Annotated in this window: 51 protein-coding genes (1 of these 51 running past the window's edge); 30 read left to right on the plus strand and 21 right to left on the minus strand. The window is 36.6% G+C overall.

Annotated features, from left to right (window positions below):
• The first annotated feature begins 300 nt into the window (after positions 1-300).
• From AC4IF5_RS14290 to AC4IF5_RS14310, 5 genes are all read left to right on the plus strand, one after another.
• Positions 301-1,467, plus strand: coding sequence for a T9SS type A sorting domain-containing protein (locus AC4IF5_RS14290; RefSeq protein WP_490735616.1), 1,167 nt, complete (start codon positions 301-303; stop codon positions 1,465-1,467).
• A gap of 152 nt (positions 1,468-1,619) precedes the next feature.
• Positions 1,620-4,271 (plus strand): 4-alpha-glucanotransferase, encoded by a 2,652-nt coding sequence (locus tag AC4IF5_RS14295; RefSeq protein ID WP_490735618.1) that lies wholly within the window; start codon positions 1,620-1,622, stop codon positions 4,269-4,271.
• Between the two features lie 139 nt (positions 4,272-4,410).
• Positions 4,411-5,340: a hypothetical protein gene (locus AC4IF5_RS14300; protein WP_490735620.1), complete on the plus strand. Its 930-nt coding sequence runs from the start codon at positions 4,411-4,413 to the stop codon at positions 5,338-5,340.
• 179 nt (positions 5,341-5,519) lie between these two features.
• Positions 5,520-5,966: a DUF4890 domain-containing protein gene (locus tag AC4IF5_RS14305; RefSeq protein WP_490735622.1), complete on the plus strand. Its 447-nt coding sequence runs from the start codon at positions 5,520-5,522 to the stop codon at positions 5,964-5,966.
• Between the two features lie 127 nt (positions 5,967-6,093).
• Positions 6,094-6,603 (plus strand): ferritin, encoded by a 510-nt coding sequence (locus tag AC4IF5_RS14310; RefSeq protein WP_241317872.1) that lies wholly within the window; start codon positions 6,094-6,096, stop codon positions 6,601-6,603.
• Between the two features lie 249 nt (positions 6,604-6,852).
• On the opposite strand, the gene AC4IF5_RS14315 is transcribed toward AC4IF5_RS14310, so the two are convergent.
• The gene (locus AC4IF5_RS14315) at positions 6,853-7,077 is read right to left on the minus strand and encodes a hypothetical protein (RefSeq protein WP_490735624.1); all 225 of its coding nucleotides are present in this window, start codon (positions 7,075-7,077) and stop codon (positions 6,853-6,855) included.
• A 41-nt stretch (positions 7,078-7,118) separates the two neighbouring features.
• Positions 7,119-10,259 (minus strand): UvrD-helicase domain-containing protein, encoded by a 3,141-nt coding sequence (locus tag AC4IF5_RS14320; RefSeq protein ID WP_490735626.1) that lies wholly within the window; start codon positions 10,257-10,259, stop codon positions 7,119-7,121.
• A 182-nt stretch (positions 10,260-10,441) separates the two neighbouring features.
• Between AC4IF5_RS14320 and AC4IF5_RS14325 the strand changes: the two genes are divergently transcribed.
• The 4 genes from AC4IF5_RS14325 (at position 10,442) to AC4IF5_RS14340 (ending at position 13,698) form a co-directional block, all read left to right on the plus strand.
• Positions 10,442-11,188: a hypothetical protein gene (locus AC4IF5_RS14325; RefSeq protein WP_490735628.1), complete on the plus strand. Its 747-nt coding sequence runs from the start codon at positions 10,442-10,444 to the stop codon at positions 11,186-11,188.
• Positions 11,189-11,194: 6 nt separating this feature from the next.
• The gene (locus AC4IF5_RS14330) at positions 11,195-12,016 is read left to right on the plus strand and encodes a hypothetical protein (RefSeq protein ID WP_490735630.1); all 822 of its coding nucleotides are present in this window, start codon (positions 11,195-11,197) and stop codon (positions 12,014-12,016) included.
• 37 nt (positions 12,017-12,053) lie between these two features.
• Positions 12,054-12,845 carry a carboxypeptidase-like regulatory domain-containing protein gene (locus AC4IF5_RS14335; protein WP_490735632.1) on the plus strand — a complete coding sequence of 264 codons (792 nt, stop codon included), beginning with the start codon at positions 12,054-12,056 and terminating at the stop codon, positions 12,843-12,845.
• Between the two features lie 118 nt (positions 12,846-12,963).
• Positions 12,964-13,698 (plus strand): SIMPL domain-containing protein, encoded by a 735-nt coding sequence (locus AC4IF5_RS14340; RefSeq protein ID WP_490735634.1) that lies wholly within the window; start codon positions 12,964-12,966, stop codon positions 13,696-13,698.
• Between the two features lie 180 nt (positions 13,699-13,878).
• On the opposite strand, the gene AC4IF5_RS14345 is transcribed toward AC4IF5_RS14340, so the two are convergent.
• From AC4IF5_RS14345 to AC4IF5_RS14375, 7 genes are all read right to left on the minus strand, one after another.
• Complete coding sequence (locus AC4IF5_RS14345) at positions 13,879-14,391, minus strand: GNAT family N-acetyltransferase (RefSeq protein ID WP_490735636.1); 513 nt, start codon at positions 14,389-14,391, stop codon at positions 13,879-13,881.
• Between the two features lie 2 nt (positions 14,392-14,393).
• Complete coding sequence (locus tag AC4IF5_RS14350) at positions 14,394-14,615, minus strand: PspC family transcriptional regulator (RefSeq protein WP_027373948.1); 222 nt, start codon at positions 14,613-14,615, stop codon at positions 14,394-14,396.
• Position 14,616: 1 nt separating this feature from the next.
• Positions 14,617-15,879, minus strand: a complete 1,263-nt coding sequence (locus tag AC4IF5_RS14355) for a DUF2851 family protein (protein WP_490735638.1) — start codon at positions 15,877-15,879, stop codon at positions 14,617-14,619.
• A gap of 88 nt (positions 15,880-15,967) precedes the next feature.
• On the minus strand, positions 15,968-17,020 hold the full coding sequence (locus AC4IF5_RS14360) for an endonuclease/exonuclease/phosphatase family protein (protein ID WP_490735640.1): 1,053 nt from the start codon (positions 17,018-17,020) through the stop codon (positions 15,968-15,970).
• A 190-nt stretch (positions 17,021-17,210) separates the two neighbouring features.
• Positions 17,211-17,813, minus strand: coding sequence for a hypothetical protein (locus AC4IF5_RS14365; protein WP_490735642.1), 603 nt, complete (start codon positions 17,811-17,813; stop codon positions 17,211-17,213).
• A 281-nt stretch (positions 17,814-18,094) separates the two neighbouring features.
• Positions 18,095-19,243, minus strand: a complete 1,149-nt coding sequence (bshA, locus tag AC4IF5_RS14370; protein WP_490735644.1) for an N-acetyl-alpha-D-glucosaminyl L-malate synthase BshA — start codon at positions 19,241-19,243, stop codon at positions 18,095-18,097.
• Positions 19,244-19,268: 25 nt separating this feature from the next.
• Positions 19,269-20,972, minus strand: coding sequence for a glycoside hydrolase family 3 protein (locus tag AC4IF5_RS14375; protein WP_490735646.1), 1,704 nt, complete (start codon positions 20,970-20,972; stop codon positions 19,269-19,271).
• A gap of 114 nt (positions 20,973-21,086) precedes the next feature.
• Between AC4IF5_RS14375 and AC4IF5_RS14380 the strand changes: the two genes are divergently transcribed.
• The 11 genes from AC4IF5_RS14380 to AC4IF5_RS14430 all read left to right on the plus strand — a co-directional run bounded on the left by AC4IF5_RS14380 (position 21,087) and on the right by AC4IF5_RS14430 (position 35,059).
• Entirely contained in the window at positions 21,087-21,635 is a 549-nt protein-coding gene (locus AC4IF5_RS14380) for a hypothetical protein (protein WP_490735648.1), read from the plus strand.
• A 359-nt stretch (positions 21,636-21,994) separates the two neighbouring features.
• Complete coding sequence (locus AC4IF5_RS14385; protein ID WP_490735650.1) at positions 21,995-22,450, plus strand: T9SS type A sorting domain-containing protein; 456 nt, start codon at positions 21,995-21,997, stop codon at positions 22,448-22,450.
• A gap of 11 nt (positions 22,451-22,461) precedes the next feature.
• A complete protein-coding gene (locus AC4IF5_RS14390) occupies positions 22,462-28,968 on the plus strand; it encodes an RHS repeat-associated core domain-containing protein (RefSeq protein WP_490735652.1) in 6,507 nt (2,168 codons plus the stop codon).
• A gap of 3 nt (positions 28,969-28,971) precedes the next feature.
• A complete protein-coding gene (locus AC4IF5_RS14395; protein ID WP_490735653.1) occupies positions 28,972-29,544 on the plus strand; it encodes a hypothetical protein in 573 nt (190 codons plus the stop codon).
• Positions 29,545-29,565: 21 nt separating this feature from the next.
• Positions 29,566-30,354 carry a hypothetical protein gene (locus AC4IF5_RS14400; RefSeq protein ID WP_490735655.1) on the plus strand — a complete coding sequence of 263 codons (789 nt, stop codon included), beginning with the start codon at positions 29,566-29,568 and terminating at the stop codon, positions 30,352-30,354.
• A complete protein-coding gene (locus AC4IF5_RS14405; protein ID WP_490735657.1) occupies positions 30,351-30,986 on the plus strand; it encodes a hypothetical protein in 636 nt (211 codons plus the stop codon). Before AC4IF5_RS14400 ends, AC4IF5_RS14405 begins: the two co-directional genes overlap by 4 nt.
• Before the next feature lie 107 nt (positions 30,987-31,093).
• The gene (locus AC4IF5_RS14410; RefSeq protein ID WP_490735659.1) at positions 31,094-31,987 is read left to right on the plus strand and encodes a hypothetical protein; all 894 of its coding nucleotides are present in this window, start codon (positions 31,094-31,096) and stop codon (positions 31,985-31,987) included.
• On the plus strand, positions 31,984-32,574 hold the full coding sequence (locus AC4IF5_RS14415) for a hypothetical protein (protein ID WP_490735661.1): 591 nt from the start codon (positions 31,984-31,986) through the stop codon (positions 32,572-32,574). Before AC4IF5_RS14410 ends, AC4IF5_RS14415 begins: the two co-directional genes overlap by 4 nt.
• A gap of 63 nt (positions 32,575-32,637) precedes the next feature.
• Positions 32,638-33,420: a hypothetical protein gene (locus AC4IF5_RS14420; RefSeq protein WP_490735662.1), complete on the plus strand. Its 783-nt coding sequence runs from the start codon at positions 32,638-32,640 to the stop codon at positions 33,418-33,420.
• Positions 33,417-33,890 (plus strand): hypothetical protein, encoded by a 474-nt coding sequence (locus tag AC4IF5_RS14425; protein ID WP_490735664.1) that lies wholly within the window; start codon positions 33,417-33,419, stop codon positions 33,888-33,890. Before AC4IF5_RS14420 ends, AC4IF5_RS14425 begins: the two co-directional genes overlap by 4 nt.
• A 242-nt stretch (positions 33,891-34,132) precedes the next feature.
• Positions 34,133-35,059 carry a hypothetical protein gene (locus AC4IF5_RS14430; protein ID WP_490735665.1) on the plus strand — a complete coding sequence of 309 codons (927 nt, stop codon included), beginning with the start codon at positions 34,133-34,135 and terminating at the stop codon, positions 35,057-35,059.
• Positions 35,060-35,407: 348 nt separating this feature from the next.
• Here AC4IF5_RS14430 and ribA read toward each other — a convergent pair whose 3' ends face one another.
• The 8 genes from ribA to AC4IF5_RS14470 all read right to left on the minus strand — a co-directional run bounded on the left by ribA (position 35,408) and on the right by AC4IF5_RS14470 (position 42,478).
• Positions 35,408-36,004 carry a GTP cyclohydrolase II gene (ribA, locus tag AC4IF5_RS14435; RefSeq protein ID WP_490735667.1) on the minus strand — a complete coding sequence of 199 codons (597 nt, stop codon included), beginning with the start codon at positions 36,002-36,004 and terminating at the stop codon, positions 35,408-35,410.
• 17 nt (positions 36,005-36,021) lie between these two features.
• Positions 36,022-36,480 carry a hypothetical protein gene (locus AC4IF5_RS14440; protein ID WP_490735668.1) on the minus strand — a complete coding sequence of 153 codons (459 nt, stop codon included), beginning with the start codon at positions 36,478-36,480 and terminating at the stop codon, positions 36,022-36,024.
• Entirely contained in the window at positions 36,480-37,091 is a 612-nt protein-coding gene (locus AC4IF5_RS14445; RefSeq protein ID WP_490735670.1) for a DUF4254 domain-containing protein, read from the minus strand. Before AC4IF5_RS14445 ends, AC4IF5_RS14440 begins: the two co-directional genes overlap by 1 nt.
• Before the next feature lie 15 nt (positions 37,092-37,106).
• Positions 37,107-37,319, minus strand: coding sequence for a Sec-independent protein translocase subunit TatA/TatB (locus tag AC4IF5_RS14450; RefSeq protein ID WP_490735671.1), 213 nt, complete (start codon positions 37,317-37,319; stop codon positions 37,107-37,109).
• Between the two features lie 31 nt (positions 37,320-37,350).
• A complete protein-coding gene (locus AC4IF5_RS14455) occupies positions 37,351-38,913 on the minus strand; it encodes a murein hydrolase activator EnvC family protein (RefSeq protein ID WP_490735673.1) in 1,563 nt (520 codons plus the stop codon).
• Positions 38,910-39,755, minus strand: a complete 846-nt coding sequence (gene lolB1 / locus AC4IF5_RS14460) for a lipoprotein insertase outer membrane protein LolB1 (protein ID WP_490735675.1) — start codon at positions 39,753-39,755, stop codon at positions 38,910-38,912. The genes AC4IF5_RS14455 and lolB1 overlap by 4 nt, the downstream gene beginning before the upstream one ends.
• Before the next feature lie 106 nt (positions 39,756-39,861).
• Positions 39,862-40,878, minus strand: coding sequence for a sugar phosphate nucleotidyltransferase (locus tag AC4IF5_RS14465; protein ID WP_490735677.1), 1,017 nt, complete (start codon positions 40,876-40,878; stop codon positions 39,862-39,864).
• A 145-nt stretch (positions 40,879-41,023) separates the two neighbouring features.
• The gene (locus AC4IF5_RS14470) at positions 41,024-42,478 is read right to left on the minus strand and encodes a lipopolysaccharide biosynthesis protein (RefSeq protein WP_490735679.1); all 1,455 of its coding nucleotides are present in this window, start codon (positions 42,476-42,478) and stop codon (positions 41,024-41,026) included.
• A 202-nt stretch (positions 42,479-42,680) separates the two neighbouring features.
• Here AC4IF5_RS14470 and AC4IF5_RS14475 point away from each other — a divergent pair, with 202 nt between their 5' ends.
• On the plus strand, positions 42,681-44,015 hold the full coding sequence (locus tag AC4IF5_RS14475; protein ID WP_490735680.1) for a dihydroorotase: 1,335 nt from the start codon (positions 42,681-42,683) through the stop codon (positions 44,013-44,015).
• 148 nt (positions 44,016-44,163) lie between these two features.
• On the opposite strand, the gene AC4IF5_RS14480 is transcribed toward AC4IF5_RS14475, so the two are convergent.
• Positions 44,164-44,766, minus strand: coding sequence for an FMN-dependent NADH-azoreductase (locus tag AC4IF5_RS14480; RefSeq protein WP_490735682.1), 603 nt, complete (start codon positions 44,764-44,766; stop codon positions 44,164-44,166).
• A 111-nt stretch (positions 44,767-44,877) separates the two neighbouring features.
• Between AC4IF5_RS14480 and AC4IF5_RS14485 the strand changes: the two genes are divergently transcribed.
• Both AC4IF5_RS14485 and AC4IF5_RS14490 read left to right on the plus strand, forming a co-directional pair.
• Positions 44,878-45,273 (plus strand): winged helix-turn-helix transcriptional regulator, encoded by a 396-nt coding sequence (locus AC4IF5_RS14485; RefSeq protein WP_490735684.1) that lies wholly within the window; start codon positions 44,878-44,880, stop codon positions 45,271-45,273.
• 214 nt (positions 45,274-45,487) lie between these two features.
• Positions 45,488-46,549: a tetratricopeptide repeat protein gene (locus tag AC4IF5_RS14490; protein ID WP_490735686.1), complete on the plus strand. Its 1,062-nt coding sequence runs from the start codon at positions 45,488-45,490 to the stop codon at positions 46,547-46,549.
• A gap of 358 nt (positions 46,550-46,907) precedes the next feature.
• Here AC4IF5_RS14490 and AC4IF5_RS14495 read toward each other — a convergent pair whose 3' ends face one another.
• The 3 genes from AC4IF5_RS14495 to AC4IF5_RS14505 form a co-directional block, all read right to left on the minus strand.
• Positions 46,908-49,205: a GH92 family glycosyl hydrolase gene (locus AC4IF5_RS14495; protein WP_490735688.1), complete on the minus strand. Its 2,298-nt coding sequence runs from the start codon at positions 49,203-49,205 to the stop codon at positions 46,908-46,910.
• A 91-nt stretch (positions 49,206-49,296) separates the two neighbouring features.
• Positions 49,297-49,977: a response regulator transcription factor gene (locus AC4IF5_RS14500; RefSeq protein ID WP_490735689.1), complete on the minus strand. Its 681-nt coding sequence runs from the start codon at positions 49,975-49,977 to the stop codon at positions 49,297-49,299.
• Between the two features lie 19 nt (positions 49,978-49,996).
• Positions 49,997-51,244, minus strand: a complete 1,248-nt coding sequence (locus AC4IF5_RS14505) for a sensor histidine kinase (RefSeq protein ID WP_490735691.1) — start codon at positions 51,242-51,244, stop codon at positions 49,997-49,999.
• A 158-nt stretch (positions 51,245-51,402) separates the two neighbouring features.
• Between AC4IF5_RS14505 and AC4IF5_RS14510 the strand changes: the two genes are divergently transcribed.
• The 7 genes from AC4IF5_RS14510 to AC4IF5_RS14540 all read left to right on the plus strand — a co-directional run.
• On the plus strand, positions 51,403-51,813 hold the full coding sequence (locus AC4IF5_RS14510) for a DUF1573 domain-containing protein (protein WP_490735693.1): 411 nt from the start codon (positions 51,403-51,405) through the stop codon (positions 51,811-51,813).
• Positions 51,814-51,999: 186 nt separating this feature from the next.
• On the plus strand, positions 52,000-52,881 hold the full coding sequence (locus AC4IF5_RS14515; RefSeq protein ID WP_490735695.1) for an SDR family oxidoreductase: 882 nt from the start codon (positions 52,000-52,002) through the stop codon (positions 52,879-52,881).
• A 79-nt stretch (positions 52,882-52,960) separates the two neighbouring features.
• Positions 52,961-54,898: a M1 family metallopeptidase gene (locus tag AC4IF5_RS14520; RefSeq protein WP_490735697.1), complete on the plus strand. Its 1,938-nt coding sequence runs from the start codon at positions 52,961-52,963 to the stop codon at positions 54,896-54,898.
• 184 nt (positions 54,899-55,082) lie between these two features.
• A complete protein-coding gene (locus tag AC4IF5_RS14525) occupies positions 55,083-55,970 on the plus strand; it encodes a DUF2589 domain-containing protein (RefSeq protein WP_490735698.1) in 888 nt (295 codons plus the stop codon).
• Positions 55,971-55,984: 14 nt separating this feature from the next.
• On the plus strand, positions 55,985-56,683 hold the full coding sequence (locus AC4IF5_RS14530; protein WP_490735700.1) for a hypothetical protein: 699 nt from the start codon (positions 55,985-55,987) through the stop codon (positions 56,681-56,683).
• Positions 56,683-57,261, plus strand: coding sequence for a hypothetical protein (locus tag AC4IF5_RS14535; RefSeq protein WP_490735702.1), 579 nt, complete (start codon positions 56,683-56,685; stop codon positions 57,259-57,261). Before AC4IF5_RS14530 ends, AC4IF5_RS14535 begins: the two co-directional genes overlap by 1 nt.
• 13 nt (positions 57,262-57,274) lie before the next feature.
• Positions 57,275-57,671 carry the start of a S8 family peptidase gene (locus AC4IF5_RS14540; RefSeq protein WP_490735704.1) on the plus strand. The gene runs 866 nt beyond the window's last position, so 397 of the gene's 1,263 nt are visible here — the first part of the coding sequence; it begins with the start codon at positions 57,275-57,277; its stop codon lies beyond the right edge, outside the window.

Raw genomic sequence — 57,671 nt, forward strand, 5'->3', positions numbered from 1 at the left:
CATGTATAACAAATACATGAGACTTTTTTTTGCTGGATACCCAAACCACAAACTACAAATTCTTTTATACTATACAAATACCAGCTGATCCCATATAAGTAATATGTCTAAATCAAAATGACTGTAAGCCGCATTTATAATACTTAGTGCTATTTATTATTTAATAATTAACGGTATCACATCATTGGTATTAATTTATTGTAAATCTTATTCAAATACCGGGGATTTTTTGTTTTTTTATTTTATTTTTTGTGTAACTTAGTGATATCGAAATATTCACGAATCTAAAATCTACATATTATGAAAAAACATTTATTCCCTCTATTTTTATTATTACTGGGTGCTAATACATATGCACAGCAGGATCTATTTGCGATTACAGGAAAAGATACTCAGAGTATTACTTTTAATGATTTCCGTGTAATTGATGCTACAAATGGTACTTCAGGAGAGAAAATTTTTACTGCCGGTTCTTCTGCAAAGGTATATTCCCAGGGAAAAAGGGCTGTTGTAGCTGAAGACAGAAATTCTTACCATAATTCTCAGGCAGCGACAATGGCTGCATTGGCATATGATTCATCAAATAATAATTTGGTATATATGCCTATGTTCTCCTCTAATATTTATGTGATGAATCCTCAGACTAAGGAAATTAAACTGGTAGAGAATACTGTAGCAAGAATATCTTCCTGTGATATTAATTCTCATATCACAAGAATGGCAACCGGCTATAATGGCAATATTTATGCTGTGAATAATGCCGGAACTCAATTCCTTGAAATAAGTAATAAAGGCGGGCAATATGTAGTGAATGATCTGGGGATCATTAAAGATGATGCATCTAATGGAAAGAATTCGTTTACTGCTATGGCAACCGGTTTTGGAGGGGATATGATCGCCGATGCTGATAATAATTTTTATGTTTTTTCCGCTTCAGGAAATGTTTTCAAAGTATCAACTAAAGAATTAAAGGCTAAGTTTATAGGGAAAATAGCAGGTATTCCGGATAATTATTCTGTAAACGGTTCCGCAGTGAACGCTCAGGGAAAGGTAGTTATTGCAAGTGCAAAAGGAGCTCCTATGTATGAGGTAGATCTGGAAACTTTACAGGCGAAGCAGCTTCCGGGTGAGAAAGACCTGCATATTTATGATCTGGCAAGTAAGTATTTTGTAAATGATAAAGCTTCTGCTGTGAATACATTGGCCAATCTTGATATTTATCCTACCAGAGTTGATGAGCATTATATCAATGTTCATGTCAATAATAAGAATGTGAAAGGAAATATTAAACTGAATGTGTTTGATATGTCCGGTAAAAATGTGATGAATCAGAACTTATCCGTAAAAGATGGCTCTCTGGATCAAAAAGTTTATCTTAAAGGACTTGTAAGCGGAGCTTATATTGTGAGTGTTACCGATGAATCAGGAAAAGTAATATTGAATAAAAAAGTTCTTATTACCCAATAATTATTTCATAAGATACAACAAATATTAAATGTCAAAAAATTTGACTTATTTTAAAACCTTTCCAGGGCATTGGGAAGGTTTTTTAATGATTATTTGATATTTAATAAGTTTTATTTTTCGATATTAAAATGTACTTTTATAAAAAAATATAGATGAAACTATACTTTAACGTAGGATATATTGTAAAAGCCGGAGAAAGCCTTGAGCTGGTAATTGGCGGGGAAGGTACTGCGGAACATATCCATACTATGTTTTATGCAGAGAATGGTTTATGGAAATGTGAAGTAGATTATTTTTCAAAAACAGTTTCTTATCAATACCGTGTTGTAGATGAAAAAGGAAATGTTGTAAGGGAAGAATTCGTTCCGCATCATCTTAATTTTCCCCATAATTATAAGGAGTTTGTAATCTTTGATGAATGGAATAATAAGAATTTTCCTGAAAATTACCTGAACAACAAGATTCTTTATAATAAACTGCATGGTTTTGTTCCGGAGAAAGCGGCTGTTTTAAAAAAGCATACTCATTTATTCAAAATAGAGGCGCCCATTTATAATCCTGACTGGAGAATTGTATTGTTTGGTAATACAGCGTCTTTGGGGAATTGGAGCTATGATAAGGCTATTCCTTTATCTCAGACCAATTTTGGAATATGGGAAGCTTCCGTTGAAATCCCTGAAAATGAATTTATCCAGTTTAAATATTGCCTTTATGATACAAAAGAGGAAAGAGTAATTGATGTTGAAAGTGGGGAGAATCGATTTACCATAGCCAATCCATTACCGGATGTTCTGCAGATCGTTTCCAATCATTATTTCAGATTCAAAGGATACCAGATGTATCATGATGCAGGTGTAGCAGTTCCTGTATTTTCTTTAAGAAGTGAAGATGGATTTGGAGTGGGGGAGTTTGCAGATATTAAAAAACTGGCAGATTGGACAAAAGATACAAATCTCGGGATTATCCAGATTCTTCCGATCAATGATACTACAGCGAATTATTCATGGACAGATTCTTATCCGTATGCTGCGGTATCAGTATATGCTCTACACCCTCAGTATATTTCATTGGAAAAACTTGATTATTCTTTACCGAAAGAATTAGTTGATGAATATCTGGCTGAAAAAGAAGCTCTGAATGCCCTTGACCTGATCGATTATGAAAAAATGATCGCTGGTAAATGGAAATATGTAAAGGCTGTATTCACTGCTGAAAAGGAAAAGATCTATAAAGACAGGAACTTTAAAAAGTTTATTAAGGATAATGAAAGCTGGCTGATTCCCTATGCAGCCTTCTGTGTATTAAGGGATAAATACAAAACTCCCAATTTCAACGACTGGAAAACTCATAAAAAATATATTGCAGGAAAGGTTTCACAATTCTTTACAGCAAAAAGCAAAGATTATGATCTTTCAATGCTTCATGCCTGGGTACAGTATCAGCTTCATATACAGCTGAAAGATGCAGTAGATTATACCCATAATCTGGGGATTTCTTTAAAAGGAGACCTGCCGATCGGTATTTACAGACATTCTGTAGAGGCATGGACTGAGCCGGAGCTGTTCGGAATGGATTTTCAGGCCGGAGCGCCACCGGATCAATTTACGGAGCTTGGTCAAAACTGGGAATTCCCAACCTACAATTGGGAAGCCATGAAGGAGGATGACTACAGATGGTGGAAAAACAGATTCAAGGCATTGGAACAATATTTTGATGCCATGAGAATCGATCATATTTTAGGTTTCTTCAGAATCTGGAGAATGCCTGTTTCTGCCGTGCAGGGGATTTTAGGATACTTTTATCCTGCAGTTCCTATCGTTGAGGATGAATTTAAAGCCTGGCATATTCCATTTAGTTTTGACAGGTATTGTAAGCCGTTTATCAATAATCAGATATTATGGGACTATTTTGGGGAAGAGAATGGGAAAGCTCTTGAATTTATGGATCATAATCAGGACGGAACCTATTCATTTAAAGAAGAATTTAATACCCAAAGAAAGCTGGTGGATTTCTTTAAGAAAAATCCAATAGGTCCGCTTGAGGAGAAACTTATCTCGCTTTGTGCAAACGTTCTGTTTTTAACAGAAAAGAGAAACGGAGAAACAGTGTATCATCCGAGGTTTAATGTTTATAATACGGAATCATACAAGTATCTTCAGGAATGGGAACAGAAACGTATTTATGATCTGTATCATGATTATTTCTTCAGAAGACAGGATCATTTATGGTATGAAAAAGCTATGGAAAAACTTCCTGTCATTCTTAATGCTACCAAAATGCTGATCTGTGGAGAAGATTTAGGGATGGTTCCGGCCTGTGTCCCGGTGGTAATGGACGAGTTGGCTATCATTGCTCTTAAAGTGCAGCGTATGCCTGCTGAAAATATTCCGTTCTATGATCCGAGAAATGCGAGCTATATGAATGTGGTCACAGCGTCTTCACATGACAGCTCAACATTGAGACAGTGGTGGAAAGAAGATCCTGCTTTGACGCAAAGATATTTTAACCAGCAGCTGATCCAATATGGAAAAGCCCCTGAAGAATTAAATCCTCATCTGGCAGAGATCATTATGAAACAGCATTTATACAATGATGCCATGCTGGCTATTTTTCCAATTCAGGAGTTCCTGGCAACAGATGCAGAGCTTTCGAATGAGAAGATCGATAATGAAAGGATCAATAATCCGGCGGTATTCCCTCACTACTGGCGCTATAGAATGCATATAAAACTGGAAGATCTGAAAGAAAAAGAATCTTTCAATAAAAAAATTGCACATTGGATAAAAGATAGCCGAAGATTGTAAATTTAACAATTGATTATCAGTGAGTTAATAATATTTTAAAAGAAGTTTGATCTACGGATTTAACTTCTTTTTTTTATTTGTATCAAAAAGATAGAATTAAGATATTCTGCTATATATTAACCAATTAACGACTATAGAAATGAAAAAAATATTTTTGGGATTAGCTTTGGGAGTAGGCGTTTTGACGTCAGCTCAGGGGTATCCGAATAATGGTTGGGATGATGATGGTTATTATCAGAATGGAGGAGGGTATTACAGTGATGAAGATGACAGACATTATTTTCCTGATGATTATTATTATAATTATCCTCAGGATTATTATCCAAATGACTATTATCAAAGCTATTATAACGATTACAGAAACAGTATTGTCAATATCGACTGGAACGGGTTCTTTGTACAGAACAGATTAAGCCGCTGGCAGGTCGACCAGATTATGAGATTGAATAATCTGTATGGAAGTTTTACGGTATGGAATAATTTCTACAGATATAATCCGGACAGATGGTATTATGACAGGTTTTATGCATTGGAAAGAATCTTAGGGCCAAGGGTATTTGTAGTTTTTCAGAATAATTACTACAGAGGGGCCAGTCCGATCGTATATTTCCAGAATTACAGAAGAACATACTATGTACCGAGATATACAGTAATGCCGAGATACAGAAATGTAAATATCAATATTTACAGAGTAGACCGGTCAAAATTCCGCAGAGCTGATAATCCTACTTTTGATGTCATCAGAAGAGACAGCAGACCCAATAGCGGATTTAGAAATTCAGGAAGAAATGATAACTCAGGTTTCAGGAAAGAAAATAGTACAGGAGGCTTCAGAGGAAACTCAGATAACGGTGGTTTCAGAGGAAACACCAATAGTAATAACGGTTTCAGAAATAATGGCGGTGGTTTCAGGGAGAAGAGTGAAGTAAGAAGAGAAAGTGCTCCGTCAAGAGATAATGGAGGATTCAGAGGAAACAGCGGAGGGTTCAGACAAAAATCTGAAAGTTCTGCTCCGGCTCAGCAAAATCGTAGTAATAATGGCTTTAGAGGCAGTTTGGTAAAAAATTAATTTTCATATATTATATTTAAGTGGTGTGAAGGACAGGTTTTTATAATCTGTCCTTTTTTTTGTGTTATTTTTGATTTGTTTGTGTTAAAATTTAACATTATTTATGAATGTGTTAATTTAACTTATGATTTAATTGCTAATCAAAAAGATGTATAACAATTAATTAAAATTTAAAAAAGATGAAAAAATTAGTTTTAGCAATAGCATTGATCGGAATGGGAAGTTTTGCAATGGCACAACAGACAACTCCACAGGACAGACAGGCAAAAACAGTAGAAATGAAGCAGAAGATGCAGCAGAAACAACAAGAACGTTTGGCACAGATGCAGAAAGATCTTAATCTGAACGAATCTCAGGTTGCCCAGATAAAAGATCTTCATGAAAAAAGAAAAGCCGAAATGAAGACACAGTTTGAAAAAAATAAAGTGGACAGACAGGCTAAAATGGAGGAAATGAAAGCAAAAAGAGCACAAACGGATGCTGATATGAAGAAAATCCTTACTCCTGAACAATATGATAAATGGCAGGCTGACAGAAAAGCTAAAATGGAACAGAAAAGAACGGCAATGAAAGACAGAAAAATGATGAACAAGTCGATGAAGACTGCTGCTCCTGAAGTAAAATAACAGTTCGTAATTTTGATTTTTTAATGCGTAAAGGATGGATATTTTTCCATCCTTTTTGTATTAATTTTCCGTAAAACTTTTGATTTCGGGCTTTTATTCCCTATTTTTGACTATAAATTTAATACTTATGGTTAGCGAAAAAATTGCAAAATTAATTAACGAACAGATTGCTCACGAACAATACGCCGCTCAATATTATCTTTCAATGTCTGCATGGTTTTCCGGAAAGGATCTTGATGGAATTGCCAACTACTTCAGAGTACAAAGCAAAGAAGAACTGATGCACGCGGACAAAATGTTTGATTATTTAAATGATGTAGGAGGGGAGATCATTATCGGAGAAATTGCAAAACCTCCTCATGAGTTCGAGAATGCAACGGATATTTTCGAGAAAGCATTGGCACATGAGAAAATAGTAACTAAAAGTATTTTCAATATTGTAAAGAATGCTAACGAGGAAGGGGATTTTGCAACAACATCATTCTTACAGTGGTTTATCAATGAGCAGGTAGAAGAAGAAGCAAGTGCTTCCCAATATGTGACCAAAATTAAAATGGTATGTGATAACCCATCAGCACTATATCTTTTTGACCAGGAATTATCACAGAGAGTGTTCACTCCTGATACGACTGCTTAAAACTAAAAATTTTAAACAATATAAAACCGCTGTTCGAAGAATGGCGGTTTTTTTCTTTTTGAAAACTGAAAATTCATCTCATTAATGATACTATTCAATAAGAATAAAATATTATACAGTAAAAAACAGGAAAGATCCTGATAACTTTTGTTTTTATTCACCGATATCTTTAGTTTTATTTTATCCTTGTTGCTAAAGCTCAGATGATGAGAAATTTATATAATTTATGGAATGGAAATTTGTTTGAGATTATTTATTCAGCCTTTGCCTTTGTATTCTAAGGATTGATATGAAAGCTACAGCTCCTATAATCGCACTGAGAAACAAAGATTTTGCTAAGCTTTCTGCAGGCATATATCTATGACCTTCTTCTGTGACAGACGGATCCAGGTAATCAATAATATTGAAGATGATAACTCCGGAAAATATCATCAACAGGATGCTTATCAGAATGGAAATTAAATATATTTTCATGGTTGGTTTTTTTATATTTTGGAACAACAATTATATGGATTCTAAAGGTAAATGATCTGGGTTTTAAGGACTTTTTTGCCTAGCTTTTCGAGAATGTTTTTATACCCTTCCACCTGGGCTTCATCTTTGCTTTTCTGCTCTCCGGTCTTGAAATCAACAATGATATAGCCTTCATCACTCTTTAAAATACGGTCAGGTCGTGAGATATGGCTTTCTCCGTTTTCAGAGATCATAATGTCTTTTTCATTGATTACTTCCCATTTTTCATCAAAGAACTCCGCATAGGTTCTGACAATTTCCTGTAAGGTATCCTCTATCTCACTTTTCTCTTCCAGAGTGATCTGGCCTTCCAGCGCATAGCCTTCCAGTACTTTGGGAATATCCTTTTCAGTATTGATCTTTGATAAAAGTTCATGCACAAAAAGGCCGATCCTTACTTTCTCATTCCGTACCTGGTAATTTTTGGATGGAGTGGCGATTTTTATGGAAGTACTTTTTTCATTAATGTTTTTCAGATTCTGAATATTCTGTGTTTTAAAAGACGAGCTTTTGGTCTTCGAATGTTTTTTCAGCATTTCAGGGTCTACCTCATACAGATCAAACTCATCAGCATTCTCTGTATTTTTAGTTTGAAGAAACTCCAGCAGTTCAAGGTTATTGGATGTTTTGTTAGCTTTCTGAAGATAGAAGAACAGCTGCTCTACAGGCCTTGTCGTAGCAACATACTGAAGGCACAATCTATCGATCAGGTTTTTGTAAGAGTTTTTTTTATTAAATGCCTGAATTTCCTCATCATACACTTCCAGGTTTTTACTGAACTGGTTGATGTTGACTGATTTTAATGCATCGCTTTCATTGGTTTCAAACCAGTTGGTAAACTCGTTATCCCTGTTTTTGTTGATCATAGGAATGAAAACAATGGGAAACTCAAGGCCTTTAGACTTATGAATGGTCATGATCTGGATGGCATCAATATTTTCCGAAGCCTGAATGGTGTAGGAAGAAGCTTCTTCATCCCAGTATTTCAGAAATTCTTTTGTACTTGCACCTGCATTTTGTGTGAAGTTGAAAAGCATTTCCAAAAAGTTCAGCAGGAAGTCCGTTTCTTTGTTTTCCACAGAAAATTCATTGATATAATATTCAATAAAGTTGTATAGGTTAAACCTCGGGAAATTATCCTGCTTAAGCTGTAGCGAATATTTTTGCTGAAGAAACTCAAGGATCTCTTCATGATTTTCAATATCCAGAATTTCTTTCATTTCAAGAGTGAAATCAGCCATATGAATTTTTCCCAGCGTATTCAGATGATACATCATCATGATCAGGCAAGGTTTGTTCTTAGGATTGATTTCCCATCTCAGGAATTCGATGACCGCTTTTAAGGTATTGGAAAGTTCAAGGGTAAGCCCTTTATCCGAAATTGTTTTGATATTGGTTTCCTCTCCGAGATAATTTACTTTTAAATTTCCCAGTTTTTGGGAATAACTGAAAATATCAAAATTTCCACGACACAGAATCGTAATATCCGAAAACTTAAAACCGTTATTCAGACATTCCTGGATATCCTTCCGCATCCTTTCCGAAGTATCATCATAGAACTCTTCATTGGTGAGATTTTCAATCAGATTGACCTTTACCCTTCCGTCAATTTTTGATTTAGGAGCCTGCTCTGCGTCTGTTCCGAAGATATTCCGGTGTTCCTCTTCAAGCCCTTCAGAATGGTACCGGTAGAGTTCGTTGTTGAATTGTACAATATTCCGGGCACTTCTCCAGTTATCTTTTAAAACAAGCAGGTCAGCTTCCTTGGGAGAAAATTCTTTTTTGTTGATAATATCCAGCATCAGTTTGCTTTCTCCTCCCCGGAATCTGTAAATACTCTGCTTAGGGTCTCCAACCAAAGTAAATGAAGTGTATTCTGTAGAAACACTGTGATCTCTCAATGGTACAAAATTCTGCCATTGAAGCTCTGAAGTATCCTGAAACTCATCGAAAAAATAATGCTGAAACTGGGAACCTACTTTTTCATAAATAAAAGCAGAAGGTTCATTCCTGAGATTTTCATTGATAAGGATATTAAACTTGGAAAGCAGAACAAGATCATTTTCTTCCTCAATCTTTTTGAGCTCATCCTGGATATCTTTATTTACCTTTAAAGGAAGAAGAGCAGATAAAACCTTCTCTTTTTTCTGGGTTTCAATATACAAAAGGATAAGCTGCATCCTGTTTTCGATCAGCTGATCAAGGATTTCCAGAATGTCGGTTTCCTTATGCTTTGACTTTGAAGAGGCTCCTTTTCTGTAATTGTTGATAACAGATTCTTCCTGGGTAGTAGGAAAAGGAAATCCGGCTCTTTTCTGTTGATAAAAGTCTATGACCTTGGTAAAGAAACCACCGATCCCGTTCTTTCCCTGAGCAAAATCTTCGATCTCAATATCTCTGGATCTAAACATCTCAACAGACTGCGCTGCAAGCTCTGCAGATTTCTTTTTGTTGAGAACGATCTCTTTACGCAGTGTATTTTTTATATTTTCATAGTTGGCATCATCAAAACTTTTATTGCTTTTCAGATGTTCGTAATGAATATCCTTTACAAATTCTTTTGCTGAATCATAAAGACTTTTGTTGAGATTGATCCTTTCATTGTTTTCAAGACTGTAATCTACATAATCCATGAAAGAATGGGAAATCGTTTCATTTTCCCCTATCTGATCCAGCATTTTATCAACAGCTTCGATCAAGAAAGGCTCAGCTTCAATTTCAAGATTAAAATTCTTGGCAAGCCCTAGTTCATAAGAAAAACTTCTTACCAATCTCGAGTTAAAACGGTCGATGGTCCCGATATTCAGGGTGGAATAGTTGTGAAGAATATAATCCAGCAGCTTTTTCGAGCGATGATGAAGCTCATCAATGGTAATTTTCAGTCCCTGCTCTTCAAATGCTTTCTGGATATTTTTAAGATCCATATTCTCTGCATAGTCCCCGGCAGAAAAATCTCCCAGCCAGGACAGAATTCTTTCTTTCATCTCATTGGCTGCCTTATTCGTAAAAGTCAGAGCGAGAATATTCCTGATCGACTGTTGCTGATTAGGATAGCGGAGACAGATCATCAGAAGCCTCTGAACCAGGGCATATGTTTTCCCGGATCCGGCAGAAGCATTGATGACTGTGTAAGAATTTTGCATTGTTAAAAGAGAATTGAGACTGCAATTTAGCTAAAATTTAAAAGAAACTTTAACAATTTGAGACGGCTATTTAACAGTTTTAATTACAAAAATCAAAAAGAAATATTAAAAGGCGTTAACTGTGGTTAAACTTATGGTGAAATTTAAAAATAATTTTAGCTTTGCTTTATAAAAAACAGCCCGTGAAACTTAAACTATTCTTTTTTTTATCACTCTTTTTTTTCATTCACATCCATGCCCAAAGTTATATATTCGGAAAGATAACCTCAGAAGACGGTGCTGAAATGCAGGATGTCAATGTGATCAATATCCGGACCGATGAAATGGTCATTTCAAACAGAGACGGACACTTTATGATTTCAGGAAAATCGGGTGATGAATTACGTTTTGTAAAAGCGGGGTACGAACGTCTGACAAAAAGAGTTTCTCAGGAAAATATACAGGCTCCTATGAATGTGAGCCTTGTGCGGCTGACCATCCAGATTCCTGAAGTAGAAGTAAAGCAGGGACTTACCGGAAACTTAAAAATAGATACAAAAAATTACAACAGGCCTAAAAAGGTTGAAAAGCTTGTAGAGGAAATAGACCGGTATATCGCACAGAAATCAGATCCGAGAATCCTTGCAGCGAGGCCGGGAGAATTTGTACAGCCCAAAGGAGAAGGGTTTAGCATTGGAAAGGTCAAAGACCGATGGGATGATATTGATCTGATGAGTTACATTAAAAAAAGTCTTGGTGAAGAATATTTTACAGACCTCAAAATAGAAAAAGCACAGATCGATCACTTCATTTATTACGTTTTTGCAGGAGGTTTTGAAAGAAAAAAAATTCTGAAATACGGATTTTGCAGTGATGCGGACCTGAACAGATTTCAGCGTTTTGTACTGACAAGAATTTCTTCCTACCGCGCACCACAAACCCAAAGATAAGCAGTGATGGGCAGATATATAAAACAAAGTCTGTGCTTTGTGCTTATTTTTGTGGGAATGTTAATGTTTTCGCAAGAGAAAGTATCAGGCAAGATCACTGGTAATGGTGATGTAAACATCAATCCCGTTCTGATTGTCAATATTTCCAGTAATAAAAGAGTACAGAGTGATGATGCGGGAAAATTTGATATTGATGCGGCAGAACACGATGAGATCAGGTTCGTAAAAGAAGGATATTACCGTGTTGATAAGAAGATTACCAAAGAAGACCTGATCGCTCCCCTCAATATCACCCTTAAAAGAATGGAAATACAGATTCCGGAAGTGAAGATCACCTACAACCCCACAGGAAATCTGGCAAAAGATAATCAGCATCTCAACGAATCCAGAAAGCTGCAGATCCTAAAATCTGAATTGTCTGATTACATGAAAAGCCCTCTCAATGAGCCTTTGCCGGATAATACAATTCCAAAAACCTTTAGTGGACATGACTTCAGGGCAGGACAGGTAAACATGTTAGGTGTTTTCAAAGCTTTCTCAGGTTTAATCAATAAAGCCACCAAGCCTAAGATTACCAAAGCCAATTACTTTGAAACCCAAGACTTCCTGAATAGGGTGAAAGCGGAAATCAACCTGGATTTTCTGAGAAGGTACGGAATGGATGAAGAACAGATTGATAAATTTTTACTTTATGCTGATAAAACCCGTTTGCTTGCCAAAAAATACCGCAAGGATTTTAAAAATGACATGATAGAATACGAGATTAAAGTAGCATTTGGAGAATATCGAAAATTGAATAATTTGGAAGGGAGCAGTAATAAAGACTAATTTTTTATAAAATAAATTGAGCTATACAATCAAATATATGAATGAGGTAAGACTAAGGAAAATCTTTCTTTTTCTTGCCCTTCTGTGCAGTACTTTTTTATTTTCCCAGCAGACCGTAACAGGAAAGATTGTGGATGATAATGGAGAGAGTTTAAGTGCTGTTATTGTTATTAATATGTCTTCTGACAAAAAAGTATATTCCAATGCACAGGGAATGTTTTCTATTGAAGCCAGTCCCAATGATGAATTGAGGTTTGTAAAAGAAGACTTCAGGAGAGCATCCCGTAAAGTTCTTACAGATGGTCTGAATTCTCAGCTGCTGATCACTCTTTTCCAGATCCCAAAGGATGTAGGTGAAGTAAAGATCGTAAAAAAACTTACCGGTGACCTTGAGCAGGACTCCCGGATCGTAGCCAAAGTAGATAAAGGAGAGCAGGTAAGAGATGCCGTGGGACTTCCGCAACCTGTAGGGAAGATGAGAGAAAAACCCGCGGAGGTAAAAAGCGTTCTTTTACCGATACTTTTAGGAAACCTGAATGTACAGGGCGTTTATGATCTGATAAGCGGCAAAGCAAGACGGCAGAAGAGACAGTACAAATATGATGATCTTCAGGAGCATATTGCCTGGATCCGGAACAGGGTAGAAGATGATTACTTTATCAAAGCCGGAATCCCCACCGACAGAATTTCGGAATTTATTGCATTCTCATTTACTGCAAAGCCTCAGGTACGGACTTATGTAAAAGCCAGAAATTTATCAGGCGTAATGCTTAGGCTGGAAGAAACAATGCCTCTTTTTATAGAACGCTTAAAGAGCAATCACCCTTAGGCTTTAATTCTTCTTTGTGACCGGTACTGCTTACATCTTACTCTGTTAAAAAAATCTTAAAATAGTGGAATGGAAATTGATGTAATATTCTGTAGCAAACAATCAAATCCACAATTATATGAATAAAAACAGTATTGCAGTGGCCATAGGAGCTTTAGGCTTTGTAATAGGTCTTGGCTTTCTCGGAAATGCGATCAAAAACAGAAATAAATCTGAAAATACGATTTCAGTTACAGGTCTGGGTACAAAGCAGTTTACTTCGGATCTCATCACCTGGTCCGGAAGCTTTTCCAAAAATAATGTGGATCTTAAGTCAGCTTACGATGAGCTGGCGTTGGACAGAAAAGTGATCAATGATTATCTGCTTTCAAAAGGCATCAGACAAAATGAGATTGTGTTTTCATCTGTAGATATACAGAAGCAGTTCAGAAGCTATAATGATGCTAATGGAAATTATGTACAGGGAGAATTCTCCGGTTACAATCTGACTCAAAAAGTTTCCATTGAAAGTAAAGAGGTTGCCAAAATTGAAAGCCTCTCCAGAAATATTACTGAAATTATCAACCGGGGAATTGAATTTACTTCTTCTTCTCCTGCGTATTTTTACACCAAACTTGCCACGGTAAAACAGGAAATGATTGCCGGTGCAACAAAAGATGCCAAAGAGCGTGCTGAGAAAATTGCTGAAAATTCGGGAAGTAGCTTAGGTAATCTTAAAAAAGCAACAATGGGTGTCATTCAGATCACTGCCCCGAATTCAAACGAGGATTATTCCTATGGCGGAACTTTCAATACTTCTTCAAAGGAAAAAGAAGCAAGTATTACCATAAAGCTGGAGTATGAAGTGGATTAGCTAATTAGTAGATAGTCCGGAAATTACAATGCTTTCATTCATTATTTTATATAAAAGATAAGGCATAAACATCTGTGAAAATCCGTGTCAATCTGTGGTTGATTATATGAGTAGTGTGATCAATAATTAGACATGATATCGGGAAAAAATAACGCCGGAATAGTTCCGGCGTTGTATATTTTAAGGATAAACAATATCACAAATTTCATTTTTAAGCTCCTCAACATTTTCAGGCGAATAATTGGCCAGCAGCCATAAGTTCAGCGCCTGCTTTCCTTCACCATAGCTTGGCTGCACGTGGCTTTTGTCAATGACATCAAAACTGTTTCGCTGGTAGAATGAATATCGTCTTTGAGCATCTTCATTCAAATCTGAAGGCTCAATTTCCAGGATAATTCTCGGATAGCTTTCCAGCAGATGTCCGATGATATGAGACCCCAGCTTTTTACTTCTGAAAGCTTCATATACTTCAAAGTGTTCTACAAAAACAAAGGAGCTTAGCTCCCATAAGATGAGGTAGCCTATTGTTTCCGATTCATGTACTACAGATATGATTTTGGTTTGTGGAGTTGAAAATAAATCCGCAAACTGTTCCTTGTCTCTTTGTTCGTCTACAGGAAAAGTAGTTGTATAAGCAGTATAGATTTCCTGAACTCTATGATCTTCAGCAGAAGTGATCGGTAAAAATTCCATAATTATAAATCAAAGACACTTGGTCTTCTTGTGATAAAAATATCTTTAATCCACAAAGTAAATGCCAAACCCAAATAGATCAGGAAGAAAAAACCGGCAGTGGCAAAAGTGGAGTAAATGAAGAAGATCCTTAATTTGGATACGGGAATCCCTAATTTGGCACCCATCCTGGTCAATACACCAAACCATTCTCTTTCCATTTTATGACGGATATTACTCAGCATTTCAAGATTCTTTTAAAAGTTTAAATCCAATACTGCAAGTTAAGCAATTTTTTTCTTCACATGAATTTTTATAATGATAAATCAGGCTCTGGGTTTCCATGGCATTAGTAATACTTACTCCAAGCTTTTTCCAGCCTTGTATGACCGAATTCTTTTCAGCGGGAATATTTTTATATAGTTCTATGATCTCTTCTGCAATTTCCTCGCTGTGATATCTGTGATAGGCATATTTTAGAGGAAGTACCGTATTTAATATAACAAGATCAACAAAATCTTTGCTTAATGTCTTAGGTTGTATTTTCGACGGAATACCGAAATTGAACCGGGAATCCCAATATTCTGATGCTTTTACCGGTTTAAATACCTCATAAATCTGGGTTGCATTTTGAGCACCCATTATTTTTGAAAATAAATTCTGATGCTGAAAATAAAGATTAGCGAGTTGAGAGAGTCGGATTGTAGGAAAATTGGGAGGTCTCAATCTTAAAAACTTGGGACGGAACTTCAGATCAGAAATTTTAAATTTTACCTTGATGAATTCAAATTCCCTTTTCCAGATTTTCATCTGATCGTCTTCAGGGCTGTCAAGCCATCCTGCAATTCCGAATAACAGAGCTTCCAGCTGAAAAGGGTTCTGACGGATCTTATTGACAATACTATAGTCGATACTTTCTGCAATCTGCCTGAAGATAGGAGCATTTACCTTTAAGCCAAAAGAATAGGCAAGGCTGTGAAATAAAACCGCTTCAAAGTTATTTTTATGAAGTGCCAGATTCTGTTCAAGTTCTGCAGATTTTTCCTCCAGCTTTTTCAGAGTATTTCCTTCATGAAAATTCAAAGGAATTTTGTCTTCGCTGAAAATTTTCTCACAGGCAATAAACTGGTTGCCATCGATGAGCTTTTCATATTTCCATACAATATTTTCATCGATATAATTTTTCAGTTCCAAAGCAGGAATGTTTTTTCGGGTAAGCTCACTGATTTCTATGTCATGCTGAAAAACAACGTGCAGAATGATATTCTGATAATTGGGGTCCTGAGAATGCTGATGAAAGATCCAGTCTGAGGAACGCACATGGAGTTCTATATTTCCTGCCAGAACAAGTCCGCTGATCCTGATTTTAGCGTCCAGAAAATCCGGACCTGCATTCTTATTCCATTTTCCGAAGTCTATGATTTCAAGGGTATTGCCTTCAATGTCCTTGAAGTCAAAATATTTGAAAACTTTATAGTTCCAAAGATATTGAAGCAGCTTCTCCGTCATAGCTATATAGTAAGAAATCTATTCGATAGTTTCCATTATGAAACATGCAGCAGTGATTGCTGAGTTTTCTTCTTTAATAGTATTCTGGTTATCTTTTAACCTTGAAAGTACTTATAACAGCTTTATGATCTGTAGGCCAAATACCTTGTGGAGCAATAAAAATATCACGACCTGTTTCTTTTTGTTCTTTTCCTTTCACAATGCTGGTATCAGGTCCTACAATCACGCTCTTTTCAACGGAAACTTTACTGTCTGCGTAATAATAAATAAAATCTATCCGGTCACGTTCATCCGCTTCCAATGCCCAACTTTTCTGGGAAGGCCAGGTAAATCCGGGATATTCAGCTTCATTGGGGTATATTTCTCTATAGCTGTCTTTATATCCGTTCTTATATAATGTTGTTGAGGAATTCCAGGGCGCTACAACTCCTCTATGATCATAGAGTTCTTTTGTAGACTCTGTCCAATCCAGGTGGGAAGCCTCATTAAAATCACCTCCTAATACTACTATTCTGTTTTTTGAAATGTCTTCTTTTGCTGATTCTACAAAAGCTTTTATTGCGATTGGTCTGGTGGAGCTAAGATCCATTTCCATGATTTGATTTAAATCAGTGACAGGAGCAGGAAGTTTTGCAAAGCTGTTGCCATTATATCCCCTTGGAAGATAGACCGCATAGTGAGTATAGTCCAGATGGGCAGAGTATATGGCTATTTCCTGTCCCTGAATTTCAGTAACCAATTTATGCATGCTGTGAATAGCATTGTCCTTACTGAATTCTTTGATAGGATATCTGCTCAGAATAGCAGTATCATAACTTGAAAAGGAAAAATACTTCTTACCCTTTTTTTCTAATGCCTGCAGTATTCTTTCGTAAAATGAGGTATTGTTATAGTTTCTCACCTCTGACATGGTAACAAAATCAGGATTGTGGGTTGCTATTTCATTCACAATAGCATCAAAACCTCCGGTTATCATAGTCCCTTCCTGCCACACGTTGAATTGCATAACGCTAAAAGTAAAACCGGTATCAGAGGTTGTTGTTTCCTCTGACTGGTGGCATGAGGAGATACCGGCTATGCATAGAAAACTTATTATGAGGCTTCTTATAAACAGAGTGGGAGCAATTCTTTTTCTCATCATTTCCGTAATTTGGGATAAGTATTGTGATCATGATAAATATAAATAAATATCATGCTTTAACGAATAAGGAATTTAAATTTTCGGCTGAGGGTTCGCTATATCTTTAAATATGTAGAAAGATCATTTCTTTTGCTCTGAATTTTAATTATTTTTTTCACATTTTTTCGTTATTGAACTAAAACACTTGCTTTTAATTTAAATTCGGCATACAGTGCCATGTCCCCTGAATCCAAAAAGTACCTGCTGCATTTCCGGCATTAATGGAGGTAATACCATTTGTCGTTGTAAGAGTGAAATTGAAAACCTGCGGTGCTGCGCTGGGCATAGTTATAGTAAGTGTAAAACTGTTGGCTGTTATATTGGTAACAGTGCCGGTTCCTCCTGATGATACAACAGGACTCTGAACAATAGTCATCGTGCTCCCTACTTTATACAGAAGTGAAAACGTTATTGCCGGGAGGCCTGAAATTGAAGCGCGTCCTGTGAAGTCGAGCCTCGCTTCCTTGCCGCCTGTTCTGATATTTGTCCAGTTATTATTGGTGTCTGACCATCTGTATATTCCTGATGAGTATAAGATATTTAAAGCACTTGAATTGGTTAGTGTACCGTCATTGGAAGTTACAACCACCGAATTGGGATATAATGTTGAATTGTTAGTTGTTCCGGTTAGATTTCTAACTCTTGTATTTCCATTGACGTCTAACGTTGCGGTTGGTGTGTTGGTAGATATCCCTACCTGACTAAATGATAGACATGAAATCATTGATGCTAATAAAATAAAATTTTTTTTCATTTGTTTCTGATTTGTATTGATTCATTCAAGGAGAACATGATAATGGCTTTCGGAGCTTTAGATCTATCAGTTCTCACATTCTATAAAATAAGAGTGGGCAAAATTCGGTAATTTCATATTCATTTTAAAATTTGCAGGTACAACATAGGTACAACATATGCTGTTATAGTATATACCTCGTAAATACATCAAAAATATTTATACATCAAAAAACCTTCTGCATTTGCAGAAGGTTTAAAGCTGTTATTTTGATATGAACTTTAAAAATGTAGTGTAAATATTTAGACTTTCGTCAGCTCTTCCTTAAAGTTTTCTATAGTCGTTCTGTACATTTTTTCATATATAGGAAGAATATTTTTCAAATCGAATTTTATAGCCTGTTCTTTCGCGTTTTTCTTCATTTTGGCTAAAAGTTCATCATTGCTCAATAGTTTAATGGTGTAGTTGCTCATCGCTTCTACATTTCCGATTTCAGCAAGATAACCTGTTTCTCCCTGAATATTTACCTCAGGAATCCCTCCCGCGTTTGAGCTGATTACCGGAGTATAAGCCGCCATCGCTTCCAAAGCTGCCAAGCCAAAACTTTCCTGCTCGGAAGGAAGGAGGAATACATCAGAAAGCTGTAAGATCTTGTACAGGTCATTAACCTTTCCTAAAAGACGGATTTTTGAAATAAGCTCAGGATTTTCTTCCAGAAACTGATTCACCTTTTCCATATCAGGACCTTCGCCAATAATGATCAGTTTGGACTTTACCTTTTTCTCTACATTCCTGAAGATTTGCAGGACTTCGTCTACACGTTTTACAGGACGGAGATTAGATACGTGGATCAGAATTTTTTCATCGGGATTGGCAAACTGGGTTCTTTGGCATTCAGAGCAGTCGTCAAACTCAGAGTTATCAATGAAATTGGTAATAACCTGGATCTCTTTTTTGATATTGAAAAACTGAAGCGTATCTTTTTTCAGGCTTTCAGAAACGGAGGTGATCGCATCTGATTGATTGATTGAAAATTCTACCGCATGTTTATAACTCGGATGCTGGCCTACAAGCGTAATATCTGTACCATGAAGGGTTGTTACCAACGGAATATCATTATTGTCTTCCCTAAGCATTTGTTTCGCTGTAAAAGCAGCGTAGGCATAAGGAATGGCATAATGGGCGTGCAGCAGATCCAGTTTGTACAAATTGACAACCCGGTAGATCATGGAACTTAACGCAATATCATAAGGCTGATACTGGAAAAGGGGATAGGTCTGAACATTTACCCTGTGAAAGAAAATATTAGGGTTGGTAATGTCCAGCCTTGCCGGAAGTGCAGAACTGATGAAGTGTACCTCATATCCTTTGTTGGCAAGGGACATTCCTAATTCTGTTGCTACAATTCCGCTTCCTCCGTAGGTTGGATAGCAAAGTATGCCTATTTTCATTATATTATTGTTGTTTGATGTTGTGTTATTTGGTATTGGCTGAGGTTGTTGAATTAAAATCTATTCCCATTCCCGGTTTCAATTGATCATTGACCAGCACAGGTAGCCTTCCCCATATTTTCGTTTTGCCGTTTAAAGCATCTGCAGCAGCACTCATAGAATCATCATTGTTTTCATAAGAAACAAGAACCGTTGAAACCTTTGAGATGTCAATATCTTTCAAAGCATAAGCGCTGCCGAATACATTAAGGATCACATTTTGTTTTTTGGTCAGGTCAGCAAGAACTTTCTTTGATTCTGCCGAAATTTTATAAGGCTTATAAGCTGTTGAATTATCCTTATGGAGGCCTGCAATGACTGTAGAACCAGCCGGAATAGTATTGATTTCAGTCGCTTTTTTAATCGTTACATTTGTTCCTAGCCTATTGGCAAAAGTCTGATAGGGAGCTTCTTCCAACGGAACATAATAAACCTGTTTTCCGGCGACAGGAAGCAGGTTTTTATCGTTCTTTAATAAAGTCAATGCGTTGGAATAAAGATTCTGAACCAATGTTTTATGAGAATCATTATTCAGGTCAGCAGTGATATTTTCCGGATTTTTGGGAGTATACTGAGTAAGTCCCAGAAAATATTTTGTTAATAAGATCTTCTTTACGCTTTCTTCCACTCTGCTCTGAGGAATTTCTCCCTTGTCTATTGCCTTTTGTATCAGCTTCTTGCCTTCTGCAACTCCCTGTGAGAAAAGCATAATGTCATTTCCGGCCTTGAATGCCATAGCATCCAGTTCTCCCGGCTTGTATTTGTTGGCAACAGCCCCCATATTTAATGCATCAGTAATGATCAGACCTTTATAGCCTAATTTATCTTTCAGCAATCCTGTGATAATATTTTTGGAAACAGATGCCGGAATTCCTTTCCCTGATTCTAAACTGGGAACATACAAATGAGCCACCATCACTCCTCCGATTCCTTTATCCATCAAGGCTTTGAATGGAGCTAGTTCGATTGTATTAAGCCTGTCCATATTGTGTGAAACTATCGGAAGATCCAGATGAGAATCTGTATTGGTGTCACCGTGACCTGGAAAATGCTTGATCGCAGCCAATATATTATTATCCTGCAATCCGTTAGAATAGGATAGGGCAGAGCTGATCACATTATCTACTTCCGAACCAAAGCTTCGGTTCCCGATAATTGGGTTATTCGGATTGGTGTTGACGTCAACTACCGGGGCAAAATCCCAGTTGATTCCCATTCTGTGGCAATCCTCTGCAATCTTTGCCGCCATCTGATAAACAAGGTTTTTATCCTGGATAGCTCCCAGTGTCATGGCCCATGGAAATTTATATGCTGTTGCAATTCTCTGGAATAGTCCCCATTCTGCATCCATCCCGATCATTAAAGGAACTTTAGACTTTTGCTGAAACTCATTCACCAGACTGATTTCCCTTGCCGCATCATCCTGCATTAGGATTAACCCACCGATCTTATCATTCGTAACAATATTTCTTACCTGGCTGATATAGTCTTCTCCTTTATTGGTATAAAGCGCAACAATGAAGAGCTGTCCTAGTTTTTCATCCTGAGAAAGGTTCTTATAGGTTTTATCAACCCACTGCTGAGCCTTTCTTACATCTTCTTTGGAAACATTTTTAGGCTGGTACTGGGCGTTCGCCTTAGGACTTATCAATGCAACAATAAAGAGTGAAGTATATAATAATTTCTTCATGACTTTTTGAATAAGAACAAAAATACGATTAAAAAAATCACGAAAACAAAGTTTTTGTAATTTTTGGTATATGATTTGAATATGCAATATAAATAATAACTAAACTTTTATAAAATGAAAAAAATTCTTCCATTTATATTACTTGCCGGTATCGGTTTCTTATCGTACAGCTGTGATGACAATGATGATGTTGTTGTGCAGGGGCAAGACTATGATACATTTCCGATAATGAATGATGCAACAGGAACATTTAATTCAGGTAATTCTTATGCTTTGATCGCTGATATATCTATTCAGAACACTGATGTCGTATTAGTATATAGAAGAGCAGGAAATGCTTGGCAGCAGATCCCTAAAACAGTGTATTTAGATCCTGTAACGTCCCCTTCAGCAAGAAAGTTTGAATATAATTTTGTTTTTGATACTCAGAAGGTTCAAGTGCGGATAGATAATGAGAACTTTGATCTTGCAGGATTGTCTTCAGCTGAAGCTAACGAATATTTAGTAAACCAAACTTTTAGAATTGTGCTTGTACCTGCTGACCAGGGTAAAACAACCGGTAAAAGTGCAGCCAAAGCTAATATAGATTACAGTGACTATAATGCTGTTGTGAAGTATTATAATCTTGATGAAAGCAAGATAAAGACAGTCAATGTGAAATAATTAAGAAATATCTTTTCAGTTTTTTATAATTAAAGAAAGCTCCGGGAGAAATCCTGGAGCTTTTGATTTTGTTTGAATTGATAATCTGAAATTGTAATAAAAACTCATTTTTTACTTCTCATTAATCTTATTAAAAAATATATAAGAAACTATACTTATGGATATTTTTTGTAAACTAAAATGAATAATCTTAAAATACGACAGATTTTGTCGTTGTCCCGGTATAGTTTTGTAAATAAGTAGTTTACTGGAATAACTTGATAAGCTAATATATAATTTTATAACCCAAAAACATGTTTTCCCTATTGTGAGAAATATGAAAAAAATATAATTTAACACCTTAAAAACATTTTGATAGAATGAGAAAAAAATTACTTTCCCTATTTTCCTTATTAATAGGATTTTTAGGATTTTCGCAAACCGAGGTTTACTTTAAATATGATGAAGCCGGGAACCAGCGATATCGGGGTTTTGATTCCAATGCACGGAAAGTTCCTGAAGCTTTGCGCAAAACAACCTCTTTATCCCAGGACCAGATCATAGATGAAAAAACATTTTGGAAGTGGATCCGCCTATATCCTGTCCCAGTAAATGACGTTCTCACCATTGACTGGACAGAGGATGTAGATGGACTCATCGAATCTGTTTCCCTTTATCAGCACAGTACGGTACACTGGAAATTCCAGCAGCAAAATTTACCGGAGTTGAATAAGCAGCTGAAAATTAACATGGTGGGGTATCAATGGGGCGTTTATATGCTGCGTTTTACCTTAAAAGACGGAAGGGTTTTTAGCAAAAACATCACCAAAAGATAAAAAACACAATCATGAAATTTTATAAAAAGAAAAGAAATTTCTTTTCATCTATTATGTTATCCTGTATTTTCATATTAGGATTTTCACAGGCTGCATCGGCACAAAGTTTTCACGATACGAAAGGGAATATTGCAGTGAGTGCAGCAGGACAATTACAGTTCAATTTACCTGTGGCTCTTCCTCCGGGGGTGAAATCTGTAGCACCACAAGTGAACCTGATCTATACCAGTGGATCAGGAAACGGGATTGCGGGCTATGGCTGGAATATTTCCGGAATTACCTCTATATCAAGAACCGGAAAAATGGTTGAAACGGATGGAGAAGCTAAAGGAATTCAGTTGGATTATTCTGATTACTATAGCTTTAACGGACAGCGATTGATCTTAAAATCAGGAGAATATGGGAAAGACGGGGCTGAATATGAGACGGAGAAATATTCCAACGTGAAAATTAAGTCAGTCGGAACTTATCCTGTTAATGGACAGTTTGTTGGACCTGCCCATTTTGAAGTTTCTTTTGAAGATGGATCACAAGCCTGGTATGGAGCTTATATAGCAGGTTCCAGATATGGTCCTGAAATAACAACTCCTTTGGAATATAATATTGTAAAGTGGAAAGATGCGCAAGGAAATTATATTTCCTATAATTATGAGTCTGCCTCAAGTTTTGAAGGTTTTAGACGTTCTGGAATTGTTAGAATATCCTCCATTGCCTGGGGTGGGAATGAGGCCTTAAGCAACCCCCATTTTAATACCATTGAATTCACCTATACAGACAGGGATTTAAAAGAGCTGACTTATGTCCAGGGAATACAACTTATCCAGGATAAGCTTCTGTCAGAAATTAAAGTAAGTTCCAATGGCAGCCAGTTTAAAAGATATAAGGTAGATTACCTTAAAAACGGAACCAATTACCAGACTGTTGAAAAAATAACGGAATATAATGCTGAAAATATAGCTGCTAACCCGGTTACTTTTACTTATCCGCCTGCGGAACAACCCGGCTTAGAGTTTGCCGATTCGAATACAGATAACTTTGACAATGTAAAGCTGACCGGAGACTTTAACGGGGACTCTTACCTGGATTTCGTGATGAATAATGGAACGATAAAGCTCGGAGCGTTTAATGACACTTTTACGGATATCTCCACAGGGAAAACATTTAATACCGAAGCAAAAGTGGTCAGCACCCTGCTGGATGAAGAAGGGCAGATCCACAACGGAAACGGGATCGTTCAGTACGAGGAGGGTAAGGTGATAGGATATATTTTCAGAAATAATGCTTTTGTAAAAGTCTTTGAAAAGGAGGTATATGATGTATCTGGGTGTATCGCTAGTATAGATTGTACTACAATTCCTACACTGAACGAAGGGGATATAAATGGAGATGGTATTTCAGATATCTTTTTAACTTTAAAACAGGAGGTTTGCAGATGGATACAGGACCCTAATTGCATCGATAGAAGTGCTGATGGAACTGTTAACCGTCCTCCGCCATGTTCTATTTATGACTGTAGTATCTATACAAGAGGAAACTTTATTGTTGACTTAAAGAGTGCTAATAATCCAGTATCTACCTATACTATTGATGTAGGAATTAATGAAAGTTCTTATTCCAGGCAGCAATACAGGGATATTAATGGAGACGGAAAAGTGGATATTATTAATGTTGCCAATAACGCCTATACTGTATTTGAATTTGTCAAAACAGGTCCCAACCAATACCTGAAGAAAATAAAGTTTACAGGCAGCTTATCTGAAGGACAGCACCCGGAAGACCCTACGTTATATGGAGACTTTAACGGGGATGGGAACCTTGATTTTGCAGTTCCCATTACGGATCATCAAGAACAGGATAACTGGAGGTTTTATATGGGGACAGGGAAAGGATTCTCCAATTTTCTGAAAACAAATTTTCTGAAATTCAGGAAGCCTAATGCATCAACAGGAAGCTATAATATTTACCGTCATTTTTATACGGCTTCAGATATCAACAGGGACGGAAAATCAGATATTATCCATACCTATTCTTATAATAACATAGGGCAGCAGAATCCGAACGGAAGCTCCAATTACAGAACCTTTGGATATGAAATTTATACGTATACCTCCAATGGGGCACAGGGGGATGGAAGCCTGGATTTTTCTAAAAGTAATAAGTTGGGAGGACATACTTATTCAACCCTTAACTGGCAGGAATATAGCATATTCTCTCCGGTAATTTCACAGATTAAAGCCAATAACAGTTATTATGATGTGTTTTTATTCTGGAAAGAGCGGGTACACAGGCTTAAATCACCTTCTGCCTTAGGAAAGCTTTCACAGGTAAAAGCCATTACCCAAAGCGGAATTACAACATCGGCAGATTATTTGGAGGTGGTACCGGATAATACAGCACTTCCTGCTTTTTATAAAAAAGTTAAAAAAGAATATTACCCTTATTTTTCCTTAGGCAGGGTGGATCAGTCTTATGCCGTTTCCCAGCTTAGACAGGAAGGCAGAAAGCAGGATTTCAGATACAGGGGAATGACCGGACACCTGCAGGGAAGAGGGGTAATAGGATACCAGCAAACCGCCCGCTCTTCATGGTATGCTGACGGATTTGAAAATACTAAAATATGGTCAGCGGTAGAAATTGATCCCCTTACAGGGCTTGCTGTAAGGGAATGGTCAATCAGAACGGCAGACGAATCCAAAATCTTCCCTGACGATATTTCAGAGAACAATACACAGTTGTTAAGCTTTAAATCTACAAGTTACCAGACCGATAAGCTATTAAACGGACAACTGGTGACAGCTCCGGTAGCTGATTCCGATAAACCGAAAGTTGTGACGGCTATTGTTCCGAAAAGCACTAAAACCAAGGACTTCCTTAGTGGTACTATAACAGGCAGTTCTATTACCTATGGGAATTATTACCTTCCTTCAAAGACCGTTTCGAATGTGAATAACGGGTATGGAATCACTACGTCCACATTTGAGTACATTCATAATCCGGCAGGTGCAGGAGCGGATTATTTTATAGGCCGCCCTAAATCCAAGACAGAAACGGTGCAGGCTTATGGAGATACCCAATCCGCCAAAGAAGAATATGCTTACGAAAACAACCTGCTTAAAACTTTAAAAACCTGGAGCCGGGATAATTTAGGTTATGTACTGGAGACCTACAGCTATGATGGTTTCGGGAATATTACCTCGAAGACAATCACCAATAATGCAGATGCACAAACCCGGACAGCTGCGACAGAATATGATGCCAGGGGAAGGTTTGTGGTAAAGAAAACAGATCATTTAGGATTGGAAACCCTTATTGAATACAACGATTGGGGACTGGTTAAAAAGCAGACAGATCCCTTAGGGAATACACTGGTAAATACCTACGACGGATGGGGTAAACTATTAACTTCTGCTACCAACCTGGAGGGAACAACCACCTATCAGTATGACAGGGATAGCAATTCTAATATTACCGTTACCCAAAATGATCCGGATGGGGATATCACCCGGAAATATACCAACAGGTTAGGCCAGGAATATAAAGCTTCCACCAAAGCTTTCGGACAGGGGCAGTTTGTTTCCAGAGACACCCAATATGATGCGCTGGGAAGGAAGGTGAAAGAATCTGAACCTTATTTTGAAGGGCAAAGTGCCAGCCAGTGGAATACGGTTGTCTATGATGACTCTGTATTCCCAGCCAAAGTAACGGCTACAGCATTTAATGGTAAAATAATGGAGACTTCTGTTTCCGGACTGATAACGACTGTAAAGGAGCTTAACGGCTACGGAAGAACTACTTCCAAAACAGCAGATGCTTTAGGAAACATACTCTCTTCTACAGATAAAGGAGGGACCATAAAATTTTCTTACAATGCTGCCGGAGAGCAGGTAAAGGCACAATATGCTGAAAATACGGTGACCACAAAATATGATGCCTGGGGAAGGAAATCAGAATTCAATGATCCGTCTAATGGGAAATACACTTACGTTTATGATGTTTTTGGGAAAATAAGAATTGTTAGAAGCCCGAAAGGCCTTAAACAATATAATTATAATGGTTTAGAGCAGCTTATCAACCAAATTGAACTATCAGTAGATGGAAATTCTACCGAAAAGGAAATTAATTTCACGTATGATAATAAAGGAAGGCTTACCGGAAGATCCGGAACTTCTCAAGGTGAGGCCTACAGTGCCAATGTTACGTATGATCAGTTGGGAAGATTATTGTCTTCTTCTGAGAGCAGCAATGGAAAATCTTTTAGACAGAAAGGCATTATCTATGATGATAAAGGGAGGGTTGTTTCTTATGAAAAAGAATTACAGTCTTCAGGCGGGATTACTAAAGTTACAGTAGAAAATATCTACAGTCCCTGGAACGGTGAGCTCTATCAGGTTAAGGATAAAAGCTCAGGAAAGGTTCTTTGGGAGCTGAAAGAAACTAATGCCAAAGGACAGGCATTAAGAGCTAAATTAGGAGCTGCAGAGATTACTAATGCTTATGATCCGAATGGATTTTTAACAGGTGTCAATCATTCATCAGCTGTTAAACCAGATATCCTTCAGCTTTCTTACTCATTTGATGCTGTAAAAAATGAATTGAAGAGCAGAACATCAGGATATATTGAAGAATATTTTGACTATGATGATAATAACAGGTTGATCAACTGGACAGATCCGGTAACGGGACTTAAGCCTTCTTTAAACAGGAATATATATGATGTAAAAGGCAGGATCATGGAGAATGACCAGGTGGGTACGATGAAGTTTGACAATGCCGCGAAGATTTACCAGCCTACAGGCATGACCTTAAATACAGCCGGAATTGAAAACTATAACAATGACCTGATCCAGAGCATTGTCTACAATGAAAATAATGATCCGGTATTCATTGATGGGGAAAAAGGAGATGTGGCATTCCGGTACGGGCTGACTGCTATGAGACAAAGGGTGAGCTATGGAGGGAACTTCAGTACAGACGGAGAAGGAATGTTTACGAAATTCTATAGTGAAGACGGAAGTTTTGAAGTGGTGAAGGATAATGCTACCGGAAAAGAAAAGCACCTCATTTATATTGGCGGGTCACCGTATGAATCCAATATTGTATATGTAAAGAACTTTGAAGAGAGTAGCGGATCTTTTAAATTTTTGCATAAGGACTATATCGGAAGCATCCTGGCCATCAGTAATGAAGAAGGCTACAGGGTTGAGCAAAGACATTATGATGCGTGGGGTAACTTAACGCACTTGCAGATTGGGAATAGCAAATTGGCTGTAGGGAAAGCAAGTATAGCAATACTTATAGAAATGGTTGGTGGATTGCTGACAGACCGGGGCTATACCAGTCATGAGCATTTCTATGAGGTAGGCATCATCCATATGAATGGAAGGCTATATGACCCATTATTAAGAAGGTTCTTAAATGCAGATGAAAACATACAGGATCCTTACAATACCCAGAATTACAACAAGTATGGGTATGTATTGAATAATCCCCTGATGTTTAATGACCCAAGCGGAGAGTTTGCCTGGGCCGCAGGATTTTTCCTTACATGGGTGGCACCTGTGATCTGGGGAGTAGCAGTAGGAACGCTGATCAGTGCGGGCATGTATGCTATACAGGCCTTAGTGATGAATAATTGGTCCTGGGGTGGCTTTGCCAATGCGATTTTAATGGGGGCCGTCACCGGCGGGGTCTCCGGAGGTCTGGGACAGGTCTTCAGCGCCAGTGGCTTCTGGGGGTCTGTTGGCAATGGAGCTTTGGCAGGAGCAGGAAGTGGAGGTGTTACGGCTCTTATTTCCGGACAGAATTTCCTTGAAGGAGTCTTAAAAGGAGCTGTGATTGGAGGTGGTGTGGTTGCCATCTCATGGGGAATAAACAAAATGATTGATGCAGCTACTGTCACAAAGGGTAATCATGAATATAAGATATCTGATAGCCCAATTAGTAGCAATGGAGCTTCCACTGATGAATTAAAATATTCTTATGGTACTGTACATGAATTTCAAGAAGCTTATGGTGGATTAGGAAATTATGGTGTTGAGAATGTATATCTTCAAACTCCTGAAGGATATGGATTGGCAGAAAATAATCTCTTTTATAAAAAAACCTGGTGGGAAAATTTATGGGGAATAGATAGAAAAATTGCTATTGGCAATACTCTTGGAGTAACTACACCTTTAAATGATATATACCTCTCAAAAGGAGCTTTTATTTCTAAGTCTCAATTTGTTGATACAATCACTCACGAGGTAGGACATGTAGTTTTAAATAATTCTAATCTCGCAGGATTAGCTCATATTTCCACTAATTTTTCTAAATATGGAAGTGAAGAGTTTTTAGACAATTGGGGACATGTTGCTATTAGGAAAATGTCTATTGAAGTACAAAAAGTTAATTCTTGGATGAATGTAGAATGGATAAATAGAGCTTTAAAAAGTAGTGAATTAATGAGGTATATAAATACATCAAAACCACAGCTTGATGCCCTACTAAAAAAATTAATAAAACCCTTTAAATATTAAAGAATGAAAAAAAATGTGTATGTATTAATAGTATTAGTTTTTGTATCCTTTTCTTGCGAAAAGAAAGCAGAGATATTAGTAGACTTTTCTTTAAATAAAAAAGATTCAGTTTTGATTGTTAAATATACTAATATTAATCAAATAAGCTATTATATAGATTTTATTCCTGAACTTAATGATAGCCAATTCAAAATTTTACCAGAAGGTGATGATACGTTTGGTTTTGAATTTATACCTATTCAAAAAAATGATGATGATAGTTTAAATTTCAAAAAACTAAATTGCATTGGAACATATAACAAGTATGGTCAAGAGTTACTTTATCCATATCCTATTTTTCTGAAGGGAAACTCAAATAAAGTTTATAAGTTTAAAATTAATAATTATACTTCTGGGAGAGTATTAAAAATTCAATCCTCAAAAAATCCATACGTGTCTTTTTTAGGAGATATGGAGGCCTCAAATTCTATAAACGAAGTTAAAAAGTTATATTTTTTAAAAAATCTTAGCTGTAATGGATATAAATATTTTACAGGAAATTTTATTTTTAATTCTAATCAATTTATCCTGCCATAGATACTTTTAAAAATATTAGTTTTGAACATGGTGTTTCTGGGGGCTGTTGGCAATGGAGCCTTAGCAGAAGTAGGAAGTGATGGTGTTACAGCTCTGATCACCGGGAAAAATTTCCTTGAAGGAGTAATAAAAGGCGCTGTTATTGGGGGTGCTGTTGCTGGGATTAGCTGGGCATTAAATAGATTTTATAACTCATATGAATATCAGGTCGATGAAATGCTTGTTGATGAAAATAATACCTTAAATGGTCCAACAAAAGCCGAATTTAATATTGATACCGTTAAAAAGGTTTCAAATGCTCATTATAAGAATCAATTTATCAGAGGAAGCTGGAAATTAGTTGATGAAACTAGTGATTTAAGTAAATATTTAAGGGATGAAGGATATACATTTGGTAGTAGTAAAGATCTTATAGTAAATTCTGATAAAAAAGAAGTATGGGGATTGACAGAAAGGGTTCTTCATAAAGGTAAAACAGTTTGGCAACGGATATACTTGCCTAGAGGTGCATTTGTAAGTTTGGAACAATTAGACCTAACAATGGGACATGAAATATTTCATTCTATTTTAAATAATGCACAACTTTTTGATATAATTTCTACAGCAAATGCAGTTAATCAAAAACAATCGCTCCATGAATTTTATACTTCAAGATGGGAAGAACAGTATATACAGTTCAGAAAATGGGAAAATTTGAAATTAAGTGTAGAATCTTATAATACGGGTATTTTGTTTGATAAAAGCTTAGATGCAATAAGAAATAAAATTGCACCGATATTTAATAATTATCTTAAAAGCACATTAAAATGAGAAAACTTATAATTACTTCATTAATTGGAATTTTATTTTTAAGTTGTACAGACAAGAAAAATACTTTTAGCTTAAAATATATTAGGAATAATAGTCAACTATATCTTTGTTTTGAAAATAATACAAGTGATAATATAGTATTTTTAGTACCTAATACTCTTGAATTTGGAGATAAAAACTATAAAAGTTTTTCCACACAGGGAGGGAAAGAAGGGGATTATCCTATAAATGTATATGCTATAATAACCCCTAATCAATCTTCAAAATTCTATCAAAAAAAAATAGATAGTATTCGAGACAATGATTTTTTTGAAAGGGGTATGGCTGACTTCATAAAAGAGATAAAACTCAGTGATGGAAACTCGGCTTTTTATTTAAATAGCAAATCGAAGATAAAATTAAAATATGATTTAGTTATTAAATCGATGTTACCACTCTTTGAAAAGAGTTATTCGTCAACATTTAAACAAAATTATTATCCTTATGATCAAGTTCTAAAAGGAGATTCTCCTGATGGGGAATATATAAGGAGATTTTCAAAGCTCAGTTTTGGAAATGTAAAGTTTGTAGCTCAGCCTGTAATAAAGGACAGTTTAAATTTAAAGCTTTCAGAAAAAGATGTAACCAATTGAAAAAAAATATTTAGGTACAGGATTTTTCCTTACATGGGTGGCACCTGTGATCTGGGGAGTAGCGGTAGGAACGCTGATCAGTGCGGGCTGCTATACAGGCCTTAGTGATGAATAATTGGTCCTGGGGTGGCTTTGCCAACGCGATTTTAATGGGGGCCGTCACCGGCGGGGTCTCCGGAGGTCTGGGACAGGTTTTCAGTGCCAGTGGCTTCTGGGGATCTGTTGGCAATGGAGCTTTGGCAGGAGCAGGAACAGGTGGTGTTACAGCTTTGATCACCGGGAAAAATTTCCTTGAAGGGGTAATAAAAGGAGCTGTAATTGGTGGTGGAGTAGCAGCATTAAGTCAAGGGATTGGTAGATTATTTAATAATCCTAATGACTACCAAGGTCAGACAGTAGATGTATTGGATACAGAATCTGAAAGAATTTATGGTACGCCTGTTGAACATAGTTCAAAACGGATTTTAAAAGTTATAAATGAAGAATATAAAGGAGCCTTACCTACTAATGCAAGTGTCCTGGCATTACATGACGCAAGTGATTTACCCCAATATATGAAAGATAGTGGATATACTTTTGATGGAAAAGTTCTTAAGAATAGTGCTAAGCAAGAAGTATTGGCAACTACTACACCATTTTATAAAAATAAATACATGCGATATGTCTTTGCACCAAATGCGTCAAGATCTTACCAACAGTTAGTAAAAACTACAGGGCATGAGCTAACGCATGGAACTTTTTTTTCAAAAGGTATAGGCTCATTTGATATGATTGTTCAAACTTGGGGATATAAATCTTTTCCGGATGAATTAACAAACCATCATGCGGTAATATCTGTATGGGAAGATAAGTTTCTAAAGTATAAAGGATGGGAAAATCTTCCAATTAATAAATTACCTTTGGTAAATTTAAACCTAGTAATACCAGCAAGTCCAGGACATGTGTTCCAAAAGGATTTAATGCTTAAAATTATGAATAACTTTTTTAATAAATCAAAATGAAAAAATATACATTGATATTCCTATTGATTTTTTTATTCTCCTGTTCAAAGAAACAGAATGTAATAAAAGATACCGTTACATTAGAATATAAATATGATTTGAATAAAAAAGAATATTATTTAATATTTTCAAATAAAACAAAGGAAGATTTAACTATTTTAATACCTAATCAATTGGCTTTTGTTTTATATAATAAGACTGATGAAAAAGCTTCAAAGAATATTTTAGAACATGTTGAACGGGTAATTTATTGCAATATTGAAAAATATTCACCAGTAAAATCTGCTATGATTTTGAAAAAAAGTTATTTTAATTATTTTCATAATAATAATTCAAAGTATGAATTTACAACAGTTGATTTAAAGAGTAATGAAAAAAAAGAAATCTTATATCATATTCTAATTGATAAAAACACCAACTTTGGTCATAAAAATATATATAAACAATATATCCCCAAAATGAGGGATTTATTAAATCAAAAGCCTTTTTTGGGTGTTATCAATCAGTATTTAGAGTTTGATGATCACGATTATAAATTATATTTGGAAGACTTTGAAATTCGAGATAGTTTGATAATGAAACCTTAGTTTTTTTGTAAAAGCCTTTCAATGCACTATTAATAAGTGCGACAGGTTTTCAGCTGGGGATCTGTGGGAAATAGCGCTTTCGTAGGAGCAGGAACAGGAGGTGTTACAGCACTTATTTCCAGACAGAATTTCCTTGAAGGAGTAATAAAGGGTGCTGTGATTGGAGGTGCTGTAGCTGGTGTTAGCTGGGTCGTTTCAAAAACAGTAGCATATTATAGATCAAAAACTCCAGATACAATAACATCTTCGGAACTAAAAAATGCCGGATATGATGTTTCGGATAATATTACTGGTGATTATTATACAAACGACCAACAGGTTCAAAATGATTTTAATAGGACAACAGGAGATTATCAGGCTTCAGCAGATAAAATAAATACTGAATATAAACTAGCAACAGACCAAAATCTTCCTCAAGGAACAAGACTCACCCATCCTTGGAAACAGATTTGGACTAATAATCCAAAAGAGAGTAGTCATATTTTAGGACTTACGACGAATAGAAATAAAAACTGGTGGGAGTTTTTATTGCAAGGAGAAAAAACAACAGTGTTAATTGCTCCTAATTTAGGAATCCAAAGTGATATAGTTAAAAAGGCTGTTTTTGGTCATGAATATATCCATGCCTATCATAGGTATATTGGACTTATGGCACAATATGGAAGTCAATATTCAAATTATACAGAATCTTCCGCTTATCATTTTACTATTAATTTGTTAAAAGCCAATGGGCATGATTTTGATGCATTTTTAAATCAATTCTATAATTATGGAGGAAATTTTCCAGGCCCATTTAACTGGACATATGCGATAAAAATATTGTTAATTTTAGAAATTAAGGTATGAAATTTTTTATATACATATTTTTCTTGACTTTGTTGAGTTGTAATCAAGAAAAAAATAACTTCAAAGTAAAAGACATTACTGAAATTGTTTATATAAGTGATAAAATCACTTATGATATATCTGGAAATTTTTATATTCTTGATAAAAGATTTAAAAAGCCAGGAAAGCATAGTTTGATGATGAGCGGTCACGACTTATATTTTATAAAGAAAAAGATTATCGATGAAAAAATATATAATTTAAATGATTCTTTGAAATTTATAAAATCATGTAAAAATAGTGGTTGCTTATCTGAAATCATCATAAAGTATAAATCCGGCAGAAGGCAGCATTTTATTTTTGATAACTCTAATTATAAAGATAATTTTAATAACAAATTATATAAGAGGATAATCAATATCGAAGAAACGATAGGTGAAGTTATTATACATAATGTAAGTGAACCGGAATCGGTAAATGTACACTTTTAAGAAAGAAGTAAAGAATTTGAATAGTTAGTAGAACTCCCCCTATATGGATTGCTCCAGTGATCTGGGGGAGTAGGAACGCTGATCAGTGTGGGCATGTATGCTATACAGGCATTAATTGGTCCTAGTGTGGTTTTTTATTTTAATGGGGATAGTAAAGAATATTATTTAACTTTAAAAAGGATAAATTATTAAAATATGCTGCCTGTTTTTATCGGAACAACTAGAAATCAAAATAGACAAATATGATTTTTCCAAAAGCAAAAAAAATAGCACAAGACCTTGGTTGGTATAAAACAGAAGACAGTGTATTTGGACTTTACAAAGGTTACTTTTTTAACGTTTCAGACGCAAGTTTATTAAGTACTCCTCAATTCAAATTTGTAACAGTGACAATCGACAGCTTAACAGAGGAACAAAGGTTACAACTCAAGACAGAGTTGGTCACAAACAAAAGAAAATTAAAATTTTCAAACTTTGAAATTAGGGACAATAGTATTTTTTTTCAATTCACTGAAAACGTAACTTTTACTAAGCTTAAGACTATTTATTCTTTGTTCGATTTTTTGGTCGATCTTTTCAAAAAAATAAACATATCAGATCAAAATAAGTGTCACGACTGTGGAACAAACCAAAAAATTAACTATTACAACCTAGATGATACTGGTATAATACTTTGTGATTCTTGTTTCAATCTGACAAATACTCGTTTCTACGAAATTGAAAGAGAAGCATTTTTAAAAGAAAAAAGTTATTTAACAGGATTTTTAGGATCAATTATTTTTTCAATTCCAGGGATTATCCTTTGGATCTTACTTGCAGTATATTTAGGAAGATTTGCTTCTGGAATGGCATTTATCATCACAACCCTGGGGTATCTAGGATATAATTATTTCAAAGGGCAACAAGGAGCACCGAAAAAGTATATTATTGTTCTTACAAGCATGATAAGCATAATTATTGCAAACATTATAACTGTAATTATTTTATTGGTAAAAGAGGGTTATGACATACATCATGCCGTCTCAGTGTTTCAAACAAACCAGATAGCAAAAGAAGTATTTAATCAAAATATTATTTTATCCTTTATATTGGCATTGCCTGCTTGGATCTGGATATTGTTTATAATGAAAGACAAAAAATTAATTATAAAGCTTGCAGATAAATTTTAGAAGTAAAAGCATAGGCCATAACAGCTCTAAGGATGTATATTGTAAGTCTTACCAATATATTCTAGGTTCATAATAGGGGTAACTTATAAAAAGTAAAAAATGGGTTAAGGATAAAATCAAATCTTATAACCCGGAAAAATTTCCTTGAAGGAATGAGCTATACTGTAAACTTTTTAAGTAAGGCTAAATCTCACAGTCTAACAGAAGCAGATTTAGATTTCTTCGATAGCCAAACTTCAGGTTGATCCATCAACAGATCCTGATATCTTAAAATGGATAGGAAGGATAGGATGATGAATGGAAATTAATAAAATAAATACTCAGAAAACATTCTGAGTATTTATTTTATTAATTATCATTGTCGTCCAAAAGGTGTCCGAAGAAATCTCGTTTCGTTTTCAGATAGCCTTTACTTATTTCGTTGGCCGGGATCTGTAATGGTATCCTTGCATTAAGGTGAATATTGCTGTCTACTACATATTTTACCTTTTCAGGATTATTGGTCAAAAGATTGATGTCTTTTACATCCAGCAGATTAAGGATCTCAATGGCTACTCCAAAGTTCCTGTCGTCAGCAGGAAGTCCAAGTTCAAGGTTAGCCTGTACTGTATCGAGACCTTTTTCCTGTAGTGAGTAAGCCTTCAGCTTATTGATGATACCGATATTTCTTCCTTCCTGACGGAGATAGACAATAATTCCGCCGTTTTCATGGATGTACTTCATAGCCGCATCAAGCTGCTGACCGCATTCACATTTTTTTGAATGGAAAACTTCTCCGGTGATACATTCTGAATGGAAACGAACATTCACAGGTTGGGTAAAATCTGTATTTTCTGCGATGATGGCCATGTGAGGCATCCAATCGTTTTCATTTTCGGAGAAAGCGATCATTCGGAAATTGCCGTGCTCTGTAGGAACATTGGCTTCCGCCTGAATTTTAATCATTGATAGTTCAATTAGTTTTAACTTCCTGGTAAAGCATCTTCTATGACAGAGATATTGGTCTTTAAACGAACCAAATACCTGTTGAGAACTTCGTCATCATCTTTGTTTAGACTTTGTCTTTGCTTTTGTATCTTTTTGTATGATTTTTCGAAGCTTTTAAGTGCTCTTTTCTTTCCTGTAGAATTGTTGGCATCAATAGCATATAAATAATTCTGAAGGCTGTATTTCAAGCTTGTTATCTCCTCATTCAGTCCATTGTTTTTAAACTTGGGAAAGGTGGAGATGATATTTGAAATTTCAGAAGCATTTACATTTTCTTTGATATTGATATTAAAATTCTTTTTTGAATCCCGGTCAGAATCAGAGCCTTTAGTATCGCTATAAAAGTTATTTGACAGCGGAGAAAGGTTAAATTTTTCCGTTGCGCAGGAAGATGTTAATATGATAAGTACTCCAAAAAAAAATAGTCTTTTCATTACTGTTGCCCTTTTTGATAAAGGATTGGGTTAAGACTTTCATCGTTATACATTTTCATTTGTTTGTATACCTTCATCTTAACATTACCGTTTTCAATATCAGCAAGCAACTGATCTATAGAAGTTGACAGATCTTCCTTCTGAGTAAGCAGTACGTCCAGTTTTGCCTGGCAGCTTTTTCTGTGCTCTTCAGAAGCGGATTCTCTATTGGCTTCTAATGACATATGATAAACCTTTAATGCAAGTATTGATAGTCTGTCTACTGCCCAAGCGGGAGTTTCCGTATTTATCTTTGCTTCAGGTTTAGGAGTTATATTTTCAAACTTAGTAAGGAACCAGCTATCAATGTATTCTACCAGATCAGTTCTTTTCTGATTGGAAGCGTCTATTGTTCTCTTGAGTTGAAGAGCTTCAGCCGGATCAATATTTTCATCTCTAATTATATCTTCTAAATGCCATTGAACGGTATCAATCCAGTTCTTTGCATACAAAATTCGTTCCAAACTGTCTTTTTCGAACGGGTTATTAATTAGAGTGTTAACGTCATCAGACACGTGATAGTCTTCAATAGATTGATTGAAGACTTTCCATGCAGTCTCAGTAAATTTCATTAATTCTAAGGAATTTTAGTTGCTTGAAGAATTATTGTTGGCAGAAGACGATTTGTTTTCAGAACCTGGTTTGTCTTCTTCTTTTACCGCATCTTTAAATTCTTTGATTCCTGAACCTACTCCTCTCATAAGTTCCGGAATTTTTTTTCCTCCAAAAAGTAGTACCAAAATTATGGCTACGATCAGGATATGCTGCCAAGATAAGGCAAGTATTGTTAGTGTATTCATCTCTTAAAATTTTTGCAAAGTTACACTTTTTTTAATATGAAATCCAACCTAATGGATCAACTGGTGTACTTCCGTTCCATACTTGGAAATCAAGGGTATAAGCACCGTCAAAATCCTGGGCTACTGTACCTACCGGAGTTCCTGAAGATACCTGCTGTCCTTTGGAGACACTTACATTTCCTAAGTTGGAATAGATCGTAAAATAGCTTCCGTGTTTAATGATAACGGTCTTTGTCCCGTCATTATTGGCTAATACTGAAGATACTGATCCCGGGAATACTGATTTTGCCCGTGTACCTGAAGGTACGGAAATTTTAATCCCGTTATTCTCTTCAGTAATATTTTTGAATACCGGGTGAGGCTGTCTTCCGAAACGGTGGGTGATTTGTCCGGCTCTGTCTGCAGGATAGCCCAGTCTTCCTCTGTTGTCAGCAAAGCTGTTTCCGGATGCTGTAGAAACGCCATAGCTGGTCATAGCCTTCGTTTCAGCAGCTTTTTTCTCCTCTTCTTTTCTCTTGGTAAGCGCTGCTTCTGCTGCTCTTGCCGCCGCTAATTTATCTGCCGCTTCTTTAGCTTTTACAGCCGCTTCATCAGATGCTTTTTTAGCAGCAACTTTTCTCGCTTCATCTCTGGCATTCGCTTCTGTTCTTGCAGCTTCCTCGTTACGTTTTCTTTCTTCTTCGGCTCTCTTTGCTGCCAGCTCAGCTGCTCTTTTGGCTTCTGCTTCTGCAAGTATTCTTTCTCTTTCAAGGGCTTCCGCTCTTGCTTTGGCTTCCGCCTCAATTCTTGCTTTTTCTCTTTCTGCTGCAAGCTTAGCCAAACGGATCTTTTCTGCTTCCGCTTTTTTTCTTGCTTCTTCCTCTGCTTTTGCTATTCTGATCTCTTCAGCAATGATCGCTCTGATCTGCCCTTCAATAATTTTATTCTGTGTCTGCTTTTGTTTCAGCTCGGCAGTAAGTTTAGATTCGTTCTTTTTAAATTCAGCGACCAATTGCTCTTTCTGTGCTCTCTCCGCATTGATCGTAGCCAGGTCTTTCTGCTGATTGATCAAAAGGCTTTCTTTTTCCTTTACAGAGTTTTGTTTTTGTGCGATTGTTTTTTTGATCTGATTGGCAGCATTGGTGATTTCTGCTGCTTTTTTATCCTGATAATCTGAATATTGCTTTAAATATTGCACCCTTCGTATCGCTTCTCCCAAATTCTTTGAAGAAAGAATAAAGGTTACTTTATTCTGTACCCCTTTGTTTTTATATGCATTTACAAGGACATCAGCATAGTTTTTTCTAAGAACAGCCAATTCTCTGTTCTGACGGTTGATCTCAAGCTGGCGCAGATAAATATCGTCTTCAATAAACCTCTTTTCTTTTTGAGTGTTATTGTAGACCTTTTCTCTTAAAACTAACTTTTGATTAACGCTGGTAAGATAGGCTATGGAAAGTTTAGATTCGCTTCTTGTTTTAGCTAAATCCGTATTTATTTGTGCAATTTGTTTTTTAAGTTCGGCATTCTGTTTTTGCAATTGTTCTTTTTTCTGCTGTCCCTGGTGCAGTCCGAACATTAAAACACCTATTAAAAAGCTAAATTTTTTAATCATTTAATCTCAATTTTCTTATAACTGGATGGTACAGAATAAGGTGTTTCCATCCTCGAAAAGTCAAATTTCGTGTTTTCCAGTATAATTTGACTAGATTTTGAACCTTTTATAATTATTTTAACATTTTTAGGAAGGCGGATTCCGTTGAATTCATTCCAGTCACTGTAAGAAATTTCCAGCTCATCAGAAGACAAAATATCCTTTAAGCTGACCGTTAATAAATCGTAATTGGTATCATACTGCAGAGCAATTTGATATTCCCTCTGCTTTTCATCAGTGACAATTTTCTGGTTGACGTTGGAAACCATTTTATAGCCCTGTGCATTTTGAGTTAAGGTAAACTGTGAATCACTGATTTTTACGAAAGTGCGCCCCAACAGGATCTTTTCCAATGATTTGTAATCAATGAAGTTCACATTAAGTAAGTTATTGAGATAATCAAAATCAGAATCAATATAGGTTTTGTTGATCTTATCCTGTCCCTTTATACCCTCAGGGGTTGCAATTCCTCTGGCTGCATTGATGAACAGGGCTCTCAGATTCATCCAGACCTTTTTATCGTTCTCAATATAAATGGTTGCATCCAGGGTAGGAACAAAGCTTCCTGTTTCTACTCTTACTTTACTGTCTATCTTGATCTGTTCAAATTTTGGCGGGATCAATACATGCTCATAGAAAGTGAGTTTGTCTCTCACCGGTTCGTTTACATCTTTTGGATTTCCGTTATCTTCTGCTGTTGCAATACTGTCCCGTGCGTTGGCTGCATCATTTTTCACAGCGGTACGGGTCTTACAGGATGATAATGCAAGAAGCAATAAAAAGAGTGATATCCAATTTTTCATGTATTTATCTTTTGATTTTAAAAAATCGTGCAATATTAACGCCAAACCACACAAAATGTTTTGTGTGGTTTGATTATATCTTATTTAAATTAAAGAATTTACAGTCTTATTTAGAAAGGAAATCTAAAACAGAATAGTCTCCCAAAGAAATTTCTCTGGCAACTCCGAAGTATTGGGCAGAGTTACCGATCATAGAATTGGACAGATTTCCGTGATTGATCCTTGTGTTTTCCTGAATCAGGGAATTCTCGATATTGGAATTCACCACTGTAGTATTGTTACCCAGTGAAACGCCAGGTCCTACCTTAGAATTAGACACCTTTACATTCTCTCCAATGAAGCAAGGAGGGATGATCAATGAATTTTCGATCACTGCAGATGCAGGATAGTGTGTCATTTCCTCTTTTTCATATTCAAGGATCTTACTGTTGGTTTCTACCGTAGCATTCTTGTTACCACAGTCCATCCAGTCATTTACTTTGCCTAAAGTAAACTTGGCTCCTTTTGCTCTAAGATTTTCCAGGGCTGTTGTGAGCTGGTATTCTCCTCCGTTCTTAATGTCACTGTCAATGATATAGTTGATCTCATCCATCAGTTTTTCAGCACTGTTGAAATAGTAGATTCCAATGATGGCCAGATCTGAAACGAAAGTCTTCGGCTTTTCAACAAAGTCTGTAATAAAACCGTAGTTGTCAAGCTTTACCACTCCAAATGCAGATGGATCTTCTACACTTTTCACCCAGATCACTCCGTCTGAATTTTTATCCAATTGGAAATCCGCACGGAACAGCGTATCCGCGAAAGCAATAACCACATCTCCCTGCATAGACTGCTCTGCACACTTGATGGCGTGAGCTGTTCCAAGAGGATCATTCTGATAATATATACTTCCTTTTGCTCCCAGCTTTTCAGCAATCTGAATAAGGGATCTCTCGATCTCAGGACCAAAATCTCCGATGATAAAAGCTACTTCTTCAATTTCTTCTCCAGCGACCTTAGCTATATCCTCCACTAATCTCTGTACGATAGGTTTTCCGGCGATAGGAATAAGGGGTTTTGGAACTGTCAGTGTATGAGGACGTAATCTGGATCCACGTCCAGCCATTGGGACAATAATTTTCATAAATGATATAAAGATGTTTTTGTTTAAATGTAATTTGTTTTTTGCTAAATATAATAATTTAAAATCCCTTTAAGACATAATACTTATCATGCTTAGCATCTTCATTATTTTAAAGTATTATGTTTAGCAAAAGAGAGACCAAGTTCTAAGATCTTTTAAAAATTTTGGATATAATAGCTTTTTCTTTAAAGGCCACCAGCCCCAGAAACAGGACCAGAAATAGATTTCCTACCAGATAGTTGGTTCTGAAATAATAGAAAGAGATCAATGAACAGGCAATGGTAAAGCCTAAATACATTACTATTTTACATGTATTGTAATGAATGGGGTATTGCCTTTGCCCCCATACATAGGAAATGATCATCATAGACGTGAATGTAATCAGAGCAGCCATGGCACTTGCCCAATATCCATATTGCGGAATGAAAAGAAAATTGATCAGAATAGTAATACATGCTCCTATTACTGAAATGTACAATCCCACTCTTGTCTGATCTGACAGCTTATACCAAATGGACAGATTCAGATAGATTCCTAAGAATAAAGCACCAAGCATTACAAATGGAATGATTTCAATTCCTTCATAATAAAGAGGGTTCCTTAAATATTTTTCGGAGATCCACTGAAGATTAACCATTAATCCCATATAAATGATACAGCTGCAAATGACAAATACGTCCATCAGTACAGCATAGGTTTTATAGGAGTCTTTATTTTTAAAGCTTGAAAAGAAATAAGGTTCGATTCCCAGCTGATAAGCCTGCCTGAAGACCGTAATAAATGTTGCGATCTTATAAACGGCTCCATACACTCCAATCTGGTGGCGTGCTTCGTCTTCAGGAAGTAAGTATTTCAGGAACTGTCTGTCCAGGGTCTGGTTGACAATTCCTGCAAGCCCTGCGATCATTACAGGCCATGAGTAGTTCATGATCCTTTTCCATAATCCGAAATCGAACTTTGAAATGCTGAAACTGAAAAATTCCTTTCCAACGATTAAAAGAGTAATGATACTCTGGATAAGGTTGGCCACAAAAACGTAGCCTACCCCAAAATCAGGATTGTATTGTAAGCCTAATATTCCTTCAGGATGATTAGGAAGCCATCTTATAAAGAACAGGACCAATAAAAAGTAGACTAAAGATCCTGCGACTTTGGAAAGCATATATTTAAAAGGTTTTCCCTGAAGCCTCAGTATTGCTGACGGGATGGTAGAAAAGGCGTCTAATGAAAGGATAAAGAGAAAGATGATCAGGTAATTCACCTGATCCGGGGTTTCAAAAGCTTCTGCCAGCTGAAACCTGAAAACGTATCCTAAAATAAGATAGATAAGACCCATGCTGATGATACTCACCGAGCAGGTAGAAATTAATGTTTTTTTATCAATATTCTCTTCCTGGGCAAACCGGAAGAAAGAAGTTTCCATGCCATGGGTAAGCAATACGGTAATAACTCCTGCAATGGAATACCAGTCGACAAACGGTGATGAAGCCGCCGGCCCGAAGGCTTTTGTCACGATTGGTGCAATAATGAATGGGAAGATACGGACCAATACAGAACTGAGTCCATACACCGCTGTCTGCCCAAATAATTTCTTATACAATTCGAAAAATTTTATGCAAATGTAAATATTTAGAAATTGATTTGTTATCCGTGATATTAAAATTCATTCATAAACCTTAATTTTGCTTTTTATAGAAGTTAGATATCCGAAGTTGGAAATTAGTAGTTACATTTTTACTTATAATTGACAGCTCCAGCTTTTCTGACTTCTCATGATCTAATATCTAATTTCTACGTAAAAAATGAAAATCCTTATCAAAAATGTAAGCATCGTCAACGAAGGAAAGATCTTTGAAAGCGATGTCTTGATACAAGATAATTTAATTGCTAAAATAAGTGCTGATATTTCTGAAGATGCAGATCAGATCATTAACGGCTCGGGAAAATATCTTCTTCCGGGAGTCATTGATGATCAGGTGCATTTCCGTGAACCGGGTCTTACCCACAAAGGAGATATCGAAAGTGAATCAAGGGCAGCTATTGCCGGTGGAATTACCAGCTTTATCGATCAGCCCAATACGGTACCGAATGCGGTTACTCAGGAGCTGCTGGCGGATAAATATGAAATCGCTTCTCAGAAAGCTTATGCCAATTATGGCTTTATGATGGGAGGCACTAATGATAATCTTGAAGAAGTTTTAAAAACCAATCCAAGAAACGTCCCTGGAATTAAATTATTCTTAGGTTCCTCTACAGGAAATATGCTGGTGGATAATCCTGATACGCTGGAAAATATTTTCAGCAATACCAAAATGCTGATTGCCGTTCACTGTGAAGATGAAGCAACCATCAGAGCGAATACTCAAAAGTATTTGGATCAATATGGAGAAGATATTCCGGTAAAGTTCCATCATCTGATCAGAAGTGAAGAGGCTTGTTATAAATCATCTTCCAAGGCGATTGAGCTTGCCCGGAAAACAGGGGCGAGACTTCATGTTTTTCATCTTTCCACTGCGAAGGAAATGGAGCTTTTCAGAAATGATGTTCCCTTAAAGGATAAAAAAATTACTGCTGAGGTATGTGTCCATCATTTGACCTTTACCAATGAAGATTATGAAACAAAAGGTGGATTGATTAAATGGAACCCTGCTGTAAAAACTCAAAAAGATAAGGATGGACTTTGGGAGGCACTTTTGGATGACAGAATTGATGTTATCGCTACGGACCATGCTCCTCATACTGCGGAAGAAAAGAACAATGTGTATACAAAATGTCCGTCAGGGGCACCGTTGGTACAGCATTCATTGGTTGTGATGCTTGAAAATTATAAAAACGGTAAAATATCTCTTGAAAAAATCGTTGAAAAGATGTGTCACAATCCTGCGATCCTGTTCAGAGTAGAAAAGAGAGGCTTCGTGAAAGAAGGATATAAAGCAGATCTTGTTCTGGTAGATCTGAATGCGGACTGGACGGTTGCCAAAGAAAATATATTGTACAAATGTGGCTGGAGCCCATTAGAAGGAATGAACTTTCATTCTCAAGTTACCCATACTTTTGTAAACGGACATCTGGTGTATGAGAACGGAAATGTATCCGAAGGAAGATTTGGAGAAAGATTGTTGTTTGAGGTAAATTAAAAATTATTTATACATAAATTTTGCATTCCGGAAGAAACGATGGAAAATATTCTATTCTTCCGGAATGGCAAAATTCCACAGGAATCTTTGATAAGATAACTGGCAAGCTTAAATGCTTTGAATCTTATATCTCATCATGTTATCAGCTTTAATCAATCACAATACTTTCAACTCCTTTTTCTAAAGCTGTTTCCTGAATTCCGGGAATAGCGAGTCCTTCTGCCCGGAAAACGCTGATGTCTGTGACTCCATAGAAATTGAAAATTCCTTTGATGTAAGGTACATTAAAGTCGTATTCCTGGTAGGGCCCTTCAGAATAAATATTACCGGAAGAAAAGGCAATATATAATTTTTTGTCTTTCAACAATCCTGTAGGACCGCTCTCACTGTAGCTGAAAGTATAGCCCGCTCTCGACGTATAGTCAAAATAAGCACGAAGTGTAGAGGGGATGGAAAAATTGTACAATGGCGAATCAAGAACAATGATATCAGCCTCTCTCAGCTCATTGATCAGCTTTTCAGAATATTCATTAATGGTTTTCTGTTCTGAAGAACGGTTTTCTGCCGGAGTAAAAAACGAATTGATGTGTGTTTCTTCCAGATGAGGAACTGGATTTGTCGTCAGATCACGTTCTTTTACAGTGCTGTCAGGATATTTATTCCTGATTTTTTCTACAATTGCGTTTCCTAATTTTCTGCTTGCAGAAACTTCTTTTCTTGGACTTGAAATGATATGAAGGATATTTTTCATAAATGTAAAATTTAAATTTCTTCAGCAAAATTATGTATATTAGCTTATCAAAAGTTAGTAGTGAATAAAAGGTTAGTAGTAACTTTTTAGTTAGCTGTTTAAATTTATTGTATGGAAAATTCAATCGAAACCGAAGAAGGTATTTGTAAAGAAAATTGCGGAAAAAGTCTCTCTGCTGTTGAAGATGCGATTTATGTAATAGGAGGAAAATGGAAACTGAAAATCATTATCGTTTTACAGGAATTAGGAAATGTCCGTTTCAATGAACTGCAAAGAACAATAGGAGGGATCTCAGCAAGAGTTCTGTCCAACGAATTAAAAGATCTGGAATTGAATGGCTTTGTGAAAAGAGTTGTTCACACAGAACATATGCCGGTCATTGTGGAATATATTTCCACGGACTATAGCAAAACGCTTAAAAATGTGATATTATCTCTGTCAGATTGGGGGCAGAAACACAAAAGGAATATTCAGGAAGATATGTTTAATAATACGACTACTTCTTAGGTTTAGCTTTTGTTATTTTAAAGCTCTCAATTGTGGGGCTAGCCTGAACTTAACAATTCAATTCTAAATAAAAATTATTAGGCCGTTTTTTAATTCTTCCCGTAGATCATACGGATTTAGCAAATGATTGAGTTTAATGATTTTTGGGCTTTTTAAAATTTACACATAGTTTAATTTATGTAGTTTTGTACTTAAAAAATAATAACCAATATTTATGTATAAGTTTTTTTTGATCTTATTATTATCAGTTTCTTCACAACTTAGTTCACAAATAAATACACAGCTACTATCAAACTCATCGTGGACAAAAGTGAAATCTAAAATGCTTGATGGTAGTCGGGATTTATCAACAGGATCATACGGATTTTTGGTGTGGAAATTTAACGGAAACAAGATGTGTGAGCATATTGATCCTTGGGCTGTAGAGAGGACAAAATGTATAGATTTAAAATTTGAGAAGAATTTGATTCGGTTTTCCGATAAGTCTGCTTATCAGGTTGAAAAACTAACATCTGATTCATTAATTGTTATACAGAAAACGGATGGGATAACTTTTCCAGATAAGATAAGAAAGATGTGGTTTGTAAAAACTTCTGTCCTTATAAAAGATTTTACCGATAAAACAATAGGTGATTCTATTGTGATTACTTCCCGAAATGTAACACCGACGTTGACAAAAAACATCATTAGTGAACTGCTAAGTACCTACATAGACAAAAAATATACTCACGATTTTACTGTGGACGGAGAAATCAGAATTTTCCCTAAAAAACAGGAAATTGGATTGAAAATAGACAATATAAATCAGAATAAAAATAGTCGGAAAAGTCTTGATTTATTCAAAACGACTTTACAACAGAACTATAAAGTATGGGATATAACAGGATTTGAGAACTTTGAAACAATCATTATTCCTTATCGTTTCAAAAGTAAAGCTGAAGATGGTTATGGTAATATAGGGTTTTTTAATAGGATTTTTTCTGGTGAAGAAGGTAAGCGGATTGGAATCAATATAAAAAATAAATATGCTTCTGCAGAGAATTTCAATAAAGGAGTGGAAGCTACCAACAAACAAAAATTTGAGAATGCAATCTACTTTTTCAATAAAGCGCATGAGGATGATAATACAAATACTGAAGCATTGTATAATGTGGCATCAATTTCATTAGCCCTGAATAACGTCGATGTAGCATGCACAGCATTAAGGAAGTTAAAAGATCTGGAACAAACTGAAGGAACCAAATTATTTAAAGAAAAGTGTTCAGAAAAACAATAGATTTAGTAGGAGGCTATCTCAAAAAGTCAAATAATTCGGCTTTTGTCATTCTGACGAAGGAAGAATCTTATTGAAGATCAGTTGTTTGAGATTCTTCATTCATTGCATTTCATTCAGAATGACACTTTTGAGACAGCCTCTTTAATTGTAAAATACTCCATTAGCTTCAGCCAAAACTTATGAAATGTTAGCGAAAAAATAAGGAAAAGTCCTCCTTTTTAGCTTTCACAGATAGAGCCAATTCCACTTTTTTAATCCCAATCATCTGCTTAATCTGCCCAATCTGCGAGAGATTTTTTTATTTAATAATTCATTGCATTGGTCAGAAATATCCATGTTGGCCTTTCCTTTTACGATTTTACCTTTTCGCCTTGCTGCCCATATAGAAAATCAGCTTCCCACCATTCATAATCTCAGAATGCTTCAGGATAAAGCTCTTAATTTCTTTTCCATTTAAAAGAACTTTCTGAACATATACATTTTTCGGGCTTTGGTTGATCGCCTCGATCTCAAAGGTCTTTCCGTTTTCCAGATTCAGCACTGCATGATCAACTGCGGGACTTCCGATAGAGTAGTTTTCCGAGCCGGGAGCAACAGGGTAAAAGCCTAAAGAGCTCAAAATATACCATGCGCTCATCTGGCCGGTGTCATCATTTCCACCTAATCCATCAGGTGTTGCCTTATACTGCATTTCTAAAATACGGCGGATCTGTGCCTGGGTTTTCCAGGGCTGTCCTGCCCAGTTATAAAGATAGGCTACATGATGTGCAGGTTCGTTCCCATGAACATATCCCCCGATGATTCCTTCTCTTGTAATGTCTTCAGTATCTGCAAAAAACTCATCAGGAAGATGCATGGTGAATAATTCGTCCAGCTTTGCTGCAAATTTTTTCTTGCCTCCCATCATGTTGATCAGTTCATCCGGGTTCTGCGGAACAAAGAAACTGTAGTTCCAGGAGTTTCCTTCAATAAATCCTTGTCCGTGGGTGCTTAATACGTCAAAATCTTTTTTGAAGCTTCCGTCAGCCAGACGGGGACGCATGAACCCAATCGTTTTATCAAAATTATTTTTCCAGTTTTCAGAGCGCTTGATGAATTGACTGTAAATTTCCGTTTCTCCCAGATATTTTGCCAGCTGAGCAATAGCCCAGTCATCATAAGCATATTCCAGTGTATTTGAAACTGAGGTGCCGTTTTTTTCAGCAGGAATATAACCTAGGTCAATATACTGTCCGATGCCTTCATAATCTCTTTTGTTAGCTGTTTCTATGCAGGCTTTTAGCGCTTCTTTGGGATCTCCGTCATAATTCCCTTTAATGATAGCATCTGCAACGACACTTACACTGTGATAACCGCTCATACACCAGTTGTCATTGGCATAATGAGACCAGATCGGCAGCATTTTCATGGAAAACTGATTGTAATGGGCCATCATAGATTTTACCATATCATTATTCCGTTTGGGTTGGATAATGTTAAACAGAGGATGCAGTGCCCGGTAAGTATCCCACAGAGAGAATGTGGTGTAATTGGTAAAATCTGTCGCTTTATGAACGTTTTGGTCCAGACCTTTATATTCTCCGTTCACATCCATATAGGTAGTAGGATTGATAAAGGTATGGTACATGGCTGTATAAAAATTGATCTTTTCCGTATCGGAGCCTTTGATGATGATTTTATTCAGTTCCTTGTTCCAGCTTTCCTGTGCTTTGGATTTAACCTGGTCAAAGGATAAATTTCCGCTTTCTTTCTCAAGGTTTTCTAATGCATTGGCCTGGCTTACGGGAGAAATGGCAAGTCTGACCTCAATAGCTTCGTTTTCCTGAGTATCAAAATCAAAATACATTTTCAGATTTTTGCCTGCGATCTCCGGGAAATTCTTAGTCTGGTCAAATTTTCTCCAAAACCCTTTGTATACCTGCTTATCATCATAGTTCTGCTGTCCGTAATTTTTAAAAGGCTTTGAAAATTTTATGGCAAAATAAACGGTTCTGGTTCTTGCCCAGCCATTTGTCTGTCGGTATCCTGTAATTGTATTCCCATTTTCCACACGCGCATAGGTCCAGATATTTTTTCCGTCATAATGGTAAATGCCGGCCATCAGGTCAAGAATAATATGTGCCTGGTCAGATTTTGGAAATGTGTAACGGTGAACTCCCACTCTGGATGTTGCGGTTAATTCCGCAAGAATATTATGGTCATCCAGTTTCACTTTATAATATCCTGCTTCTGCTGTTTCATTCTGGTGGGAAAATCTGCTTCTGTAGCCACTTTCCGGACGAGTTGCTGTACCGGGATTAAGCTGTAATTTTCCCACTGTAGGCATTATGAGAAAATCTCCCAGGTCAGAATGTCCCGTTCCGCTGAAGTGTGTGGAACTGAAACCTACAATCGTTTTATCTTCATAGCGGTATCCTGCACAGTATTTATAAACTTCACCATTATATTTGCCATTAAGTTCGTAAGAAATGGTATCCGTCTCCGGACTTAGCTGTACGGCTCCAAAAGGAAAAGTAGCACCAGGATAGGTGTGCCCCATTTTTTCAGTTCCGATCAATGGGTTTACATATTGATAGAGCTTTTCGAATCTTTGGGCTTTAAAGGCTGAGGTGAAGAACAGTAATGAAAGAAAAATGGCAGTTCCGGGATTTTTCATGAAAAGTAGATTATTAAAAGATAAAATTAATTAAAAATTCAAAGAATGTACACTTCTCTCTTTCTTTAATTTATAAAAAACTCTTTCATGTTTATTTTTCAGAAAATCTGAAACCGATGCCGTGCAAATTTTCGATGGAGATATTTTCTTCATTCACAAACACTTTTCTCAACCTTGAAATAAATACATCCAGACTCCTTCCCATAAAATAATCATCATCTCCCCAAATGGCCTTTAGAATATCCTGTCTTTTCAGAACCGTATTTTTGTGACGGATAAAATAGAGCAGCAGCTCAGACTCTCTTTGGGTAAGACTAATGGTATTGAATGAATCCTGTAAAGTATAGTTGTTAGGATCAAAGTCATATTTCCCGACCTTGTATTGTGGCGGATAGGTACTCGTTTTCTTTGAACGTTTTAGAAAAACTTCAATTTTCAGGATCAGCTCTTCAATACTGAACGGTTTTACAAGATAATCATCTGCACCAATTTTGAGCCCTTTGATCCTGTCTTCTTTCAGCGCTTTGGCGGAAATGAAAATGATGGGAATTTCGGTATTTTTATCACGGATATACTGAGCCAGCTCAAATCCGTTGATTTCAGGCATCATGATATCTAAAAGGCAAATGTCAAAATTTTGAGTATTGAATGCTTCCAATGCGGATCTTCCATCAGGGTAGCAGCAGATTTCATAATAGCTTTCCAGGCTGTCCTGAATCAGGAAGGCTATCGTCTTATCATCCTCTGCATATAAAATTTTAGATTTTTCCATGGCTTGCACATTATTACTTTTAAAATGGTAAAAACAGGGTAATGGTGATTCCTTTATCGGTATTATTTTCAACTGAAATTTTCCAGTTGTGCTGCTGGACGATCTTTTTGACATAGAACAATCCTAATCCAAAACCGTTGACCTCATCGCTTTTCTGAGTAGTTATCCTATAAAATTTATCAAAAATATGAGGAATATTTTTCGATGGAATTCCGATCCCGTTATCTTTAAATTTTAAATATAACCCTTTTGAATCTTTAAAGGAAGATATGAGAATATCAGGTGTGGTCTCACAATACTTTATCGAGTTATCCAGAATATTGTAGACGATGTTGGTAAAATGGAATTCATCCGCAATGACCGAGCTTGTTTGATCAATGTCTATCCGGATAGTAAGACCTTCATTCTTTTGCTTTATGGAGTCTGCAATTTCCGTAATGAATGGTAATAAAACGATCTTTTGAAGTTTCAATGACAATCCTGAGGCATCGTTTTTTGCAATATTTAATATTTTTTCAATGTGACTGTTAAGCTTATAACTTTGGTCGGTAATAATGGAAGTATAGGTCTTTAGTTTGGGATTTTCCTTTATTAATTCCTGTTTTGTAAGCGCTTCTGATGCCAGCAATATTGAAGACAGCGGAGTTTTGAACTCATGGGTCATATTATTGATGAAATCCTTTTGAAGCTCTGAGAATTTCTTCTGCTGAATGATCGTATAGATAGAATATACATACACGAGAAGAATGATAATAAGGGCAAATGTAAGCAGATACCAAAACCGCAAAGAACTTACCAGATAGGTGGCCTTATCCGGAAAACGTATGGAAAAATAATAGACGAGGTTCTTATGTTTGGGAAATTTGATGACCTTATTATCTGGGTTTTTCTGATGGGTGGAAACATATTTTCCATAGATCATCCTGTCGCTATGGCAATTATATAACGCATAAACATAATTGGTGTTGATTTGGAAGCGGGTAAATTCTGTTTTTAAGTAATGTTCGAGAACTGTGGGATGGAATTCGTTGTTGATATTAACCACATAATAATCATTGGAGATATTCTGTATTGGGCTTTCAGTAAATGAAGTTTTTCCTCCTGACAGTTTTTCCACCACTTCCAGTAAAGCGATATTAACTGTTTGGTTAAATTTTTTATCCTCAAGATTATACGCCTGCCTGGTCCATAGAAGCTGGGCTATCAAAATACCAATGATAGCGACAAACCCAAGAGTAATAATAATATTAAGTTTCTTGATCTCCATTTACAGAAGCAATATTATCCAAAAATATCTATTTATCTTTTGTCATTAACAACTTATTAACAAATGTTTGAGAGCGGTTAACAAGCCGGATCAATAATGACCTTTACATTTGCTGTATTAAAAAAGAAAATTTTAACGTCTAACAAAAATTTGTACTCATGAAAAAATTAAAAATCACAGCTCTTTTAGCCGTTTTGGCATACTCTCCGTTTTATGCAGGTGTATTTCCTGTTGAAAATACTACTGTTGTAAAAGCAATCGCTGATGTCATCAAATGGAAATCAGAATCTATTGATGTGGGAAATATTCCCCAGGGAAAACCGAAACTGATCAGATTTGAGTTTACCAATACCTCTTCAAAACCCATTGTGATAGAAAATGTAGCACCATCTTGTGGCTGTACAACGGCAGATTATACGAAAACGCCGATCCTTCCCGGGAAAAAAGGATTTGTAGAAGCAAGCTATAATGCAGCAGCCCTGGGAATGTTTATGAAAACAGTTAATGTTACAACAAGCGATAGTAAAACTCCTAAAACACTTTCCTTCAAAGGAGTAGTTGTTTCCTAAATTATATTTAAAAGTACATTAAGAACAATCTGATCATTAATGATCGGGTTGTTTTTTATTGAATTGGGATTGTGATGGGCGTTGTTTTTCAAAATGATGTAAAGAATAACTATTTATGACATCATTTCTCAATGCTTTTTAAAACTTTGCATTTTAATATTTATTACTTTTAAGAAAAAATATTTTATGAGTCTATATACACAACCCATGCTGCGCGAAGGGGCGCTAAAAGATAAAGTAGCGATTGTAACCGGAGGAGGAAGTGGCTTAGGAAAAGCCATGACCAAATATTTTCTTGAGTTGGGAGCGAATGTAGTGATTACTTCCAGAAATCTTGAAAAACTTCAGACAACAGCTAAAGAGCTGGAGGATGAAACAGGAGGTAAAGTCCTTTGTGTAGCTTGTGATGTGAGAAGCTGGGATGAGGTGGAAGCTATGAAAGAAGCCACTTTGAAAGAATTTGGGAAGATTGATATTCTCTTGAATAATGCTGCCGGAAACTTTATTTCCCCCACGGAAAAGTTGACTCATTCTGCTTTTGATTCTATTTTGGATATTGTATTAAAAGGAACAAAAAACTGTACACTCTCTATAGGAAAACACTGGATAGCATCTAAAACTCCGGGAACCGTACTGAATATTGTGACTACATATGCATGGACAGGTTCAGCTTATGTTGTGCCGTCTGCCTGCGCAAAGGCCGGAGTTTTGGCAATGACAAGATCTTTAGCGGTGGAATGGGCTAAGTATGGTATCCGTTTCAATGCGATCGCTCCGGGACCATTCCCTACTAAAGGAGCCTGGGACAGGCTTCTTCCGGGAGACCTTCAGGAAAAATTCGATATGAGAAAGAAAGTTCCGTTGAGAAGAGTAGGAGAACATCAGGAACTGGCTAATCTTGCTGCTTATCTGGTTTCAGATTACTCGGCTTATATGAATGGTGAAGTCGTAACCATAGATGGTGGTGAATGGCTTCAGGGAGCAGGAGAGTTTAATATGCTCGAAGAGATTCCTGCTGAAATGTGGGACGCATTGGAGGCCATGATTAAGGCAAAAAAATCAAATTAATTAAATTCATAAGAAAAAAGCTCCCGGATCTGTAACAAATCCGGGAGTTTTTTTTACCTATGTATAAACTTTTTAAAAAATGAATTGTAAACTTCCGATACTTGTTTCGACAGTTGCCGTTTTTCTTTTTTCGGGATCCGGATATGCACAGGAAACCCCAAAATATGATTATGTAGAAGCTTTTAAACCTTTCTTTTATCCGCAGACAGGCACGGAAACCCGTTCTGCAAGCGGGCAGCCGGGGCATGCCTATTGGCAGAATTCAGCAGATTATCATTTGAATATCAGCCTGAATGAAAATAAAAAAGAACTTTCCGGTACTGCAGAGATTACCTATACCAATAACAGTCCTGATCAGCTGGGCTTTCTCTGGCTGCAGCTGGATCAGAACTTATTCGCAAATGACTCACGTGGTAATGCCGTAGTTCCTTTGTCAGGCAGCAGAAACGGAGCTCATGGTGAGGAGCTTGAAGGTGGTTATAAGATCAAGTCAGTGAAACTTGATGGTAAAGCGGTAAAATATACCATTACAGATACAAGAATGCAGATCGACCTGCCTAAAGAACTGAAATCACGAGGCGGAGTGGCGAAAATTACAATTGATTATTCTTTTATCTCTCCCGAATACGGTTCAGACAGAATGGGAATACAGGATACAAAAAACGGGAAGATATTTACCATGGCTCAATGGTATCCGAGAATGTGTGTTTATGATGATGTAATGGGATGGAATACTTTGCCTTATCTGGGAGCTTCGGAATTTTATCTGGAATATGGAAATATCACAGCTGATATTACGGTGCCGGCCAGCCATTATGTTGTGGCGTCAGGCGAGCTGCTTAATGAAAAGGAGGTGTACAGCAAAGAGGAGATCAGCAGATGGAATCAGGCGAGAGCCAGCGACAAAACGGTAATGATACGTCCTGAGCCTGAAATTGGTAAAAACAAACCTTCCGGGACAAAGACCTGGAAATTTAAAATTGTACAGGCAAGAGACTTTGCCTGGGCGTCTTCCGAAGGATTTATCATAGATGCGGCGAAAATTAATCTCCCAAGCGGTAAAAAGTCATTGGCTGTTTCAGCATATCCTGTTGAAAGTGCCGGTGATAAAGCATGGGGCAGATCTACAGAATATACAAAGGCGGCAATAGAGCACTATTCGCAGAAATGGTATGAATATACCTACCCGGCAGCCACCAATGTTGCAGGAAACGAAGGCGGAATGGAATATCCGGGAATTGTTTTCTGTCACATGAATTCAAAAGGTAAAGGTCTCTGGGGAGTGACGGATCATGAATTTGGGCACAACTGGTTTCCTATGATCGTAGGTTCGAATGAAAGATTATTTGCCTGGATGGATGAAGGGTTTAATACGTTTATCAATAGTCTTTCGACAGAGGCTTTTAATAAGGGAGAATACTACACAAAAAGTAACCTTGCCCGATCAGGAGGTTATATGATGAATGACAATCTGGAGCCTATCATGGTAGGACCGGACAATATGAGAGAAAGAAATATTGCAGCTTTGGCTTATTATAAGCCGGCTACAGGGTTGGCTGTTTTGAGAGAGGCGGTTCTGGGACCCGAAAAATTTGATAAGGCATTCAGAACCTATATTAACCGTTGGGCATTTAAACATCCTACTCCGTGGGATTTTTTCCATACGATGGAAAATGTTTCCGGTGAAGAGCTGAGTTGGTTCTGGAGAGGTTGGTTCTTTAACAAATGGAAAATTGATCAGTCGGTAAAGAATGTCACGTACATCAATGGCAATTTTAAAAACGGAGCTCAGATCACCGTTGAAAATCTTGGCCAGATGCCAATGCCTACCACCGTTCAGGTAAAGTTCAGGGATGGAACGGTGAAAACGGTGAAGATACCTGTAGAAGTCTGGAAAAGAAACACTGAATGGACCTTCAAAGTAGATTCAGATAAAGAGATAGATGAGGTGAAGCTGGATCCGGAATCAGTAGTTCCAGATGTAGATCCTAAAAATAATAGCTGGACACCGGCATAAAATTGCTCTGTGTGTGCATATCACCAAGATATTCTCATTTTAAAAAGCCTAAACTTTACAACCATAAGTTTAGGCTTTTATTTTTAGGGTGTTTTTCCGGGACAGGTCAAGGGATTTTCCTCTGGTGTTTTGGTTTTTTGTGAGATAATTTTGTCTGACAATATTAATTTAAAAACAAAATACCATGGAAACATTAAAATCAGTGCTTGAATCAAGCCATGCCAAAAAAACAAAAAATGAACTGATCGACCTTTTATCAGGAGTAGAAAAAGTTCTTACCCCAGCCGTTTATGAAAAGGTTTCAGGAATTGAAACTTCAGAACTGGGAACACTTACCAATAAAGAATTGCTGAGTATCGTAGAAGATTTCAAAAAAAATTATGATGAAAAGTGGGAAAAATCTTTTGCCGGAGCGTCTTCAGAAATCATGAAGCTTATTGCAGGAAAAATAGCTGCTGATGAAGAGATCTTCAAAACTTCAGATGCTGCCAGCGCAGATTTTGCGGCAGAATTAGGAAGCATTGATTTCGCTACCATTATCGGCGGACCGCTGGATGCCTGTGTAAAAGCGCAGTCTAATGCCTCTATTGCTACTGTCAACTTTATTAATGAGGTCGGTTTTGAGCTTACAGACCCTGCCAACCCGAATAGTCCGAAAAAATTGAGAATGGCAGAGTTTAAATATACCAAAAACATTCCTAACCCGGATTTTAAACCTGATGAGCCTGTAAGCAATGCCAATCCGAAAACAATCCCTGATCCGGTAGAACTTACAGTTCCTTTTATAGCGCTGCTGAACGTTCCAAGTTTCAGAATTGAAACCTGTGAGGTAGATTTTAACGTTAAGCTGAATTCGACGTATACCAAAGATGTAAGTGATGAATTTGGAATCAATGCAGGAGTATCCGGTGGATGGGGCCCTGTGAAATTCAAAGTGGATGTGTCTTATAAAAGAACTTCCAGTACAGGAATCAAAGTGGAAAAAGAATACTCTCTCGGAGTAAAAGTGCGGGCAACCAATGATGAAATGCCTGCAGGTCTTGAAAAAGTTCTCGGACTTCTTTCACAATAACAAATTTTACGAAGATGATAAAATTATCAGATTACCTGGATTATCTCAACAACGAGATAATTCAGGCTCGTAAAAAGGCTGATGAGAATGCTGTTCTCATTGCAAAAGAATATGCCCGGCATGAATATCTTAAATACTTTAAGGTTCCACGGTATGCTCTGCCCAGTGTAAAAATGGATATTCCGATCAAGATCACAGATATAGATTCGTCTTCTAAATATAACTTTAAACTGGATCAGGATCAGTTCGTTTCAGAAATGAATGAAAGAATCCGTCTGGCGAATAAAGAGAAAAAGCTGAATATTCCCGAAATTACCAAAAAACAGATCCAGACTGAAGAAATCAAATCGCTGTTCAGAAAACTTGAAAACAATGATCAGAAATTCGGTAAGCTCCCTGCCAATGAAGTGCTCAAGCTGGATCTCAGGAACAAAATCAAGTTCCTTAATTCTGGGATCTTTCGGCCTCAGGATGGGACCGCCGAAGAAGAAATAGACGAAATGAAAGAAATTTTTTCAAAGATCTTACTGAACAAGTATACACTGGTCAATGCAAAACTGAACAACATTTACATAGATCCCAATACATCAGCAGCAGAAGACAAGGATAAGCTATTCATCAACCTTCATGTGGAAATGGAGGAGGAGGGAATAAGGATTGTGTCATACAAGGATAAAGACGGTAAAGAAATTGAACAGATAACTTTTGAGTAATGCAGGAACTTATTCATTATACGGTACAGAAAATTAAAGAACTTCTGGAGCATTTCAATGAAGTCCAGGCTTTATACCTGTCAAAATCTTTTGACTTTGATTCCCGGTTTGAGGGATTTCTCAATGAGGTTCTGGACTATTTCCGTACCAAAGGGAACACCAGTCATGAATCTGAGGTTTTGAAGATCATGAATCTGGTATCAACGGTCAAAAGAGGCTTTAATCCTATAAAAATGGAGAAAATAACGACCGGAAGGCGTGATCTTCTCTGGGGATTCTCATTCAATGGAATGGAAGGGATTTATGATATTCTGATGGAAATCTATTCTAAGGAAAGCAAAAAGCTGGATGACGCGGAAGAACTTGTTTCAGGAATCATTGTTTCATTATACCAGAACGGTATTTTGGATGATGAGAAACTGAAAGAGCTGAATTCTGTTCCCAGGATTGAAAGTTTCTGGAATTCGCTGGTTACACAGAATACAGCGATATCAGGTATTAACAAGAAGCTCAGACTGACCGTCATTCCGGAAGATATTTTCCTTATTCTGGAAAAGGTATTTCTGAGGATAATTTAAAAAAAAGAATAATATGGAAACCGGAAGATATATCGTTCTGCTGAAAGATCAGCAGAAAAATGCACTCAAAAAGATAGAGAAAGAGCTGGAAGTGAGCATTACTTCCTCGGAGTTTCTCTCTAAAGAAAACCGTTCCTATGAAATTATTGATCAGGATAACGGTGTGCTGTATAAAAATCTGGGAATTCTTGTGGTGGAAGATATGGATGAAGAGCAATTGAAAAGCGCTGTGAAAAATCAGTCGAATTCTATTGTTTATTATGAAAAAGAACGGGAATTTTTTCCCGCAGATGAATTGCAGCTGATCAGCGAGCTTAAAAAACAATCGGCCGGGCTCGCAGAAAAAATTTCAGAACTTGAAAAATATGTCACCAATAAACCTTTACCCCAAAAATCATTGGTTGAAATGG

Source organism: Chryseobacterium sp. UF-290, from assembly GCF_058245615.1.

Excerpts from the sequence above, each read along its gene's own strand:
- AC4IF5_RS14290 (WP_490735616.1), top strand. The coding sequence starts at position 301 with ATGAAAAAACATTTATTCCCTCTATTTTTATTATTACTGGGTGCTAAT.
- AC4IF5_RS14295 (WP_490735618.1), top strand. The coding sequence starts at position 1,620 with ATGAAACTATACTTTAACGTAGGATATATTGTAAAAGCCGGAGAAAGC.
- AC4IF5_RS14300 (WP_490735620.1), top strand. The coding sequence starts at position 4,411 with ATGAAAAAAATATTTTTGGGATTAGCTTTGGGAGTAGGCGTTTTGACG.
- AC4IF5_RS14305 (WP_490735622.1), top strand. The coding sequence starts at position 5,520 with ATGAAAAAATTAGTTTTAGCAATAGCATTGATCGGAATGGGAAGTTTT.
- AC4IF5_RS14310 (WP_241317872.1), top strand. The coding sequence starts at position 6,094 with ATGGTTAGCGAAAAAATTGCAAAATTAATTAACGAACAGATTGCTCAC.
- AC4IF5_RS14315 (WP_490735624.1), bottom strand. The coding sequence starts at position 7,077 with ATGAAAATATATTTAATTTCCATTCTGATAAGCATCCTGTTGATGATA.
- AC4IF5_RS14320 (WP_490735626.1), bottom strand. The coding sequence starts at position 10,259 with ATGCAAAATTCTTACACAGTCATCAATGCTTCTGCCGGATCCGGGAAA.
- AC4IF5_RS14330 (WP_490735630.1), top strand. The coding sequence starts at position 11,195 with ATGGGCAGATATATAAAACAAAGTCTGTGCTTTGTGCTTATTTTTGTG.
- AC4IF5_RS14335 (WP_490735632.1), top strand. The coding sequence starts at position 12,054 with ATGAATGAGGTAAGACTAAGGAAAATCTTTCTTTTTCTTGCCCTTCTG.
- AC4IF5_RS14340 (WP_490735634.1), top strand. The coding sequence starts at position 12,964 with ATGAATAAAAACAGTATTGCAGTGGCCATAGGAGCTTTAGGCTTTGTA.
- AC4IF5_RS14345 (WP_490735636.1), bottom strand. The coding sequence starts at position 14,391 with ATGGAATTTTTACCGATCACTTCTGCTGAAGATCATAGAGTTCAGGAA.
- AC4IF5_RS14350 (WP_027373948.1), bottom strand. The coding sequence starts at position 14,615 with ATGCTGAGTAATATCCGTCATAAAATGGAAAGAGAATGGTTTGGTGTA.
- AC4IF5_RS14355 (WP_490735638.1), bottom strand. The coding sequence starts at position 15,879 with ATGACGGAGAAGCTGCTTCAATATCTTTGGAACTATAAAGTTTTCAAA.
- AC4IF5_RS14360 (WP_490735640.1), bottom strand. The coding sequence starts at position 17,020 with ATGATGAGAAAAAGAATTGCTCCCACTCTGTTTATAAGAAGCCTCATA.
- AC4IF5_RS14365 (WP_490735642.1), bottom strand. The coding sequence starts at position 17,813 with ATGAAAAAAAATTTTATTTTATTAGCATCAATGATTTCATGTCTATCA.
- bshA (WP_490735644.1), bottom strand. The coding sequence starts at position 19,243 with ATGAAAATAGGCATACTTTGCTATCCAACCTACGGAGGAAGCGGAATT.
- AC4IF5_RS14375 (WP_490735646.1), bottom strand. The coding sequence starts at position 20,972 with ATGAAGAAATTATTATATACTTCACTCTTTATTGTTGCATTGATAAGT.
- AC4IF5_RS14380 (WP_490735648.1), top strand. The coding sequence starts at position 21,087 with ATGAAAAAAATTCTTCCATTTATATTACTTGCCGGTATCGGTTTCTTA.
- AC4IF5_RS14385 (WP_490735650.1), top strand. The coding sequence starts at position 21,995 with ATGAGAAAAAAATTACTTTCCCTATTTTCCTTATTAATAGGATTTTTA.
- AC4IF5_RS14390 (WP_490735652.1), top strand. The coding sequence starts at position 22,462 with ATGAAATTTTATAAAAAGAAAAGAAATTTCTTTTCATCTATTATGTTA.
- AC4IF5_RS14395 (WP_490735653.1), top strand. The coding sequence starts at position 28,972 with ATGAAAAAAAATGTGTATGTATTAATAGTATTAGTTTTTGTATCCTTT.
- AC4IF5_RS14405 (WP_490735657.1), top strand. The coding sequence starts at position 30,351 with ATGAGAAAACTTATAATTACTTCATTAATTGGAATTTTATTTTTAAGT.
- AC4IF5_RS14410 (WP_490735659.1), top strand. The coding sequence starts at position 31,094 with ATGAATAATTGGTCCTGGGGTGGCTTTGCCAACGCGATTTTAATGGGG.
- AC4IF5_RS14415 (WP_490735661.1), top strand. The coding sequence starts at position 31,984 with ATGAAAAAATATACATTGATATTCCTATTGATTTTTTTATTCTCCTGT.
- AC4IF5_RS14425 (WP_490735664.1), top strand. The coding sequence starts at position 33,417 with ATGAAATTTTTTATATACATATTTTTCTTGACTTTGTTGAGTTGTAAT.
- AC4IF5_RS14430 (WP_490735665.1), top strand. The coding sequence starts at position 34,133 with ATGATTTTTCCAAAAGCAAAAAAAATAGCACAAGACCTTGGTTGGTAT.
- ribA (WP_490735667.1), bottom strand. The coding sequence starts at position 36,004 with ATGATTAAAATTCAGGCGGAAGCCAATGTTCCTACAGAGCACGGCAAT.
- AC4IF5_RS14440 (WP_490735668.1), bottom strand. The coding sequence starts at position 36,480 with ATGAAAAGACTATTTTTTTTTGGAGTACTTATCATATTAACATCTTCC.
- AC4IF5_RS14445 (WP_490735670.1), bottom strand. The coding sequence starts at position 37,091 with ATGAAATTTACTGAGACTGCATGGAAAGTCTTCAATCAATCTATTGAA.
- AC4IF5_RS14450 (WP_490735671.1), bottom strand. The coding sequence starts at position 37,319 with ATGAATACACTAACAATACTTGCCTTATCTTGGCAGCATATCCTGATC.
- AC4IF5_RS14455 (WP_490735673.1), bottom strand. The coding sequence starts at position 38,913 with ATGATTAAAAAATTTAGCTTTTTAATAGGTGTTTTAATGTTCGGACTG.
- lolB1 (WP_490735675.1), bottom strand. The coding sequence starts at position 39,755 with ATGAAAAATTGGATATCACTCTTTTTATTGCTTCTTGCATTATCATCC.
- AC4IF5_RS14465 (WP_490735677.1), bottom strand. The coding sequence starts at position 40,878 with ATGAAAATTATTGTCCCAATGGCTGGACGTGGATCCAGATTACGTCCT.
- AC4IF5_RS14475 (WP_490735680.1), top strand. The coding sequence starts at position 42,681 with ATGAAAATCCTTATCAAAAATGTAAGCATCGTCAACGAAGGAAAGATC.
- AC4IF5_RS14480 (WP_490735682.1), bottom strand. The coding sequence starts at position 44,766 with ATGAAAAATATCCTTCATATCATTTCAAGTCCAAGAAAAGAAGTTTCT.
- AC4IF5_RS14485 (WP_490735684.1), top strand. The coding sequence starts at position 44,878 with ATGGAAAATTCAATCGAAACCGAAGAAGGTATTTGTAAAGAAAATTGC.
- AC4IF5_RS14490 (WP_490735686.1), top strand. The coding sequence starts at position 45,488 with ATGTATAAGTTTTTTTTGATCTTATTATTATCAGTTTCTTCACAACTT.
- AC4IF5_RS14495 (WP_490735688.1), bottom strand. The coding sequence starts at position 49,205 with ATGAAAAATCCCGGAACTGCCATTTTTCTTTCATTACTGTTCTTCACC.
- AC4IF5_RS14500 (WP_490735689.1), bottom strand. The coding sequence starts at position 49,977 with ATGGAAAAATCTAAAATTTTATATGCAGAGGATGATAAGACGATAGCC.
- AC4IF5_RS14505 (WP_490735691.1), bottom strand. The coding sequence starts at position 51,244 with ATGGAGATCAAGAAACTTAATATTATTATTACTCTTGGGTTTGTCGCT.
- AC4IF5_RS14510 (WP_490735693.1), top strand. The coding sequence starts at position 51,403 with ATGAAAAAATTAAAAATCACAGCTCTTTTAGCCGTTTTGGCATACTCT.
- AC4IF5_RS14515 (WP_490735695.1), top strand. The coding sequence starts at position 52,000 with ATGAGTCTATATACACAACCCATGCTGCGCGAAGGGGCGCTAAAAGAT.
- AC4IF5_RS14520 (WP_490735697.1), top strand. The coding sequence starts at position 52,961 with ATGAATTGTAAACTTCCGATACTTGTTTCGACAGTTGCCGTTTTTCTT.
- AC4IF5_RS14525 (WP_490735698.1), top strand. The coding sequence starts at position 55,083 with ATGGAAACATTAAAATCAGTGCTTGAATCAAGCCATGCCAAAAAAACA.
- AC4IF5_RS14530 (WP_490735700.1), top strand. The coding sequence starts at position 55,985 with ATGATAAAATTATCAGATTACCTGGATTATCTCAACAACGAGATAATT.
- AC4IF5_RS14535 (WP_490735702.1), top strand. The coding sequence starts at position 56,683 with ATGCAGGAACTTATTCATTATACGGTACAGAAAATTAAAGAACTTCTG.